Annotated in this window: 63 protein-coding genes (2 of these 63 only partly in view); 29 read left to right on the top strand and 34 right to left on the bottom strand. The window is 53.2% G+C overall.

What is annotated here, in order from left to right:
* The 10 genes from atpA to mnmG form a co-directional block, all read right to left on the bottom strand.
* Nucleotides 1-524, bottom strand: partial view of a F0F1 ATP synthase subunit alpha gene (gene atpA, locus ACH50O_RS19375; RefSeq protein ID WP_446809388.1) — the beginning only. The gene continues 1,018 nt to the left of window position 1, outside the view; 524 of the gene's 1,542 nt are visible here — the first part of the coding sequence; its start codon is at nucleotides 522-524; the stop codon falls past the left edge of the window.
* A gap of 22 nt (nucleotides 525-546) precedes the next feature.
* Nucleotides 547-1,077: a F0F1 ATP synthase subunit delta gene (locus ACH50O_RS19370; RefSeq protein ID WP_446809387.1), complete on the bottom strand. Its 531-nt coding sequence runs from the start codon at nucleotides 1,075-1,077 to the stop codon at nucleotides 547-549.
* Nucleotides 1,078-1,080: 3 nt separating this feature from the next.
* On the bottom strand, nucleotides 1,081-1,554 hold the full coding sequence (locus ACH50O_RS19365; protein WP_446809386.1) for a F0F1 ATP synthase subunit B: 474 nt from the start codon (nucleotides 1,552-1,554) through the stop codon (nucleotides 1,081-1,083).
* Between the two features lie 86 nt (nucleotides 1,555-1,640).
* A complete protein-coding gene (gene atpE, locus ACH50O_RS19360) occupies nucleotides 1,641-1,925 on the bottom strand; it encodes a F0F1 ATP synthase subunit C (RefSeq protein ID WP_020484117.1) in 285 nt (94 codons plus the stop codon).
* 42 nt (nucleotides 1,926-1,967) lie between these two features.
* Nucleotides 1,968-2,732, bottom strand: coding sequence for a F0F1 ATP synthase subunit A (atpB, locus tag ACH50O_RS19355; RefSeq protein WP_446809385.1), 765 nt, complete (start codon nucleotides 2,730-2,732; stop codon nucleotides 1,968-1,970).
* 17 nt (nucleotides 2,733-2,749) lie between these two features.
* A complete protein-coding gene (locus ACH50O_RS19350; RefSeq protein ID WP_446809384.1) occupies nucleotides 2,750-3,118 on the bottom strand; it encodes an ATP synthase subunit I in 369 nt (122 codons plus the stop codon).
* A gap of 323 nt (nucleotides 3,119-3,441) precedes the next feature.
* Complete coding sequence (locus tag ACH50O_RS19345) at nucleotides 3,442-4,290, bottom strand: ParB/RepB/Spo0J family partition protein (protein WP_446809383.1); 849 nt, start codon at nucleotides 4,288-4,290, stop codon at nucleotides 3,442-3,444.
* Nucleotides 4,287-5,063, bottom strand: a complete 777-nt coding sequence (locus ACH50O_RS19340) for a ParA family protein (RefSeq protein ID WP_446809382.1) — start codon at nucleotides 5,061-5,063, stop codon at nucleotides 4,287-4,289. The genes ACH50O_RS19345 and ACH50O_RS19340 overlap by 4 nt, the downstream gene beginning before the upstream one ends.
* On the bottom strand, nucleotides 5,056-5,682 hold the full coding sequence (gene rsmG, locus ACH50O_RS19335; protein ID WP_446809381.1) for a 16S rRNA (guanine(527)-N(7))-methyltransferase RsmG: 627 nt from the start codon (nucleotides 5,680-5,682) through the stop codon (nucleotides 5,056-5,058). Before rsmG ends, ACH50O_RS19340 begins: the two co-directional genes overlap by 8 nt.
* Nucleotides 5,682-7,550: a tRNA uridine-5-carboxymethylaminomethyl(34) synthesis enzyme MnmG gene (gene mnmG / locus ACH50O_RS19330; protein ID WP_446809380.1), complete on the bottom strand. Its 1,869-nt coding sequence runs from the start codon at nucleotides 7,548-7,550 to the stop codon at nucleotides 5,682-5,684. The genes rsmG and mnmG overlap by 1 nt, the downstream gene beginning before the upstream one ends.
* 54 nt (nucleotides 7,551-7,604) lie before the next feature.
* On the opposite strand from mnmG, the gene ACH50O_RS19325 reads away from it, so the two are divergent.
* The 3 genes from ACH50O_RS19325 to ACH50O_RS19315 are packed head-to-tail and all read left to right on the top strand — an operon-like array spanning nucleotide 7,605 to nucleotide 10,883.
* Nucleotides 7,605-7,856, top strand: a complete 252-nt coding sequence (locus tag ACH50O_RS19325) for a DUF7230 family protein (protein ID WP_446809379.1) — start codon at nucleotides 7,605-7,607, stop codon at nucleotides 7,854-7,856.
* A 26-nt stretch (nucleotides 7,857-7,882) separates the two neighbouring features.
* Nucleotides 7,883-8,491, top strand: a complete 609-nt coding sequence (gene ribA, locus ACH50O_RS19320; protein ID WP_446809378.1) for a GTP cyclohydrolase II — start codon at nucleotides 7,883-7,885, stop codon at nucleotides 8,489-8,491.
* A gap of 7 nt (nucleotides 8,492-8,498) precedes the next feature.
* Complete coding sequence (locus ACH50O_RS19315; RefSeq protein WP_446809377.1) at nucleotides 8,499-10,883, top strand: Lon protease family protein; 2,385 nt, start codon at nucleotides 8,499-8,501, stop codon at nucleotides 10,881-10,883.
* Between the two features lie 38 nt (nucleotides 10,884-10,921).
* On the opposite strand, the gene ACH50O_RS19310 is transcribed toward ACH50O_RS19315, so the two are convergent.
* Together ACH50O_RS19310 and ACH50O_RS19305 are read right to left on the bottom strand one after the other, a co-directional pair.
* Nucleotides 10,922-11,764, bottom strand: a complete 843-nt coding sequence (locus tag ACH50O_RS19310) for a matrixin family metalloprotease (protein WP_446809376.1) — start codon at nucleotides 11,762-11,764, stop codon at nucleotides 10,922-10,924.
* 323 nt (nucleotides 11,765-12,087) lie between these two features.
* Nucleotides 12,088-12,609: a GNAT family N-acetyltransferase gene (locus tag ACH50O_RS19305; RefSeq protein WP_446809375.1), complete on the bottom strand. Its 522-nt coding sequence runs from the start codon at nucleotides 12,607-12,609 to the stop codon at nucleotides 12,088-12,090.
* Nucleotides 12,610-12,753: 144 nt separating this feature from the next.
* Here ACH50O_RS19305 and ACH50O_RS19300 point away from each other — a divergent pair, with 144 nt between their 5' ends.
* Nucleotides 12,754-13,503: a zinc ribbon domain-containing protein gene (locus ACH50O_RS19300; protein ID WP_446809374.1), complete on the top strand. Its 750-nt coding sequence runs from the start codon at nucleotides 12,754-12,756 to the stop codon at nucleotides 13,501-13,503.
* Between the two features lie 23 nt (nucleotides 13,504-13,526).
* Here ACH50O_RS19300 and ACH50O_RS19295 read toward each other — a convergent pair whose 3' ends face one another.
* The 6 genes from ACH50O_RS19295 to ACH50O_RS19270 all read right to left on the bottom strand — a co-directional run bounded on the left by ACH50O_RS19295 (nucleotide 13,527) and on the right by ACH50O_RS19270 (nucleotide 19,736).
* Entirely contained in the window at nucleotides 13,527-13,997 is a 471-nt protein-coding gene (locus ACH50O_RS19295; protein ID WP_446809373.1) for a hypothetical protein, read from the bottom strand.
* A 93-nt stretch (nucleotides 13,998-14,090) separates the two neighbouring features.
* Complete coding sequence (locus ACH50O_RS19290) at nucleotides 14,091-14,495, bottom strand: hypothetical protein (RefSeq protein ID WP_446809372.1); 405 nt, start codon at nucleotides 14,493-14,495, stop codon at nucleotides 14,091-14,093.
* A complete protein-coding gene (locus ACH50O_RS19285) occupies nucleotides 14,495-16,234 on the bottom strand; it encodes an Hsp70 family protein (RefSeq protein ID WP_446809371.1) in 1,740 nt (579 codons plus the stop codon). Before ACH50O_RS19285 ends, ACH50O_RS19290 begins: the two co-directional genes overlap by 1 nt.
* Nucleotides 16,235-16,251: 17 nt before the next feature.
* On the bottom strand, nucleotides 16,252-16,902 hold the full coding sequence (locus tag ACH50O_RS19280) for a nucleotide exchange factor GrpE (RefSeq protein WP_446809370.1): 651 nt from the start codon (nucleotides 16,900-16,902) through the stop codon (nucleotides 16,252-16,254).
* On the bottom strand, nucleotides 16,899-17,234 hold the full coding sequence (locus tag ACH50O_RS19275) for a J domain-containing protein (RefSeq protein ID WP_446809369.1): 336 nt from the start codon (nucleotides 17,232-17,234) through the stop codon (nucleotides 16,899-16,901). The genes ACH50O_RS19280 and ACH50O_RS19275 overlap by 4 nt, the downstream gene beginning before the upstream one ends.
* Nucleotides 17,235-17,240: 6 nt before the next feature.
* On the bottom strand, nucleotides 17,241-19,736 hold the full coding sequence (locus ACH50O_RS19270; protein WP_446809368.1) for a hypothetical protein: 2,496 nt from the start codon (nucleotides 19,734-19,736) through the stop codon (nucleotides 17,241-17,243).
* Nucleotides 19,737-20,141: 405 nt separating this feature from the next.
* On the opposite strand from ACH50O_RS19270, the gene ACH50O_RS19265 reads away from it, so the two are divergent.
* The 5 genes from ACH50O_RS19265 to ACH50O_RS19245 all read left to right on the top strand — a co-directional run bounded on the left by ACH50O_RS19265 (nucleotide 20,142) and on the right by ACH50O_RS19245 (nucleotide 26,682).
* Nucleotides 20,142-20,894: a hypothetical protein gene (locus tag ACH50O_RS19265; RefSeq protein ID WP_446809367.1), complete on the top strand. Its 753-nt coding sequence runs from the start codon at nucleotides 20,142-20,144 to the stop codon at nucleotides 20,892-20,894.
* A gap of 269 nt (nucleotides 20,895-21,163) precedes the next feature.
* The gene (locus tag ACH50O_RS19260) at nucleotides 21,164-22,012 is read left to right on the top strand and encodes an aldo/keto reductase family protein (RefSeq protein ID WP_446809366.1); all 849 of its coding nucleotides are present in this window, start codon (nucleotides 21,164-21,166) and stop codon (nucleotides 22,010-22,012) included.
* A gap of 181 nt (nucleotides 22,013-22,193) precedes the next feature.
* Nucleotides 22,194-24,221, top strand: coding sequence for a TonB-dependent receptor plug domain-containing protein (locus tag ACH50O_RS19255; protein ID WP_446809365.1), 2,028 nt, complete (start codon nucleotides 22,194-22,196; stop codon nucleotides 24,219-24,221).
* Between the two features lie 11 nt (nucleotides 24,222-24,232).
* Entirely contained in the window at nucleotides 24,233-24,751 is a 519-nt protein-coding gene (locus ACH50O_RS19250; RefSeq protein WP_446809364.1) for a YfiR family protein, read from the top strand.
* Complete coding sequence (locus ACH50O_RS19245; RefSeq protein WP_446809363.1) at nucleotides 24,748-26,682, top strand: ATP-binding protein; 1,935 nt, start codon at nucleotides 24,748-24,750, stop codon at nucleotides 26,680-26,682. The genes ACH50O_RS19250 and ACH50O_RS19245 overlap by 4 nt, the downstream gene beginning before the upstream one ends.
* A 29-nt stretch (nucleotides 26,683-26,711) precedes the next feature.
* Here the strand turns inward: ACH50O_RS19245 and ACH50O_RS19240 are convergent, their stop codons facing one another.
* The 5 genes from ACH50O_RS19240 to ACH50O_RS19220 form a co-directional block, all read right to left on the bottom strand.
* A complete protein-coding gene (locus tag ACH50O_RS19240) occupies nucleotides 26,712-27,188 on the bottom strand; it encodes a CreA family protein (protein WP_446809362.1) in 477 nt (158 codons plus the stop codon).
* A gap of 40 nt (nucleotides 27,189-27,228) precedes the next feature.
* The gene (locus tag ACH50O_RS19235; RefSeq protein ID WP_446809361.1) at nucleotides 27,229-27,705 is read right to left on the bottom strand and encodes an MEKHLA domain-containing protein; all 477 of its coding nucleotides are present in this window, start codon (nucleotides 27,703-27,705) and stop codon (nucleotides 27,229-27,231) included.
* 9 nt (nucleotides 27,706-27,714) lie between these two features.
* Nucleotides 27,715-28,413 carry an RES family NAD+ phosphorylase gene (locus ACH50O_RS19230; RefSeq protein WP_446809360.1) on the bottom strand — a complete coding sequence of 233 codons (699 nt, stop codon included), beginning with the start codon at nucleotides 28,411-28,413 and terminating at the stop codon, nucleotides 27,715-27,717.
* Entirely contained in the window at nucleotides 28,413-28,817 is a 405-nt protein-coding gene (locus tag ACH50O_RS19225) for an MbcA/ParS/Xre antitoxin family protein (RefSeq protein WP_446809359.1), read from the bottom strand. Before ACH50O_RS19225 ends, ACH50O_RS19230 begins: the two co-directional genes overlap by 1 nt.
* Before the next feature lie 105 nt (nucleotides 28,818-28,922).
* The gene (locus tag ACH50O_RS19220) at nucleotides 28,923-29,393 is read right to left on the bottom strand and encodes a hypothetical protein (protein WP_446809358.1); all 471 of its coding nucleotides are present in this window, start codon (nucleotides 29,391-29,393) and stop codon (nucleotides 28,923-28,925) included.
* Between the two features lie 153 nt (nucleotides 29,394-29,546).
* On the opposite strand from ACH50O_RS19220, the gene ACH50O_RS19215 reads away from it, so the two are divergent.
* Nucleotides 29,547-30,347: a helix-turn-helix domain-containing protein gene (locus ACH50O_RS19215; protein ID WP_446809357.1), complete on the top strand. Its 801-nt coding sequence runs from the start codon at nucleotides 29,547-29,549 to the stop codon at nucleotides 30,345-30,347.
* Between the two features lies 1 nt (nucleotide 30,348).
* On the opposite strand, the gene ACH50O_RS19210 is transcribed toward ACH50O_RS19215, so the two are convergent.
* Complete coding sequence (locus ACH50O_RS19210; RefSeq protein WP_446809356.1) at nucleotides 30,349-31,509, bottom strand: aminotransferase-like domain-containing protein; 1,161 nt, start codon at nucleotides 31,507-31,509, stop codon at nucleotides 30,349-30,351.
* 71 nt (nucleotides 31,510-31,580) lie between these two features.
* Here ACH50O_RS19210 and ACH50O_RS19205 point away from each other — a divergent pair, with 71 nt between their 5' ends.
* The 3 genes from ACH50O_RS19205 (at nucleotide 31,581) to ACH50O_RS19195 (ending at nucleotide 35,289) form a co-directional block, all read left to right on the top strand.
* A complete protein-coding gene (locus ACH50O_RS19205; RefSeq protein ID WP_446809355.1) occupies nucleotides 31,581-32,078 on the top strand; it encodes a MarR family winged helix-turn-helix transcriptional regulator in 498 nt (165 codons plus the stop codon).
* A gap of 6 nt (nucleotides 32,079-32,084) precedes the next feature.
* A complete protein-coding gene (locus tag ACH50O_RS19200; RefSeq protein WP_446809354.1) occupies nucleotides 32,085-33,326 on the top strand; it encodes an RNA polymerase sigma factor in 1,242 nt (413 codons plus the stop codon).
* Nucleotides 33,327-33,522: 196 nt separating this feature from the next.
* Nucleotides 33,523-35,289 carry a L,D-transpeptidase family protein gene (locus ACH50O_RS19195; protein WP_446809353.1) on the top strand — a complete coding sequence of 589 codons (1,767 nt, stop codon included), beginning with the start codon at nucleotides 33,523-33,525 and terminating at the stop codon, nucleotides 35,287-35,289.
* Nucleotides 35,290-35,355: 66 nt separating this feature from the next.
* On the opposite strand, the gene ACH50O_RS19190 is transcribed toward ACH50O_RS19195, so the two are convergent.
* Entirely contained in the window at nucleotides 35,356-36,327 is a 972-nt protein-coding gene (locus ACH50O_RS19190; protein ID WP_446809352.1) for a YcbK family protein, read from the bottom strand.
* 450 nt (nucleotides 36,328-36,777) lie between these two features.
* Here ACH50O_RS19190 and ACH50O_RS19185 point away from each other — a divergent pair, with 450 nt between their 5' ends.
* From ACH50O_RS19185 to ACH50O_RS19155, 7 genes are all read left to right on the top strand, one after another.
* Nucleotides 36,778-37,152 (top strand): YciI family protein, encoded by a 375-nt coding sequence (locus ACH50O_RS19185; protein ID WP_446809351.1) that lies wholly within the window; start codon nucleotides 36,778-36,780, stop codon nucleotides 37,150-37,152.
* A 122-nt stretch (nucleotides 37,153-37,274) separates the two neighbouring features.
* On the top strand, nucleotides 37,275-37,763 hold the full coding sequence (locus ACH50O_RS19180) for a VOC family protein (protein ID WP_446809350.1): 489 nt from the start codon (nucleotides 37,275-37,277) through the stop codon (nucleotides 37,761-37,763).
* A gap of 46 nt (nucleotides 37,764-37,809) precedes the next feature.
* Nucleotides 37,810-38,163, top strand: coding sequence for a YciI family protein (locus ACH50O_RS19175; RefSeq protein WP_446809349.1), 354 nt, complete (start codon nucleotides 37,810-37,812; stop codon nucleotides 38,161-38,163).
* Nucleotides 38,164-38,190: 27 nt separating this feature from the next.
* Nucleotides 38,191-38,673, top strand: coding sequence for a DUF1579 domain-containing protein (locus tag ACH50O_RS19170; protein ID WP_446809348.1), 483 nt, complete (start codon nucleotides 38,191-38,193; stop codon nucleotides 38,671-38,673).
* Nucleotides 38,674-38,708: 35 nt separating this feature from the next.
* Entirely contained in the window at nucleotides 38,709-39,236 is a 528-nt protein-coding gene (locus ACH50O_RS19165) for an SRPBCC family protein (protein WP_446809347.1), read from the top strand.
* A gap of 29 nt (nucleotides 39,237-39,265) precedes the next feature.
* Complete coding sequence (locus ACH50O_RS19160) at nucleotides 39,266-39,742, top strand: SRPBCC family protein (RefSeq protein WP_446809346.1); 477 nt, start codon at nucleotides 39,266-39,268, stop codon at nucleotides 39,740-39,742.
* A gap of 38 nt (nucleotides 39,743-39,780) precedes the next feature.
* On the top strand, nucleotides 39,781-40,254 hold the full coding sequence (locus ACH50O_RS19155) for a VOC family protein (protein ID WP_446809345.1): 474 nt from the start codon (nucleotides 39,781-39,783) through the stop codon (nucleotides 40,252-40,254).
* Between the two features lie 13 nt (nucleotides 40,255-40,267).
* Here the strand turns inward: ACH50O_RS19155 and wrbA are convergent, their stop codons facing one another.
* A complete protein-coding gene (gene wrbA / locus ACH50O_RS19150) occupies nucleotides 40,268-40,861 on the bottom strand; it encodes an NAD(P)H:quinone oxidoreductase (RefSeq protein ID WP_446809344.1) in 594 nt (197 codons plus the stop codon).
* Nucleotides 40,861-41,208 carry an arsenate reductase (glutaredoxin) gene (gene arsC, locus ACH50O_RS19145; RefSeq protein WP_064037348.1) on the bottom strand — a complete coding sequence of 116 codons (348 nt, stop codon included), beginning with the start codon at nucleotides 41,206-41,208 and terminating at the stop codon, nucleotides 40,861-40,863. The genes wrbA and arsC overlap by 1 nt, the downstream gene beginning before the upstream one ends.
* Before the next feature lie 72 nt (nucleotides 41,209-41,280).
* On the opposite strand from arsC, the gene hldE reads away from it, so the two are divergent.
* From hldE to ACH50O_RS19125, 4 genes are all read left to right on the top strand, one after another.
* Entirely contained in the window at nucleotides 41,281-42,711 is a 1,431-nt protein-coding gene (hldE, locus tag ACH50O_RS19140) for a bifunctional D-glycero-beta-D-manno-heptose-7-phosphate kinase/D-glycero-beta-D-manno-heptose 1-phosphate adenylyltransferase HldE (RefSeq protein WP_446809343.1), read from the top strand.
* 187 nt (nucleotides 42,712-42,898) lie between these two features.
* Nucleotides 42,899-43,573, top strand: coding sequence for an Abi-alpha family protein (locus tag ACH50O_RS19135; RefSeq protein ID WP_446809342.1), 675 nt, complete (start codon nucleotides 42,899-42,901; stop codon nucleotides 43,571-43,573).
* A 72-nt stretch (nucleotides 43,574-43,645) separates the two neighbouring features.
* Nucleotides 43,646-44,506, top strand: a complete 861-nt coding sequence (gene ubiA / locus ACH50O_RS19130) for a 4-hydroxybenzoate octaprenyltransferase (RefSeq protein ID WP_446809341.1) — start codon at nucleotides 43,646-43,648, stop codon at nucleotides 44,504-44,506.
* Nucleotides 44,507-44,673: 167 nt separating this feature from the next.
* Complete coding sequence (locus ACH50O_RS19125; protein ID WP_446809340.1) at nucleotides 44,674-45,123, top strand: nucleoside deaminase; 450 nt, start codon at nucleotides 44,674-44,676, stop codon at nucleotides 45,121-45,123.
* 57 nt (nucleotides 45,124-45,180) lie between these two features.
* Here ACH50O_RS19125 and ACH50O_RS19120 read toward each other — a convergent pair whose 3' ends face one another.
* The gene (locus ACH50O_RS19120; RefSeq protein ID WP_446809339.1) at nucleotides 45,181-46,452 is read right to left on the bottom strand and encodes a pectin acetylesterase-family hydrolase; all 1,272 of its coding nucleotides are present in this window, start codon (nucleotides 46,450-46,452) and stop codon (nucleotides 45,181-45,183) included.
* A 324-nt stretch (nucleotides 46,453-46,776) separates the two neighbouring features.
* Between ACH50O_RS19120 and ACH50O_RS19115 the strand changes: the two genes are divergently transcribed.
* Together ACH50O_RS19115 and ACH50O_RS19110 are read left to right on the top strand one after the other, a co-directional pair.
* On the top strand, nucleotides 46,777-47,424 hold the full coding sequence (locus ACH50O_RS19115; protein ID WP_446809338.1) for a glutathione S-transferase family protein: 648 nt from the start codon (nucleotides 46,777-46,779) through the stop codon (nucleotides 47,422-47,424).
* A 168-nt stretch (nucleotides 47,425-47,592) separates the two neighbouring features.
* Nucleotides 47,593-47,982, top strand: coding sequence for a lipocalin family protein (locus tag ACH50O_RS19110; protein ID WP_446809337.1), 390 nt, complete (start codon nucleotides 47,593-47,595; stop codon nucleotides 47,980-47,982).
* Between the two features lie 183 nt (nucleotides 47,983-48,165).
* Here ACH50O_RS19110 and ACH50O_RS19105 read toward each other — a convergent pair whose 3' ends face one another.
* The 3 genes from ACH50O_RS19105 to ACH50O_RS19095 form a co-directional block, all read right to left on the bottom strand.
* Nucleotides 48,166-48,447 carry an antibiotic biosynthesis monooxygenase gene (locus ACH50O_RS19105; protein WP_446809336.1) on the bottom strand — a complete coding sequence of 94 codons (282 nt, stop codon included), beginning with the start codon at nucleotides 48,445-48,447 and terminating at the stop codon, nucleotides 48,166-48,168.
* 63 nt (nucleotides 48,448-48,510) lie between these two features.
* Entirely contained in the window at nucleotides 48,511-49,434 is a 924-nt protein-coding gene (locus ACH50O_RS19100; protein WP_446809335.1) for a sugar kinase, read from the bottom strand.
* A complete protein-coding gene (locus ACH50O_RS19095; RefSeq protein WP_446809334.1) occupies nucleotides 49,431-50,453 on the bottom strand; it encodes an SPFH domain-containing protein in 1,023 nt (340 codons plus the stop codon). Before ACH50O_RS19095 ends, ACH50O_RS19100 begins: the two co-directional genes overlap by 4 nt.
* A gap of 77 nt (nucleotides 50,454-50,530) precedes the next feature.
* Between ACH50O_RS19095 and ACH50O_RS19090 the strand changes: the two genes are divergently transcribed.
* Both ACH50O_RS19090 and ACH50O_RS19085 read left to right on the top strand, forming a co-directional pair.
* A complete protein-coding gene (locus tag ACH50O_RS19090; RefSeq protein WP_446809333.1) occupies nucleotides 50,531-51,304 on the top strand; it encodes an NUDIX hydrolase in 774 nt (257 codons plus the stop codon).
* Nucleotides 51,305-51,652 (top strand): hypothetical protein, encoded by a 348-nt coding sequence (locus tag ACH50O_RS19085; RefSeq protein ID WP_446809332.1) that lies wholly within the window; start codon nucleotides 51,305-51,307, stop codon nucleotides 51,650-51,652.
* Nucleotides 51,653-51,733: 81 nt separating this feature from the next.
* On the opposite strand, the gene ACH50O_RS19080 is transcribed toward ACH50O_RS19085, so the two are convergent.
* From ACH50O_RS19080 to ACH50O_RS19070, 3 genes are all read right to left on the bottom strand, one after another.
* The gene (locus ACH50O_RS19080; RefSeq protein ID WP_446809331.1) at nucleotides 51,734-52,636 is read right to left on the bottom strand and encodes a 3'(2'),5'-bisphosphate nucleotidase CysQ family protein; all 903 of its coding nucleotides are present in this window, start codon (nucleotides 52,634-52,636) and stop codon (nucleotides 51,734-51,736) included.
* 10 nt (nucleotides 52,637-52,646) lie between these two features.
* A complete protein-coding gene (locus ACH50O_RS19075) occupies nucleotides 52,647-53,624 on the bottom strand; it encodes a phosphotransferase (protein ID WP_446809330.1) in 978 nt (325 codons plus the stop codon).
* Between the two features lie 86 nt (nucleotides 53,625-53,710).
* Entirely contained in the window at nucleotides 53,711-54,145 is a 435-nt protein-coding gene (locus ACH50O_RS19070; protein WP_446809329.1) for an SRPBCC family protein, read from the bottom strand.
* Nucleotides 54,146-54,373: 228 nt separating this feature from the next.
* Between ACH50O_RS19070 and ACH50O_RS19065 the strand changes: the two genes are divergently transcribed.
* Nucleotides 54,374-54,381, top strand: the start of a protein-coding gene (locus ACH50O_RS19065) for an NADPH-dependent FMN reductase (protein WP_446809328.1). The gene runs 559 nt beyond the window's last position; only the first 8 of its 567 coding nucleotides appear in the window; its start codon is at nucleotides 54,374-54,376; its stop codon lies beyond the right edge, outside the window.

Genomic DNA, 54,381 nt, shown 5'->3' with positions numbered 1-54,381 from the left:
TTACCGGTCTGTCTATCGCCGATGATCAACTCACGTTGACCGCGGCCGACGGGAATCATCGAGTCGATCGCTTTCAAACCGATTTGCACCGGTTGATCGACAGATTGTCTGGCGATAACGCCAGGAGCAATTTTTTCGATCGGCGATTTTAAGTTGGTTTCGATTGCGCCTTTACCGTCGATTGGATTACCCAATGCGTCGACCACACGGCCCAACAACGCTTCGCCTACCGGCACTTCCAAAATTCTGCCGGTGCATTTGACAGTGTCGCCTTCGGTAATATGTTGGTAAGCACCCAACATCACCACACCGACAGAGTCTCTCTCCAGGTTCAACGCCATACCGAAAGAGCCGCCTGGGAACTCCAGCATTTCGCCTTGCATTGCTTCCGACAGACCATGAACCCGAACGATACCGTCGGTAACACTGACTACGGTGCCTTCGGTATGTGCCTCAACCTGGGCGTCGAAGTTCTCGATCTTCTTTTTGATCAGATCACTTATTTCTGATGGATTTAATTGCATTTTATTTTTCCCGCTCTAACTCTTAAAGTCTTTTAGCTAATTGATGAAGCTGGCCTTTGATAGAACCGTCGATGACTTTGTCGCCCGCTTTGGCGAGAATGCCCCCAATTAACGATTTATCGACAGAAACGGATGCATTGACCTTTTTATGCAAAAGCTTTTCCAGCATGGCGACATATTTGCCTTGCTCGGCTTTTGTTAGCGAGTACGCACTGTATAAATCAACATTGACGTAACCTTCATCATCCGCCTTGTACTGCTCGAACATCACCGAAATTTGCGGCAGTAACGGCAGTTTGTCATTTTCTATCAACACTTTGAGAAGGTTCTTGGCTTCTTCGTGAATCTGATCCTGGCAAATATCCAGAATCAACTGTGCTGTATGCTGCTTGCCAACTCTGGGATTTTTGACAATGGTAGCCAATGCCTCATCCTGTATGACCAAAGACAAAAACGTCAACGAATCGGACCACTGCTTAGACGCCGCAGTCTCCTTGGCGCGCTTGAAAGCCGCTTCCGCGTAAGGTCTTGCTAATGTCGATAATTCAGCCATTGCTTAACCCAATTGATCCGCTGCTTTGCTGAGAATGTCTTGATGCTTGGCTTTGTCGATTTCTTCTTTCAAAATCTGTTCAGCTGCACGCAACGCCAGTGAAGACACTTCTTTGCGCAAACTTTCTCTTGCCTGCAACATTTCCTGCTCTATCTGGGCTTTTGCTGCTTCAAGCAAACGCTCGCCTTCTTTCTTGGCTTGATCTTTCGACTCTTCAACCAGTTGATTGGCGCGTTTTTGCGCAGCACTGACGATTTCCGCCGATTGTTCTTTTGCTTCCTTCAGCAGGCTCTTGGCTTTTTTCTCGGCCAATTTAATTTCTTCCTGGCCTTTCTCGGCCGCGGCCAAACCTTCGGAAATTTTGGTTTTGCGCTCTTCCAGAGCGGCAATGATCGGTGGCCAGACATACTTCATGGTAAACCAAACCAGAAGTGTGAAAGTTATCATCTGCCCGATCAGAGTAGCATTGATGCTCATTGATGCTTTCCTCGTAATGCCGTTGTCATTCTATCGGTACGCGAACAGGGCTCAGCCTATTCATCTCGACCCGATAATTGCTAAATTTAACCTGCGACAGATTGAACGGCTGAAAGGAATGGGTTTGCGAAGGTCAACATCAGAGCCAGACCAACACCGATCATGGTTACCGCGTCAAGCAAACCGGCGATGATGAACATTTTGACCTGCAACATTGGAACCAACTCAGGTTGACGGGCAGCGCCTTCCAGGAATTTACCGCCCAGCAGACCGAAGCCGATAGCAGTACCGATTGCGCCCAAGCCCAAAATGATGCCAACTGCGATAACGGTGAAGCCTTGTACGTTGGCAATTAATGATGCGAGTTCCATAGTGTCTCCTAAATATTGATATGAAAGTTGAAAATAAAACTATTAATGATCTTCGTGTGCCAAGCTCAAATACACGATGGTTAACACCATGAATATGAAAGCCTGCAGCGTAATAACCAGAATATGAAATACAGCCCAAGGGAAGCCAAGCAAAGGCTGAACGATAGGCGGCAACAAGGCGATCAGGATAAACACCAACTCACCGGCATATAGGTTACCGAATAACCGCAGGCCCAGCGAGATGGGTTTAGCCAATTCTTCAACTGTTTTCAGCAGCAGATTGAACGGCATCATCTTCGGACCGAAAGGCGTACAAGTCATTTCCTTGGCAAATCCCCACAATCCCTTAACCTTGATGCTGTAAAAGAAGATCAGGAAAAATACGCTAATGGACAAGGCGAAGGTACCGTTCAAATCGGTACTCGGCACAACTCGCATGTACTCCATGCCCATCAAACTACCGATCATCGGCAACAAATCCACCGGCAGCATGTCCATTGCATTCCACATAAACACCCAGCAGAAAATCGTCAACGACAGCGGCGCTATCAAAGGACTACGGCCGTGGAAGCTATCCTTAACCTGCGTATCGACAAACTCTACCAAGGTTTCCGCAATATTTTGCGCCAGACCCGGAACACCGGATGTCGCTCTTTCCGCCACTGTTTTGAAGAATAGAATGAACAATCCGCCCAAGAATGCGGAGAAAAACAAGGTATCCAGATGCAATGTCCAAAATCCCTCACCCACCGATAACGGTGTCAAGTGATGGACTATATAACCTGTTGCGCCACCTTCAGTACTCATTTGTCCTCGCAATAAAATTAATCACGCCACAAAAACAGCGCAAACCAAAAAACCGACAACACTGCAGCATAACCCATCAGCAGCGTTAAGAAATCAACAGAGGGAATCTGTAAAACGATAGAAAACAGGGCTACCGTCAAAATTAACTTAACCGTTTCGCCTGCATAAAATGCATTGACGACACCCTGCGCGCCCAAATCCTTGGCAAGATAGATTTTGTAGGCAAAATACAGATTGGGCAGTAAAGCCACGAATCCTCCAAGCAACGGAGACACTGCACTTTTCCAACCGCCTATCAATAAAAATCCCGACGCCACCAATGCAGCCATCAGGACTTGTCCAAAAACTACTTTTCTGACAGTAGAAAATTGATTTCTAGCTGCCATTTACTTCCCCTTTCGTCTTGAGCTGGGCGATTATATCCAGCCAGCCCGTCTAAAGCAAGGTAAGCGCATCCGGCAACGGCCTTCCAGCTTCTCCACCTCTTTGATTTGCCAAGGCTATCTAAACACACCCTGGAATCACGGTTGAGAAACAGCGTTTTACGCCAAGCTTTCGATCCCAACGCCTAAAGCAATCCGCATGCCATCCGTAACATACTGATTCATGGAAACATCGCCCGCACTTCTATGTAACAAACCCGACAATGTACATGACAGTGACCGAAATACGACATTTATTGCGCATTCTGAAGCAGGTGACCCAACGCTCAATTGATTTTTTTAATAATGCCTTCCAACTCTTCCAAGTTGGTGTAACTGAAAATCAACTTCCCTTTACCGTTACTTTGGTGATTTATTTCCACTTTTGCTCCGGTTCTTTCGCTTAAGTCTTGTTGCAAGCGCAAGGTGTCCGGGTCGATTTTTTTCACAACCGCCGGCTTTTCCTCATGCTGTTCGCGCACCAACTTTTCCACCGCCCTGACGGTCAAGCCTTGTTTCACCGCTTTATTGGCAATTTCGACTTGCTTGGCTTCGTCCAGTCCCAGCAATGCACGGGCGTGCCCCATTTCCAACAAACCCTTGCCCAACATGCCTTTCACTTCGCCCGCTAGCTCCAGCAGGCGTAATAAATTCGTGACCGTCGTACGCGACTTGCCTACCGCAGTGGCTATTTGTTGATGGGTGAGTTCGAATTCGTCCTGCAAACGATGCAAGGCCTCGGCTTCTTCCAACGCATTCAAATCTTCGCGCTGAATGTTTTCGATCAGAGCTATCGCCATCACCGAACGATCGTCGAGATCCTTGATCAGCACCGGCACATCTTGCAACTCGGCTAATTGCGCCGCTCGCCAACGGCGTTCTCCGGCTATGATTTCGTACTTTTCGCTGTTGATTTTACGGACGATAATCGGCTGAATAATGCCTTGCGCGGCAATCGAATCGGACAACTCCTTCAGCTTCTCGGGATCCATGTCTTTGCGCGGCTGATATTTCCCCCGCTGTAAAAACTCAATGGGCAAGCTCTGCGAGTCTTGTGGTTTTTCCTGTACCGGCTGACTTACATCGCCGAGCAACTCGCTTAACCCCCGCCCTAAACCGCGTTTTTTCTGCATCATTTTTTCGCCGCTTTCTCTTTTCTGATCATTTCGCCGGCTAGCGCAATATAGGCCATCGCGCCTCGCGAGGCCTTATCGTAAGCCAATACTGGCACACCATGACTGGGCGCCTCGGCCAGACGGATGTTTCTGGGAATAGTGGTTCTAAAGACTTTGTCGCCGAAATATTCGATCAGTTGATCCGAAACATCCTTGCCCAAACGGCTGCGGCTATCGACCATGGTCCGCAATATGCCTTCCAGATACAAACCAGGATTGACGCTATCGCGAATGCTGCGCAAGGTAGACATCAGCGACGACAGGCCTTCCAGCGAATAATATTCGCATTGCATTGGGATCAATACACTGTTGGCAGCCACCATCGCATTTAAGGTCAACATATTTAAAGATGGCGGACAGTCGATCAAAATGTAATCGTACTGATCTTTTATCGTAATCAAGGCATCGGCCAAACGCCTTTCCCGATGCTGCGCGCTCATCAATTGCACTTCGGCGGCGGTTAAATCGGCGTTACCGGGAATCAAATCAAATCCCAGCTGCTTATTCTTTACGACGATTTCGGAAACCGGCACTTCTTCAAGTAACAATTCGCAGCTGGAATACTGAATCTCGTCCTTGTTCACCCCGCATCCCATCGCCGCGTTACCTTGCGGGTCCAGATCGATCAACAACACCTTACGTTTGGTAGCCGCCAGAGCCGCCGCCAGATTGACGCTGGTAGTGGTCTTGCCGACGCCACCTTTCTGGTTGGTAATCGCGATAATCTTAGCCATGCTTGGGTTTCTCCAGTCGAATCAGGCAGCGTTCGGCCGCTATGCCGGGCACCGTCAGCGGAATCACGCTGTATGTTTCGGCCAAGTCTATCAGCTCTTGCTCGGGCTGCTGGCCTTTCATCGCCAATAAGACCCCATCCTCGGCCAGCAAATGGCCGGTCAATTGCATAATATCGGGCATGCTGGCGAAGGCCCGGCAGATTACCGTGGAAAACAAGATTTCCGGTTGCAGCAGTTCGATGCGACTATGCACCACGTCGACATTTTTTAGTTTTAATTCCAGCACGGCCTGCTGTACGAAGCGGGTTTTCTTAGAGTTGGAATCCACCAGAGTGAATTGACAATCCGGCCGGCAAATCGCCAACGGAATACCCGGCAATCCGGCGCCGGTGCCAATGTCGGCGACACGCGAGCCATTGAGAAAGGGCAGAATCGCCAAGCTATCCAGGATGTGCAGACTCACCATTTCCAGGGGATCGCGCACCGCAGTTAGGTTATAGGCCTTGTTCCATTTTGCTATCAGTTTGATAAAACGCAATAAAGCATCGTTACCATGCTCACCGACATCCAGCCCGAGTGCTTTTAGGCCGAGCTCAAGCTTATCGCGACAGGCATCCATCAAGCGCTTTTCTTTTTCAGATGCACCAACAACAAGGAAATCGCCGCCGGCGTAATCCCCGGAATCCGCGAGGCCTGTCCCAAGGTTTCCGGCCGCTGTTTTTTCAGTTTCTCGCTGACTTCGTTGGACAGACCCGACACTAGGCTGTAATCCACATTGTCCGGCAATTTCAAGTGCTCGTAGCGTAGCGTGCGGTTGATTTCGGTTTGTTGGCGATCGATATAACCGGCGTATTTGGCCTGAATCGCCACCTGTTCGGCAACTTGTTCGTCTACTTCGGTTTCGTCGCTGAACCGCAGCAGATTCTCGACATCCACTTCCGGTCGGCGCAGCATTTCCATCAAGCTGGCTTCTTTCAGCAGCTTTTTGCCCCACAATTCTTCGGCCAGTGCCGCTTCGTCGGATTCGGTGCGTATCCATTTCTTGGCCAGTTTGCCTTGCAGATTGGCAATGGCTTCACGCTTTTCTTCAAAACGTTGCCAGCGAGCGTCATCAACCAGTCCCAATTCGCGGCCTTGTTCGGTCAAACGCAAATCGGCATTGTCTTCGCGCAGTTGTAAGCGGTATTCGGCGCGACTGGTGAACATTCGGTAAGGCTCGGCGGTGCCGCGGGTAATCAGATCGTCGATCATCACCCCTATGTAAGCTTCATCCCGGCCAGGACACCAGCTTTCCAAACCTTTGGCCAGACGCGCGGCGTTCAAGCCGGCGATCAAACCTTGTGCGGCGGCTTCTTCGTAGCCGGTCGTGCCGTTGATCTGACCGGCGAAGAACAGCGCGTTCATATGCTTGGTTTCCAACGATGTTTTTAAATCGCGCGGATCGAAGAAATCGTATTCGATGGCATATCCGGGACGGACGATTTCCGCATTTTCAAAACCCAGCATGGTACGGATGAAGCGGTACTGAATATCGAATGGCAGACTGGTGGAGATACCGTTTGGGTAGACTTCGTTGGTAGTCAAGCCTTCCGGCTCGACGAAAATCTGGTGCGAATCGCGGTCGGCGAAGCGCACCACCTTGTCTTCGATAGACGGGCAATAACGCGGACCCACGCCTTCGATAATCCCGGAGTACATCGGTGATCTATCCAGACCGGAACGGATGATGTCGTGGGTTTCCTGATTGGTGCGGGTGATGTGACAGCAGATTTGTCGCGGATGCTGCTCGCAGTTGCCCATGAACGAGAACACCGGTAGCGGCGTGTCGCCATGCTGTTCCTGCAATTTGCTGTAATCGATGGTACGGCCGTCGATGCGTGCGGGTGTTCCGGTTTTCAAACGACCGATGCGGAAGGGCAATTCACGCAAACGCTCCGCCAAGGCAATCGATGCCGCATCGCCAGCCCGGCCGCCGCTATAATTTTCCAAACCAATATGGATACGGCCAGCCAGGAAGGTACCGGCAGTCAACACCACGGCCCGAGCATTAAACTCCAAGCCCATCTGGGTTTTTACACCCACCACCCGGTCGCCCTCAACCAACAAATCAGAAACGGTTTGCTGGAATAAGGCCAGATTGGCTTGGTTTTCCAGTGCGGTGCGTACCGCCTGCTTGTACAACATTCGGTCGGCTTGCGCACGCGTCGCCCTTACCGCCGGGCCTTTGCTGGCATTCAGGATGCGAAACTGTATGCCGCCTTTATCGATAGCCTGCGCCATAATACCGCCCAGCGCATCCACTTCCTTGACCAGATGGCCTTTGCCGATTCCGCCTATCGCCGGGTTGCAACTCATCTGCCCCAGCGTTTCGATGTTTTGCGACAATAACAGGGTTTGCGCACCGGAACGCGCGGCCGCCAGCGCCGCCTCGGTACCGGCATGGCCGCCGCCCACTACGATCACATCAAAGTCTTTCTGGAATTTCACAGGCAATCTATGGTCAAATAAAACGTTATTTTAATAGCTTACGGAGAAAAAAGCATGAGAAAACAAAACCCCAGCAAGGGTTTGCACGACAAACCCATTAAAAATCCGGTGGCGAAATTCGCCCATCAATTCAACAAAACACAAACCTACGCCGACAAAACCCAATATCGCCGTAAAGCCAAACATCAAGGCCTGGAGCCTTTCTCAATCGTTGCAGAATCAGCGATTCAGAAAGGCTCTCGGCAACCGCTCCCGGCGTTGCCCTACCTCCTGCATCCATGCAGTCGTCGGCTTTTACCCATATAAGCTGCGCATTAAGGATTTCAATATCAGTGAAAGCAAGCATAGAAGATAAAGTTCAAACCCGGATTCCCACCAAGCACGGCGAATTCATTCTGCACTACTACAGCAACAGCCTCGATAAAAAAGAACACGTCGCCTTCGTCAAGGGCGACGTGGCCGGCAAGGAAGACGTACCGGTACGCATCCATTCCGAATGTTTTACCGGCGATGTGCTGGGCTCCCGGCGTTGCGATTGCGGCGAACAGCTGGATATGGCGCTGGATTTGATCAATACTGCCGGTTGCGGCGTACTGATTTATCTGCGCCAGGAAGGCCGCGGCATCGGCTTGCTGAAAAAACTGCAGGCTTATAATCTGCAAGACCAAGGCCTGGATACCGTAGATGCCAACATCAAGCTCGGCCATCTGGCCGACGAACGCCAATACGACATAGCCGCGCTGATTTTAAACAGCTTGCAAGTGCGCTCCATCGAACTGATCACCAATAACCCTTTGAAAATCGACGAACTGACCAAGCTGGGGATTAAGGTGAACAACCGCATCGCCATCGAAACCCGCATTCATCAAGACAATCTTGAATATCTGAAAACCAAGGCCGAACGCATGCGCCACATGCTGTCGATGCCGGACAGCAAATAACCGCGCCATGCTTGAACAATTGAAACTGCCGGTCTCGGCCTTGAAGCTGGCAATCGATCTGCCCGGCACCGCGCCAACTGCGCAGCAAAGTATCATCCTCGGCCAGCACCGCGCCCAGTCGGCACTAGCCTTCGGGGTAGCAATGAAAGCGCCAGGTTACAACATCTTCGTGATGGGCGATCCCGGCACCGGGCGCCTGTCCATGGTCAGTCATTATTTGAACACCTATGCCGAACAGCAGGAAGCGCCGCTGTCTTATGCCTATGTGGACAATTTCGAAAATCAGCGCGAGCCGGTGGCCATCGAATTGCCATCAGGAGAAGGACACAGTTTTGCCAAAGATATCGAAAAGCTGATCGACGATGTGTTGGCCACCTTTCCGGCCGCATTTGAAAGCCCCAGTTATCAGCAAAAGAAAACCACGATAGAGCGGCGTTTTAACCAACGTTACAACAGTGCGATCGACCTGGTCGATGTAAAAGCCCGCGAGATGAGCGTGGCCTTATACCGCGACAGCGACACCATCACTTTTTTGCCGATTCGCAACGACAAAGCCCTGGACGAAGATCAATTCACCTTGCTGCCGCAAGCGGAGCGCGATGCTTTTCATCAACACACCGAGGAACTGGAAGAATATCTCGGCGACGTGTTACTGGAATTGCCGCAATGGCGGCGCACGCTGGTCGAAGAAACCCGTCAGCTCGACAACGACACCATCAAGCAGGCGTTGGAGCCTCTGCTAGCCGAGCTGAACACCAAATACCAAAACGTCGATGACGTCATTACTTATCTGGCGGAAATCGAGAAAAGCCTGAGCAATACCATCGGCGAGTTACTGATGCCCAGCCGCAGTCAGGATAGCAGGGAGATCATTGCCAAGCGCCTGGCGCTGATCGAGCAATATCTGCCCAACATCCTGGTCGACTGCAAACACGACGGCAACGGCGCGCCGGTGATCTACGAACCGCATCCGATTTATCAAAACCTGTTCGGCCGCATCGAATATGTCAGCGACCAAGGCACGCTGGTCACCAGTTACCGGCGCATCTGTCCCGGCTCGCTGCACCGCGCCAACGGCGGTTATCTGATCCTGGACGCAGAAAAAGTGCTGACTTACCCCTTTGTCTGGGAAGGCCTGAAACGGGCGCTGCAAGCCGGCCGCATCGAAATCGAGTCGCCATATTCCGAGCTGGGCATCAACACCATCACCCTGAAGCCCGGCGTGATCCCGCTCAACGTCAAGGTAATCCTGGTCGGTTCTCGCGATATTTACTATTTGTTGGAAGAGCTGGATAGCGAATTCAACGAGATGTTCCGGGTGCTTGCAGACTTTGATGATCACATCAAACGCAGTCCGGACAATGTCGGCCAATTCGTGCAATTGTTGAAACGGCATGCCGCCGACTCCGGCGCCAAAGCCTTGACCGACGCAGCCTTGCTGCGCTTGATCGAATACAGTTGCCGGCTGGCGGAAAATCAGCAGCGCCTATCCGCGCACGTGAACAGCTGTCTGGAAATCATCGCCGAAGCCAATCTACTGGCCGGACAAACCCAGGCCAGCCAAATCGATAAAACCGAAATCGAACTGGCGCTGGCGGCCCGGGAACAACGCAACGGCCGTATTGCGGAAGCCATCCTGGAAGAAATGCTGGAAGGCACCATCCTGATCGACACCGACGGCGAAGCCATCGGCAAGGTCAACGGCCTGACGGTGATGGACATCGGCGGCAGCAGCTTCGGCGCGCCGGCGCGGATCACCGCCACCGTGCATCCCGGCTCCAGAGGCATTGTCGATATCGAGCGGGAAGTGGAATTGGGGCAACCCATTCATTCCAAGGGCGTGATGATTTTGAGCGGCTATCTCGGCCACTGTTACGCCCAGCAATTTCCGCTGGCCATCTCCGCCAGCATCGCGATGGAACAATCCTACGGCCACATTGATGGCGACAGCGCCTCACTGGCCGAGCTGTGCTGCCTGATCTCGGCCTTGACCCGCACCCCGATACAACAGGGCTTTGCGATGACCGGCTCGATCAATCAATACGGCGAAGTACAAGCCATCGGCGGCGTTAACGAGAAAATAGAAGGCTTTTTCGAACTCTGCGCTGCGCGCGGTTTGACGGGCAAGCAGGCTGTGATCATTCCGGCATCGAACAAACGTAACCTGATGTTGAAACAGCAAGTGGTGGATGCCGTCGAGCAAGGGCAGTTTGCGATTTATACGGTGTCGAACGTCGACGAAGCGTTAAGCCTGCTAACCGGACAAGAAGCCGGCACCATCAATGCGGAAGGTCAGTATCCGGAAGGCAGCGTCAACTTCAAGGCCGTGGCGCGTTTGAAGGAGATATCCGATATGTCGGCCGACGAGGACAAGGAAACCGAGACCGGTTAAAAGCAGCCATGGAGGGAAACCGCCATGGCTGACTAGCGTCAAGCGAGGTTGCGTCTGCGGTTCATCCACAGAAAACCGAACAGAGCGGTGCCGAAAGACCAGACAGCTGCCGGCAGAGGTACCGGTGCCGACGCACCGTAGAGATATTGGATACCGGCGATATCGTCGGCATCCAGCGTACGGTTTATCTTGCCGAAACACGAACCGCCAACTTCCATCACCGGACAGCTACTGTCAAAGGTAGTTGGATGCGCCAGACCCAAGGCATGACCGAGTTCGTGCAGCAGCAAGCTTTCGAAATCGTTCGGCGCGGTGGACGGGCCGCCGGGATAAAAGGTATCGCCGTCATTGCCCGGCTGGAAGCCGTAGAAAGAGTTGGCGTCGAAAATAATATCGCCGCTACCGGTACCGCCATTCGGCGGCGGCGCATAGCCGACGGCACCGCCGCCGGAAGCGAAGGCAAACACGCCGATGCGAATATCCGGCGTGCCGGCTGCTGGATTATTGATGGACTGACCCGAATCGGGGAGCGGCCCGACAAAACTGATGTTGGCAACGCTGGCCCATTTGTCGAAAGCGGCCTCGATTACGCTCTGCAAACTGGTCAAAGCCGTCAGGGTATAGCCGGTACCCGGCGAATTTTCTATCCAGAGCGAGCTCTGAGCAGTTCCGGGACAGGCATCGCCACAATAAGCCGATCCTGAGGTACCGGTCGGGATAAAGCCCCAGGTGACAGATCCGCCAGCACTACCGGGCGTATTGTTGCCACCCCACTTTTCGACGCCGCCGTTACCATCCGAAAATGTCGCGTAAGCAAAAGCCGTATCGGCTGCCAGCAGAAAACATAGTCCGGCAAGACACGTATAAAATTTATTCACCATATTCACCTCCGATCGCAAAAAGAGCCGAGCCTGCGTGAAATGACTCACGCCGGGCATAAACCAAACATGAACATTCAGGTTTGGGAAAGAGGCAATCCGGCTATCTGCAGAACAGACCCAAGGATTTTCCGTGTCCGTTTGAAACGGTTTGGCTTTTTCTCTTGTTGACGCGCCGTATTTAGTAGCATATTTTTCAAACGCGTACAAAGAAATTTATATCAAGATCAAGCAATTAAACCGGCGATTTCGGTAGGCGCGCCACGTAACGTTATGCGGCGTAGATAACCTTCCCGATCTTTTATAAGCCTCCAAGCAAGGACAAATTAAACTTGCTTCTCCAATAATTCCAAGGACAACCCGGTCACCTTGGGCACCCACAATACCGGATTCAGCGGAAACGCTTTAACAATCCCCGTGCGCCGGTAGCCGCGCCGCTCGTAAAAGGCGATCAGCTCCGTCCTGCATGGAATTACCGCCATCAGCAAACGCTTTGCCCGCCACGCTTGACAGGCTTCGACTTCCGCCGCCTGCAATAACCGCTTGCCAACTCCTAAATTTTGGCTCGAAGGCTTTACCGCCAACATACCGATGTGCACTTGCCGATCCTGATACTGCAAATGCACCGAACCCAGCAGTTCGCCGCCGCGCCTGCACAACAAGAGCTTCGAATCGGCCGCGGCAATTAGATTCAGAATATCCTCGACATCGGTTCTGCGGCCTTCCAGCAAATCCGCTTCTGTGGTCCAGCCCTGCCGGCTGGATTCGCCGCGATACGCCGAATTTATCAGCTCCGCCAGTTGCGCCGCATCGGACGGCTCGGCCCTGGCAAATGTCAGTTCCAACATGATTAACCTCAAAATCTCGTTCGCTCGGCAAACCGCCGAACCTGCAAATAAAAACTTGCCGGAGACGAAAAATCCCGGCCTTGCTGCTAAGGTTTATTGGCAAAACCTATACAAATCCTCACCCATCTAGCCTGGAGCTACAGAATGAAGCCATGCCCAAAGTGTAATCGGGACGTGCCGCCCGCCGAGGAAACCTGCCCGCATTGCGGTATCGTTTTTGCCAAATATTACAAATACCATGGCAGCTCAAGCTCGCCGACTGCGGAACGGCTCCAAGTCATCATTCACATCGAACCGCCGGCGGACACCATATTCGGCAACGACATTTATGCAGACAATCAAGCCATCTTTGTTGGCCGTTGCGTATTATTACCAGGATTTTTACTCTGGAGCTGGTTACTGATTACACCGGGCCTGGCAAGCAATGCGGCCGGCGAATCGTTTCTGCACTTGGTCAATCTGCCGTTTCATGAAGCCGGCCATCTGATTTTTCGGCCGTTCGGACAATTTATCACCTCGCTGGGCGGCACATTGGGCCAATTACTGATGCCGACGATTTGCATGCTGACCTTATTGCTAAAAACCCGCGACCCGTTCGGCGCCGGCTTGTGTTTATGGTGGGTGGGCGAGAACTTCCTGGATATTGCCCCGTATATCAACGATGCCCGCGCCGGACAATTGCCCTTGCTGGGCGGCAATTTCGGCCATTCCGCACCTTACGGTTTTCACGATTGGGAATATTTACTAACCGAATCCGGCTTGTTGGCGCAGGATCATACGTTGGCAAAATTAGCGCAGCTACTCGGTACGATGTTGATGATAGCCTCGCTGATAGTCTGCGGCTACGTATTGTTAAAACAGCGGCAAGCACTGACTGACGCCAAACCGGAGTAGGGGCGATTTAAATCTCCCCAGAATTAACCCAACCACGCTTTCACTTTCGCCTTCACCTGCGCTTTAACCTGCCGCGACCAACGGTAAATCTCGGTATCGACTATCTTCGCGTGCGCCCATTGCAGCCAGCCCATCACAGTGTGATAGACAAAAGCGATCACGGCAAACGTCAACAATTGCGGCTTAGTCAATTTGAACACCCGCGCCACCAGCAAAGTGCCGAGCAACTTGGCGAACACTTCCAGCAAGATACCCTGCAACAGCATGCCGTGTAGCAGCAAAGCCAAAGCCGCCAGATTGATCGGCGTCACAATCAGCACCGGAATCGTGAATGCCAGCAAAGCCATGGCCGGCGAAGTTTGCGCCAACCAGCGTTCGATACCTTCCAGCCTGAGTAGCAAAGCCAGATAATGAGCGCAGGCCGATAGAAAATCCCACAACCATTCTTCGATGATCAGCAAGATGGCCAACAGGGTAAGCAGCAGTTTTTTCATCGCGATATACCGAAAGTTAAACGCAAGACACGCTAGCGGAGCAGGACCCGTCAGCTAGATTTAAACGGTTTGGCCCGGCCGCATCGCGCGCCGCTAATCACAACTGGAGTTTACGTCGGATTTCACCGACAGATGATCTATCATGTCATAAAACCGGTGCAAGGTTTCATTCCGACCTTCCAACATTCGCAAATGGCCCAGAACATCGCGCGCTTCCGGCCAGCGCCGCTCTGCCACGTCTTGATAAAGCGTCCGATACAGGCGCTGAACCAAAAACCCTTTAACCAGCTTGGCGGCCGGGGTTTGCCTGAAACTCAAGGAGCGCAATACCGCCGGCACCGCTACATCCATTAGTCCGTACCCCGTGCTTTGTAAGGATACACTCAGCCATTGTTCGGCCAGACGTTGGCTGCGGATGATTTGCTTCAGCTCGGCGCCGCAGCGCGGGCAGAGCGTGAGCGCGCCGAGCCGGGCGTTGCAGGCCGGGCAGCGCTGCATCACGATTCCAGGTAGTAAATGATGTCGCTCAAGCGTTCCACCGGCTCGCGCAGCCCGGCCTCGTCGCCGTTTTCCAGAAAAGTCGAGATGGTTTCGATCAAATCGACCATGTCTTCCTTGTCTTCGGCGGAGACGGTTTCGAATAAGGATTCGGCCTTCTTGATCGCGTTACGCGCAGCGGCGAGAGCCGGGCTTTCCGGTACCGAACCGGCCTCGCCGCCGGCCGTATCGCCGAACAAGCCGTCGATACGCTGTTTGGCGCTGCTGAGCTCGCCGCTATCGAAGCGGGAAATGGCATTGTTGATGGTGATAGCTTTTTCCTTGCCGGAGGCTTTCTCCCGTGCCGAAACGTGCAAGATGCCGTTCAAATCCAGATCCAACGTCAAGGTGATGACATTGCCGGCCGGCACATCCAACAAACCCTCGACCAAAAATTCGCCGATTTCGACGTTGTTCAGCGCATCCGGGTCCTCGCCTTGAAAAATGCGCACGTTCACCTCGCGTTGATTGTCGTGAAAGGTCTCAAAGGCCTCCGCTTTGCGCACCGGCAATACGCTGTTTTTATGAATGATGGGCACGTATTGGTACGGATACGACATGCCGTCCAAATAACCTACCGCGCTGGTGCCGAAGGTATAGGGCGTCACGTCGACCAACACCGTGCCGATGTCCTCGCCGTTGATCATCGCCGCCTGCATGGCCGCGCCCATCGCCACGCACAGATCAGGATCGACTTCGCCGTGCGGTTCGAAACCGAATTCCTCGAACAAGCGCTCGCGGATGCACGGCGTGCGCGTCGAGCCGCCGACCAGAATGATTTCGTCGATGTCGGAAGCCGTCAATTTGGCGCCCTTCAGCGCGATATGCGTCGCGTCCAGCGTGGCGTTGATGTGGTCGGCGATCAGGTCTTCGTAGTCCGAACGCGCCAACTCCATCGTCAAATGCAGCGGCGTGCCCTGATGCTCCAGCAAATATTCTTCCTCAATCGTCGCGTAGGGCTCGTCGGACAATACCAATTTCGCCTGTTCCGCCGCCCGGCTGATACGCGCCATCGCCTTGCCGCGCGGTTCGACCTCGATGCCGAATTGCTCGCGGATATGCGCCAGGATGCGATCGACGATCAACTGATCGAAATCGTCGCCGCCCAGATGATTATCGCCGTGACTGGCCAGCACTTCGACGACGCCGCTCTGCACGTTCACCACCGACACGTCGAAGGTGCCGCCGCCCAAGTCGTAAACCAGCATGCGCTTGGCGTCAAGTCGGCCAGCACCGTAAACCAGCGCGGCGGCGGTCGGCTCGTTGATCATCCGCACCACCTGCAGCCCGGCAATTTCCCCCGCTTCGCGGGTGGCTTGGCGCTGGGCGTCGGAAAAATAGGCCGGCACGGTAATCACCGCTTTGAGGATAGGCCGGCCGACATACTGTTCGGCAATCGCCTTCAAACGTTTCAGAATAATCGCGGACACCTCCTGCGGCGTATAAGCCTGGCCGGCCATAGTGACCCGCGCGTCCTGCCCCATCAGGCGTTTGATCGACTTGACCGTACGCTCCGGATATATCAGGTATTGATTACGTGCGCTGGCGCCGACCAGGATTTCGCCGTTATCGTCCAGTCCGACGAAAGACGGCAAAATCTTGTTGCCGGCGTCGGCGATCACGGTAACTTTGCCGTTTTCGACAATCGCCACTTCCGAATTGGTAGTCCCCAGATCGATGCCGATGATGATGTCGTTCATATGTGTTCCCTGAATGCCTAAAGTTTATTGACCTTGACTTCCGCCAAGCGCAGCACTTGATCGTCGATTAAAAAGCCCTTGCGCAGCTCTTCCAGCACGACCACGTTTTCCAGCGCCGGCTCGTTGCCGATCGCGACTGTCGTCATCGTCCGCGCATCGAAAGGCTGGCCAACACAATCGATGGCAAACACCCGGCGGCGTTGCAGCATCTGTTCCAGGCGCTTCAAGGTAATTTCCTGGCCTTCGCCAATGCTGGCAATGAAACCCAGGTCCTGTTTTTTGGAATGACTGAACAAGCCATCGACCGGCCGATAATTTTGTAAGGCCCGATGGCCGGCATCGAGGCGGTCGTAAATATCCAGCCATTCCAGCAGTAGCGTCCGTTCGACCTCCCGGCGTTGCTGTTGCAGCCGTTCGCCGGCTTTCGCCAGTTCGTCCGCCATGGCTCGATTGTCGGCTTTCAGCGTGGCGACCGCATCGCTCAAACTATCCAGCGCGGCTTTGAATTGCCGCGCCTCGGCCTTGACTTCGGTTTTCAAGCCGGCCAGATCGGTGAACAGCGCGGTCAAATCCGGTTGCTCGAGCGAGGTGAGATGGGCGAAGTCGGTTTCCTGTAAATAGTGCTGCAAGGCCGCCAGCAATTCGTCTTGCGGAGTTTCTGTGCTCATGTGGGCGTATTAGTCAATTTGGCGAGCGATTGTTCGATGGACAGCGTGCTCAACAGGTTTAAAAAATCGTCCGCGGCCATCGGCCCGCCCGCTCCCGGTTGGCCGAAGGCTTGCGCCAGCAACGCGTCGAATTCGACACGCGGCACATGAAACAATGCGTGGCGCAAGCGGCAGTCTTCGTCCTTAATCGCTTCGAAGGCCTCCTGGATTTCGCGAAAGCGCGCGGGATCGCGGTCGGGCGGACAGTCCTTGACCCGCTGCAGATAGGCTTGTTTGATGGCGGCGTCGGTAGCCTGTTCGGACACGCCGAGAATGTTATACGGTGAAATCATCGGTACTCAATTGAAAGGCAGCGAATATTGCGGGGAATCCTGGTCGAAGCGATTCACGATGTCGTCGAAACTGACGCCGATTTCGATCTTCAGTTCCTCGGCACCGGCGAATATCGCCACAGACCACAGGAAGTCCTGGTTCATAAACAAGATCGTCAGGCGTTGCTGTCCAAGCCGATTGCCATGTTGACGGATGAATTGGGCCATTAAACTGTCGGGATCGCGCTTACGCATGATCTCCTCGATTTTCTTAGTAATACGCTTGAACACGGCATCCGGAACGTGGCCGAACAAGTCTTCAATCGGATCGTCGCCGATGGGCGACAGGGCTAAGTCCTCGGTTTCATCCTCCACCGGCAAATGCTCGGACGCGCCGCTGGCCCGCTCAAGTAGACGCGCGATAGCCGCCGCGGTCTTATGGTCGTTTCCCACCCGCACCTCTTCCAGCGCGCTTTTCAAGCGGTATAAGCTCATGAAGTCCAAGTGGCTGGTATCGCCTTGGCATTCGGCCAGTGTCCGATAATACAGCCAGGCTGGCGTGTGCCGGCGGGCCTGAGCCGCTTTGGCGCAGTGCTTCAATAACTCGTAATGCCCGATGGCTTCCAAAATTTGGCACCAAGCCAGCAACAGTGTGTCGTGGTCCAGCAGCCATTCCACCGACTTTTTCAGCGGCGCGTTGAGCTTATCCAAGGCTTTGAACAACAAGCTACTATCGTCCAATTGCTCGTCGTAATAGCCTAGCAACCCGATCAGGCGTTGCAGTTGCGAGGCGGACAACAAATAGTCCTTAAACGCCGGCAGCGCGCGACTAAGCCCCTGAGTCGGCAGCTCCAGCAGACCGGCTTCGATCTGCGCCTGAAAATGCATGTTGATTGGATCGTCGTGCAGCTTGGCCAGAGTATCGACGATGCGTTGCAAGCCCTGGGACTTATCTTCGGCCTGCCATAGATAAAAACCGCGCAACAGATCGGCCTGGTGGCGCAGATGTTTGTCGATGGTCAATTGTTCGGCCGCTTGAATTTCCTTTTCCACCAAATGAAATTTTCCGGTTTTCACCAAGCGGCGGGCATGGGCCATGTGATTGGCGAACAGCAAGTGTTTGGCCAGGGTATTGACGGGATCGATCTGCAACAAGGCTTTGGCATAGGCCGCGGCCTTTTTAAAGGCTTTTCTGGCGGCGGCCGATTTGGCCGCCCGCACCAATAAGTCGGTATCGGCGGGAAAACGTTGCAGGCCGCATTCCAGCCAGTGTGCGTACTGAACGGAGTCCGACCGCTGTTCCTGATAAATCGTCAGAAGGTTCAGATAGCTTTGCCGGTCGCCCGGATCGTATTCCAGGCTGTCGGCCAGCAACACCGCTGCGTCATCAGGATGAGCCTTGTCGGCCATGTGCCTGAGGATCAAGGCGATTTTGCGGTCGTTGGCCGGCCGGTCTTTTTTCAGAATGTCGATGCAACGATCCCAGAAAAAACCGGCGTCGTAGTCGTTTTCGGCTTGCTCGTGCAACAAGGCCTGCACGCGGTTTGCTTCGAACGGGTCCTGGCCGGCGAAGTGTTTGAAGTAATCTTTCTCGCCGCCCGGATACTCAGCCAGCGCCCCCAGGCAATAGGATTGCGCTGCATCGTTTCCGAATACGTCACGATATTGCAAAACCAGATTGAAGCGAGTCTTGGCGTCCGGCTCGCCGCCGTGTTTGATCAGCGCTTCCAGCAACTGAGTTTGGCGAGCGGTGAGACCTTTGGCTTGAGCAACGACGCGGCGTTGATTATGCTCCAGACCGGACAAGCTGGCGATGAAGTCCGCGCCTGTTTGCCGATAAGCCAAACAGGCCTTAGACAGCGGTTGATACGGCGATTCGTCGGGGATTTTGGCTAGCATAGCCGGCGCTTGCTCGCTGTCCGCGCCATCCGGCAATTGCGCTTTCAGCAAGGTGCGCAAATCGCGAAACGCCGAACGGTAGGGCAATGGTTTCAGCGCCTGCTCGCAGCTTTCCCGCTCGCCGTTGCGATACACCGCGAACGCCGTGCCTATCCATTCCCAATGCTTCAGCAGCGCGGAATCCTGGGGTAAATGCGCCAACAGATCGGCCGCTCCGGAAACCAGTAGCGCGCCCAGATAGACCGACAATCCTGGAAATTCTTCGTCCAGCTGCCGCGCGTTAAAAGCATCCAACCTAGCATAGGCTTTGCGTTCACTGTTGCCGGCCAACAACCACAGCACGTAAACGTCTTGGGCTTGCAGCGGCGCGTCAGCATGAGCTGCGTAATTTTCCCAAAGTACGCAGGCTTCCTTGAACATGCCTTTGCCAGCCATCGCCCAGGCTCTTTGCAGATAGCAATCGGCCAAGCAACGTTTGGTTTCGGCGTCGCCCGATTGTTTCAACATTTCCTTGAACAAATCGCTCGCTTCCTTATAGCGCCCGGCGGCATAGTGCGCCCTGGCTTTTTCCGGGAGCGCCGATTCGGAGATCGCGGCGGAAATTTTCTGAATGATTTTTTTCATGGCTGTATAGGGATAGCCGGTGCTTCAAAAGAGCATTATAAAACAGTACCGGCATATGCCACCTGTTATGCTTTCTTACTCAGAATTCCATTCGATCCGAGTTCTCTTGATTGGCTACTCATGAACCATAGATGTTCACGGGTTATTGGATCTTAAGGGGAAGACCTTGTGAATCCGCTATGGGCCGGACTGACTTCTTTCGGAACCGAACCAACAAAATCGACCCTTTGCGGCCTGTCGACCGAAGTGATTCAATGGCGGCAGATTGTTTGTTACCAGTCGTAGCCACCTGTCACCGATGATATCCAGAATAATAAATTCTTGTGCAATCAAAAGGTTAGTATGTCAAAGATTATTTTCAGGTTGATCTATGATTAACAGTTTATTAACTTGCTGGGCTTTACGATGAAACGCCAAAATTGTAAGCTCATTTTCATGGCTCTATTGATTCATCTGTTAGTTGCTTGCTCAGACCCTCCACCAATTACTCCCCCAATTGAACTTCTGGCTCATAAAGCTAGTTTTTCTATTTCAGGTCGAGTTTTTCAATTGCCATTAATAGCGGTTTCAAGTGGATTTATAACTAACGTGCATATGCCATGCAAAGAAGGCAAACAGTGGAAATGTGGGATGCCACTTGAGTCTATTGCTAATACTCATGAGCCAATTACTCTTGATAGTTTAGAAATCGAGCTTGAGAACTATAGTTCTTTTTATGACACCCGAATCGACGGTACGATACCAATGCCTGAACTTTGCAAACTGTTATCGCAACAATGGGCTCAAAAAATTTGCCAAAAGGGTCGGATAATTGACTATACGTTATATCTACGGAGATTCACATTGGTTAAAGCAGACAATCTCGGCACTATATCCTATATTGATGGCGCTATCGAATCTACAGGGCAAATGGTAAAGAGAATGTCTCTTGATGAGACTCCTTCACTTTTCTGTGACGTTGACAAACAAGGAAAACCACTAAGCCTTTGTCCCGTGGCGATGAAGGTTAGCGATAATCTTTTAGCCGTCTGGATTGTGAGTGCTAGGGAGTCGGGAAACGCTACAATAGATAAACAAGCTCAAGTTATAAGAGCGCTATTACAATTTGCATTTGGAGAATCTGAGGATACTCAAGCTTTATATACGGCCTTGCAGTGACGCTAGCCCAGCAAGCCGGTCACAGAGACTCGCTGACCTTTAGCAGTTTTGGAGTGCTGATTTTAATCAAGGTAAGATGGTTTCGCTAAAGGTCACTTGAACGGCGTCCCCCCATCGTAACGTTAACCGAGCAATTACTGACATAAACCAACCATTCAGAAATCAACACCAAAGGTCGGCAATTGGCCGAACTCAGCCGAATATCAAGCACCCAACAATTGACGCCCGGGCCGCTATCGCCGAAGATCAAGGCTTTTTCGGGAGCCGTGATGAGCGCCAACGACGTTATTCTCTCCGCAACCGGCGTACGCATGCCGGGCATAATTTACGGTACGGCCTGGAAGCAGGAATGTACCGCTGCGTTGGTGGAACAGGCGATAAACCTGGGGTTTCGCGGTATCGACACGGCTTGCCAGCCAAAACATTATCACGAGGCCGGAGTCGGCGAAGGTATATTGGCGGCTTGCCGCGCATTGGGTTTGCAGCGCACCGATCTTTATTTGCAAACCAAATTCACGCCTTTAAACGGTCACGATCCGCTGCGTATCCCTTACGATCCAAAAGCCAGCCTACCCGAACAAGTCGCGCAATCCTTCCAGGTTTCGTTAAAAAATCTGCAAACCGATTATCTGGATGGCTTGGTGCTGCATTCGCCGCTGGCCGATCGCGGGCAGTTGCTGGAAGTTTGGCAAGCGCTGGAATCTATTCAGCAAAGCGGCGGCACCAAGCAGCTGGGTATCAGCAATTGTTACGATCCGGCTTTATTCGAGTTTTTATACGACAACGCCACGGTTAAACCCGCCGTATTGCAAAACCGGTTTTATGCCGATACCGACTACGATAAGAAACTGCGAGCGTTTTGCCGACAGCAGAAAATTGTCTATGAAAGCTTCTGGACCCTAACCGCCAACCCCAAAATCTTGGCTGACGCGGCTGTGAAAACGCTGGCGGAAAAATACCGACGCAATCCCGCGCAGATATTCTTCCGTTATTTGACTCAGATCGGCATCGTGCCCTTAACCGGTACCACGTCCGCCGAACATATCCGCGAGGATTTGGCTATTTTCCAGTTTGAATTAAACGACCGGGAATGCGAAATACTGGCGGCCTTGCTTTAGCCGGCAACGCATTTAACAGCCGCCTTCTTAAGCAAAAAACGTCTCGCCTCGACACATTAGACAAGGTGAGGGCATTTGTAAGGCTCTCCATGCGTCGGCAGCGCCATCAACTGATTTGCCTGGTTAAGCGTTTACGCTTTTATAATACCGTCAACCTTGCTTATCCAAGCCCCTAAGTATCATGTTAATTCACCGTTATCTGCGTAATTTTGCCTACTTATGCAGCCCGTTTTGCCTGACGCAAATGAACGTGGCGGCTCAAGAAAACCCGACCGATATTGAAGCGACCAACGAACTTTTACCCTTGAGCTGGGAAGAACTGACCGAATTGGAAGTGTCCAGTCTGGCGCGGCAGGCACAAACGGTCAAGGACAGCCCGGCAGCGGCGTTCGTGATCACCTCCGAAGACATCCGCCGCTCCGGCGCCACCAGCTTGCCGGAAGTCTTGCGGATGGTGCCGGGCATGAATGTCGCCAAAATCAATGCCTGGAATTGGGCGGTAAGCGCACGCGGTTTTAACGATTTATACGCCAACAAGCTGCAAGTGATGATAGACGGCCGCAGCATCTACGATCCATTGATCAGCGGAGTCTACTGGGGCCAGCAAAATCCGTCGCTGCCGGATATAGAACGCATCGAAGTGTTGCGCGGCCCCAGCGGCAGTTTGTGGGGCGCCAATGCCGTCAACGGCACCATCAACATCATTACCCGTTCAGCCCGCGATACTCAGGGCGGCTTGATCAATGCCGGCGGAGGCACAGAGGAACGCGGTTTCGGCGGGATTCGTTACGGTCAAAAATTGTCGGAATCCACCTTTCTGCGCGGCACTATCAGTACGATGGTGCGCGACGCCAGCATCGATCTGGCCGGCAAGCAAGACACCCACGACACCGGCGATACCGAGACCGCCAATTTCCGCCTGGACAGCCAGCTTAGTTCTCAGGACAAATTGATGGTGGAAGCCAACGTTTCCCGCTACCGGCTGGGCGGCTACTATATCGGCAAAACCTCGACGACGGCGCCCTTGTGGCAAAACGACGATTTCGGCAGGGACGGCGTAACCGGCAGTTTGCAGGGCAACTGGTCGCATCGCACCGACAGCGGCCACGATTGGCGGCTGAATATGGCGTTTACCCAAACCGAATGGCAATTGGCTGTGAATCGGATGAGCCGCTCGCATTACGATCTGGATTTTCAACACACCCTGCCGGCAATCGACAACCATAAGCTGATGTGGGGTTTGAATTACCAAAATATCGATGACAATTTCGACAACTCGTTGACCCTGGGTTTCGAACCGAATCAATTCACTCAGCATAATGTAGGCGTGTTTCTGCAGGATCAAATCGATTTGTCCAACGATCTGACCCTGACGCTGGGCAACCGGGTCGAACATTTCACTTTCACCGGATGGGAGACCGAACCCAACGCCCGGCTGCTGTGGACGCCCAACAAGCAGCACAGCCTGTGGGCGGCAGTATCTCGCGCCGTGGTGTTGCCGAATCGGGCACAACACAGCATTCGCCTGTTCAAACCGATTCCCGGCACCAGCACTTTTTTCGAAGCCAAAGCCAATCCGGACATGCTCACCGAAAATCTGCTGGCCTACGAATTGGGTTGGCGCTGGCAAATATCCAATAATCTGGATATCGATAGCGCCTTGTTTTACAACATTTACGACCGGATGCAGGGCACCAAATTTACCGGCGTTACTTATAACGACCCGATATACGGCACCATCAAGCAGGCCACCGTGGCCAATTATCGGCAAGTGGACAGTTACGGCCTGGAACTGGCGGTGAATTACCGGGTAAACCACGATTGGCGGCTGCAAGCGTCTTACAGCGCCAACCACTTTTCCGTCAATTACGATAAAAACCAGCCCTGGTTCCGCGATCCGCTCACCGAAGAACATTTCAATCCGCAGCACAATGTGTCCCTGCGCTCCTTGTTCAATTTGACCAGCGAAATCGAACTGGATGCCTGGGCGCGCTATGTCGACGAACTGTATATCGATAGGCGCAGCATTCCGGCCTATATTTCGTTGGACTTACGGCTGGGCTGGCATCCGCACAAAAACCTGGAGTTATCGATAAGCGGGCAAAATCTGCTGGATAACCAACATCCGGAATTCAGCGACGTTCTGTATATCCCGGTCGCCAGCCAGATTCAACGCGGCTACCTGGCGCAAATTTCCTGGCATTTTTAACGCTGTTTAAAGTGCCGATACGTCTGCTCACACCTTTGCTACTCAGCATCTGCGTTTGGTTCGCCGGATTAACGCGCGCCGAGGACGGCAATGGCGTAAATCGCGAGTTTCAATTAAAGACTGCGTATCTGTTTCACTTCGCCGAGCTGGCGCAATGGCCCAATGCCGCCCCGGTCACTATTTGCTTGCAAGGCCGTAGCGTATTGCGCGCCTATTTGCCGGTTTTGGAAGGGCAAAAAATCAACGGCAATGCGGTTCACGTCAATCTGTCGGACTCGCCCGACGTAGCCCAATGCAGTATTTTATTTCTAAGCGACCTGGTCTCGCTCACCCCGGCAATAACAGAACAAGCCAGACAGCATCACGTGTTATTAGTCGGCGATGTGGAGAATTTCGCCAACCACGGCGGTATGGTGCAATTTACGCTACGCGACAACAGACTGAAACTGGTGGTAAATTTAGCGGCGGTGAAATCAGCCGATCTGAAGCTGAGTTCGAAATTACTGCGGATGGCTGAAATAATAGAATGATAGCGTCAACAGATCCACGCGTTTCCATCAGCCGCAAGCTGGGCAAAATCCTGCGGCTGATGGTGATGTTGAGCCTGATGGTGGCGACGGTATCCTTGTCGATTCGCGAATATTCGGCATTGCAGCGGGCCATAGGCCAAAAGCTGACTTTGACCGCCAATATGATCGGCCAGAACAGCAGTTTTGCCCTTTTGTTCGACGATAACCAGACCGCCCAGGAAGTGTTGGATGCGCTGGCCCACGACCCGGACATCATCGCCGGCCAAATCCTTACTCCCAGCGGAGTCACGCTGGTGCGCTACGAAAAACCCACGACCAACTGGCATACTTGGTGGCCCGACTGGCTATCGAAAACCCGGCAGATCACGCAGCCGATATTGCACAAAAACCAACAAATCGTCGGCCACATTACCTTGGTTGCCGATCTGAAACGTTCTTATCATTCGCTGCTGTTCAATACACTGATTAACACCGGTATCATCCTAATAGCACTGAGCGTAGTGGCGTTGTATGTGCAGCGTTTGCAGCGATCGTTTTTAGGCCCTTTGCTGAAATTGGCCAATACCGCGCGGCAAATCGAAAAAGACCACGACTACAGCCGGCGCTCGGATTATGCCGGCAACGATGAAATCGGCGATTTGGCGGAAGCCTTTAACAATATGTTGGCGCAAATCCAGGCGCACGAGACGGAGCTGGAAAGCCAGGTGCTCAGCCGCACCCAGGAGCTTGAATTGGCCAAACAAGACGCGGAATCGGCCAATCAGGCCAAGAGCCAGTTCCTGGCCAATATGAGCCACGAAATCCGCACCCCGATGAATGCGATAGTCGGCTTGGTGGAGTTATGCCTGAACAGCGAACTGAGCTTTAAACAGCGCGAATATCTGAAACGGGTGGAATCGTCCGCGCATTCGCTGATGACGCTGATCGGCGACATTCTGGATTTCTCCAAAATGGAAGCCGGCAAAATGCAGATGGAGACCATTCCTTTTCTGCTGGAAGAAATGCTGGAACATGTGTTTTCGACCATGTTGCAACTCAGCGCGAATAAGGGCATTCAACTGATCAGGCCGCAGGCGGGGCCGGAGTATCACGCGGTGATCGGCGACCCGCAACGGCTGCGGCAGATTTTGATCAATCTGATCGGCAACGCGATCAAGTTTACCGAACACGGCGAGATAAAAGTCAGCCTCTGCGAGCTTGGCCGCGACGAACATTCCGTGCGTCTGCAATTCGCGATCGGCGATACCGGTATCGGCATCACCGCCGAGCAGCAAACCAAGTTGTTCCAGGCTTTCAGTCAGGGCGACAGCAGTGTGACCCGCAACTACGGCGGCACCGGCCTGGGTTTGATCATTTCCAAACAGTTGATTGAGCAGATGGGCGGCAGCATAGAAGTCAGCAGCCGGCCGAATATCGGATCAACCTTTACCTTCGACGTCCTGCTGGGCATCACCGATCTGAACACTATCCGCAACTTTCAAATTCGCCGTCACCGCACCAGCATAGATATGACTAAACTGGTGCGGCTGTATGGGCGGCGGGTGTTACTGGTGGAGGACAACGAAATCAATCGTATCGTCGCTATCGAGTTACTGGAACAGGCGCAAGTAGAAGTCGATATTGCCGAAAACGGCGAACAGGCCTTGGACAAGCTGCGCTGCCACGAATACGACTGCGTACTGATGGATGTGCAAATGCCGGTGATGGACGGCTATCAAGCCACCCGATTGTTAAGAGAGATTCCTTCCTGCCGGGACATACCGGTCATTGCGATGACCGCCAACGTGATGAACAGCGATTATCAACACTGCCTGGCGGCCGGCATGAACGACTTCATCGGTAAACCGATTTTACCGGCCACGCTTTACGAGGCCTTGTTGAAATGGAGCGAACCCCGCGTGGGGCAATCGCTAAATATCGGTTCCGACTAAAGCGCAAGCAGCCGCCCTCTCGGTTTCCACTATCTGCCCCAAGGCATCACCGGCACAGTGGATATGCTATTCGCGGGCGCGCCTTCGATCACTTTGCGGCTGATCGCCAAGTAAACCAGGGTGTTGTGCTTGGCATCCCACAATCGGGTGATGTTGGTGGACTTGAACAGCAGCGAGGTGCTTTCGGAAAACACGGTTTCTTCCTCGGCCAGTTTAGCCGGCAGATTGATAGGGCCGATTTGCCGACAGGCTAGCGAAAACTGCGACGGATCTTCCGCCAAGCCCAAACCACCGGAAATACCGCCGGTTCTGGCCTGACTGATATGACAAATCACATTGGGGATTTTCGGGTCTTCAAACGCATCGACGCAAACCTTGTGATTGGCGCCGATCAGTTTCCAGGCCGTGGTCACACAGCCCACTTCATCGGCCTGCGCCGCGCCGGCCAACGTTAGCAATAACCCGCAGCATAAGCGGCCGCCAAATTTCAATGAGGTTTTCAGCATAAATTTCTCGCAGACAGTGAGTTGATCGGAACGGATAGAGTCAGGGTAACAAGCGCCAGTCGCTAAAACAAGCCGCCTGACCGTAATAGCGTTGCGAGCTATCGTAAACATTCCACACCACCGCGCGCTCGATCAAAAAGCGCTTGCCGGATTTGGCGATACGCACCCCGGCGTAATTATCAATATAGCCTTGGCTGGCGACTTGATTCAACAAACGTTCGCGTTCCTCGCGATTGACCGGTTCCGCCGAAAAGCGCGACGGCATACCGATGAATTCCGGCCAAGGTAGCTCGAATAATTTTTGCGCGGTTTGGTTGGCGTAATTGAATAAGGGATCGGCAGCGGTGTTATGCGACAGCAAGGCGAAATCGGCCTGATAAACTTGCTGACCCAATGACAAGCTCGCGTAGCTTTCCAGCAAAGGCTTGCCCAGTAACTGCCGATAGCTGTGCAACAGCAATTGGATATGGGTTTCGTAAAAATCGTTTTCCGGGCTGGGAACTGGCAAATCGAGCATGGCTATCCATTAAATACCGGGATGGTAAAGTTCTTTTTTATAAACCGCGCTGATTTGCCGGCCGTCCCACACATAACAGTAATGCGCGCCTTGCTTGACCGGCGCCAGCAAGCGCGGTTTGAATACCGCCACGCATTCGCCACCCTCCGCCCGCACACTGGAGTAGACGATACCGTCCGCACCGTCGGCACGCAACTGCCGGGCCAAAGTCTGGGCCGCAGCGTAATTGCCGGTGTCGGCGTCGTAAATATCGGGGATTTCGGCTTGCTGGCCGCGAATGTCGTACAGATCGGCACCCAAATCGGAAGCATAACTACGCATGTCGATTTCAATCGGCGCCTGTTGAGTGGCGGCCAGAAACCGGCTGCGATGAAAGCGGGTTTCGGCAATCGCCGTATCGATGTCCTTAGCCGCGTAATAGACGCCGTAACTGCCGTCGCAAAATCGGCTACCGTCTGGATTCAAGTGAGTGAACGCGGCCATGATCGGCGTAGTTCCCGGTCCGGCAATGCGGTCCGCCGCGGCGACCAAGCTAATTTCGCCGGCTTCGTCGCGTAAACGATCGTTAGTCAGCGCCTCAATGGCGAACACCACGTCCAGGTCAGCCGGGGCTGCAACTCTATCAAACAAGCCGGTCGGCGGAAACCGGCTGGGAATCAGTCGCCAGCAAGGTCGCCACTCTATCCGGCTGATCTTGGGCACCGTCATTAGGCCCAACCGCACTGCGCATCCAGATACTGGCGCACCACATACAAATCCGCCACTCGGCCCGACAGCATGCGTTGCAACGCGGTTTGCCCGGAAAACAACACGGCTTGATTAGGTTGATGCACCCAGCCGTCCGCCGCTTCCGGCTTGGGCAATAAAATCTGCAAGGCTTTATAAATACCGAAGATATACGACAGCCTTTCCAATTTATCCGCGTTCAGGCTGGCCGTTTCCGGGCTTTTCTTCCATTTAAAATAGGTGCTGCGCGATTCCAATCCCAACAGCACCATGGCCTGTTCGACATTTAAGCGCCAAGCATCGGCGATATTGAAAAACGTCCGTAACGCGGCGCCAGCCACCGTCGCACTATCGGCCGGTAATTGTGTCTGAGCGATTGACAACATAAGCCCTCCACAGAACTTTTTAAACTTTAATTTAAAATAAGTCTATTTATGGACTTTGTCAAATTCGTGTTAGCGCTTCCCTCACTGCCTAGGGACGGGTTTGTGTTAAGGATAATCCGCTCTCGAACGCCACGCGGCCCTGGCCACCAAAATCGTCGCCGTCAAAAAACCGACCGTCGTCAATGTAAAACTGATACCCGCTTGAATCGGGAAATGCGGCTCGACCGGCAAAGCCGTGGCATTCGGCTTCGCCGCCAAACCCCGCAATAAAAATGACAATGGGTTGAAAAACGCCCCAAAGCAACAAGCAGCCACCACCCAGACCGGCGGGACTATCGCGTACTGCCGGAATAATAAAAAGAAAATGAACAGAAACTGTGCCATCATCAAATAGTCGATGTGAGCCCGAATAATATCGGCCCGCTCCACCAGATAGCCGGCCAATATACCGTCCGGAAAAAACAGCGTAATGCCCAGTACCCAAGCGATACTCAACGCTATCGCCAGACAGAATATTGCAAACGCCAGCAGAAACACGTTTGCCATCGGTTCGCCTGAAAGTTTTTGCTTGCTCATATGGTTCCTCATCTTAATGGGCACTTTGGCCCCGGTTATCGAATGCCGCTAACGGCCGAACATCCGCGCCACCGGTCGTTGCCAAGCGTTAACGCTTTGGCTAGACTGCCCGACAATATGCCGGTTGGCCGGACGCAACAGGGAGCATAAACAATGACCGATACACCTCGCTTGTATGAACGTGCTGCCGCCAACCCGTTTGATGCACTGTGGGACATCAGCGACGGTCGCACGTTTTTTTGCGGCCCGCTGTACTACAACGCCAACCATCAACACGGTGCCCCGGTGTTCCTGGCCGGACTGTACGGGAAGTTTCGTTTAAAAGTGGCAGGTAGCGATTGGTTGTCCTGCCGCACGGCAGTGATTCCGGCCGGTGTGTGGCACGAACTGGATGTGGGCGGCGATCCGCTGGCGGTGTTTTACATCGAACCGACCATTGCCGGCGTCGAGGCACTGCTACCTTTAACCCGCAATACCCGCTCGGTCAACGGCGCCTTGGTGGGCAACGGCGGCGAAATCGCCTTTATGCGCGACCTGTACGAGACCCGTTACGACCCGCATTGGACCGCGCAACCCCTAACCGATCTACTCAGTTTTTCGAAACGAAAGTCTCAAACCGAAACGATAGATCCACGCATCAGCGAAGTCGTTGAATTTTTATTCGAACACGGTGACGACCTGACCTCGGTCATCACGCTGGCCGCCAATGTGGGACTGTCGCCATCCCGGTTTCAGCATCTGTTTACCCAGCAGATCGGTGTGCCGTTTCGCCGGTATCGCAGTTGGAACCGGATGCGGCAGGCGATCAGCGAAGTCATTAAGGGCCACAACTTCACCGTGGCCGCGCACGCCACCGGTTTTTCCGATTCCGCCCATTTCAGCCACGAATTTCGCAAAACCTTCGGTGCAGCGCCGACGGTAGGCTTGCATAATTTGGCGCGGCTACAACACTAGATCAAACAAACTCTCTAACCAAGCCCGCCAATATCCGCAATCCACGCTCGGCCTGCTCTTCATCCGCGTGACTGAAATTCAGACGCAGTTGGCCACAGGCCTGCACATCCATCGGCAGAAAAGGTTCGCCTGGCATAAATGCCACACCCGCTTCGATAGCCTTGGGTAACAACTGGCGGGTATCGATTTGACGGTTCAGCGTCAGCCAGAAAAACAAGCCGCCGAGCGGAGTTTGCCAGCTGGCCAGATCTGAAAAATGCAGGCGCAGCGCGGATTCGAAGGCATCGCGACGCTGACGATAGTGCTCTGCCAATTCCGCCAAATGCTGGGTTCGGGCCGGATCGTTCAGGTGTTGCAACACCAGCCACTGGCTGACGCGGTTGCTATGTAAATCCGCCGCCTGCTTCAAGTGGGTCAAAAACGGCAGCAGTTCGGGCGCCGCCGCCAGATAGCCCAAACGTAAGCCCGGCGCCAGACTTTTCGAAAACGAGCCTTGATAAATCCACGGCGCGTGTTGCAAACGGGCGCAAACCGGCGTACGTTCGCAAGCGTCGTAAACCAAATCGCGGTAAGGGTCATCTTCGAATAAAGGTATATCGGCGGCATCGCAGGCTGCGGCCAAGGCGGCGCGTTCCGATGCATCCAGGCAGCGCCCGCTGGGATTCTGAAACGTGGGTATCGCATAGGCAAACGCCGGCTTTTCTCGCCGCAGATGGTCCAAATCAGGTGCCCCGACATCGTAAGCGACGAAGCGCGCGCCGAAAAACCGAAACACCTGCAACGCCGCCAGATAAGTCGGCGCTTCCACAGCCACCGGCGTACCGGGATCGATGAACAATTTGGCGACCAAATCGATGCCTTGCTGCGATCCTGACAGGATCAACACTTGTTCAGCTGAACATTGAACGCCCAGGCTTTGCATGTCTTCGGCTATCCGCTCGCGCAATTCCGCTTCGCCTTCGCTGGCACCGTATTGCAGCATATGCCGCGGCATGTCCTGCAGGTTGAATTGCGGAAAGCTATCCAGCGACGGCAAGCCGCCGGCAAAGGAAATCATGCCGGGACGGTCGACAACAGCCAGGATTTCGCGGATCGGCGACGGTTGCAGGTCTTGGGTACGACTGGAAAAGCGGATAGGGTGTTGCAGTAAAAATGAGCTCATGGCGGGTGCTGATAAATGTCAATAAAGTTGACCTATAGCCATGCTAATAGCTATCTGCCTATAATGTCAACATGGTTGACCAAATAACATCTAGCGAACCCCCGCTCAACGGAAATCCAACACCGGCCGATCTGCCAGCGTCGAAGCAGCGCGAAGCGGCGTTGCGCCAGGCTATCGAGCAGTTTTACTTCGGCTATCGCGCCTTTACCGTACAGCCCGACCGAATCCTGGCCGAGCGCGGATTGGGGAGAGTGCATCACCGAATCTTGTATTTCGTCGGCCGTAATCCGCGGATTTCGGTCAACGCGCTGCTTGGCATGCTCAGCGTCAGCAAACAGGCCCTGAACGCGCCGTTGCGGCAGTTAGTGGAAATGCAGCTGGTCATGATAGATACAGCCATACACGATAAACGGGTGCGCGAACTTAGCTTAACGCCGGACGGAACGGCACTGGAAGCACAACTCACTGGTACGCAAATGCAACAACTGCAAGCAGTATTCGAGCAAGTCGGGACCAGCGCCGAAGCCGGCTGGCATCAAGTCATGCACTGCTTAAACGAACAAGGCTGACGGCCGATGGACGAAACCGCCGTACGCGAGACCATCGACGCCATCTATCAAACCGAATCCCGCCACGTGCTGGCAACCTTGATTCGGTTGCTCGGCGACTTCGATCTCGCCGAGGAAGCGCTGCACGATGCCTTTCGAGCCGCGCTGGAACAATGGCCGCGCGGCGGCATACCCGCCAATTCTCGTGCCTGGCTAGTATCGGCCGGCCGCTTCAAGGCCATAGACGCAATGCGCCGGCAAGCCCGTTTGGAGCATCTGGAGGATGCCGAGGCTTTGGCCGATCCGGCCAGCGAAACCGATGAGGGTTGGGACAACGAAAGCCTGGAGGACGACCGTTTACGCTTGATCTTCACGTGCTGCCATCCCGCATTGGCCCCGGATGTGCAAGTGGCACTCACACTCCGCGAGGTATGCGGACTGGCTACCGAAGAAATTGCTCGCGCCTTTCTGACGCCGACGCCGACCTTGGCCCAGCGCATCGTGCGCGCCAAAGCTAAAATCCGCAATGCCCGCATTCCTTACCAGGTTCCCGACACCAACGAATTGCCGGATCGCTTGGAGTCGGTGCTGCGGGTGATTTATCTGGTGTATAACGAAGGCTATTCCGCCTCATCCGGCGACACCCTGACTAGGCGCGACCTGTCGGAAGAAGCGATACGTTTGGGCCGTTTATTGGTGGAACTGTTGCCGGAGCCTGAAGCGCAGGGCTTGCTGGCGCTGATGCTGCTGCACGAATCGCGCCGTGCCGCGCGCAGTTCAGCCGATGGCGAACTGATTCTTCTAAACGATCAGGATCGCTCTTTATGGCACCGGGAGCACATTGCCGAAGGGTCGGCCTTAGTCGAAAAGGCCTTGGCGTCGCGCCGCTTCGGCCCGTACGCACTGCAGGCAGCCATCGCGGCGGTGCACGCTAACGCCGGCAATGCCGCCGCCACGGACTGGCCGCAAATCGTTGCCCTATATGACGTGTTGCTGCGCATCGAGGCATCGCCGGTGATCGAATTAAATCGGGCAGTGGCGGTGGCAATGCGGGACGGGCCGGCGGCAGGATTGGCGTTAATTGAAGGAATACTGCGGCAAGGCGATCTCGCCGATTACCATTTGGCCTACGCGGCGAAAGCCGACTTGTATCGGCGTTTGGGTAGAACCGATGACGCTATCGCGGCATACGAACAAGCCCTGGATTTAACGCGTCAGGAACCGGAGCGGCGTTTTCTGGCAAGCAGATTGCAAGAAATGCGCGGATAATCGGCAAATCGCGCCTATACTTTCACCCATTGAAAGAAGCGCTAACACCCCAAATTCGTCGCCCACAGTGCTCGCTCGAAGACTCAATTGTTGCCGGAACAAGATCGAATTGGCGCATTAAGCTATCGATTAGCTTGGCGGGCGGCAACTGTTAGCATAAGATAACCTTAATTTAGGAATTCCCATTCGCGACATAATGATTACGAAACTGCACGCTCAAAAAGATTCGCGTCACAAGTTTGCTTGGTTTGCATTGCTAGCCTGTGTTTCTTATTCCGGAACAGAGCCCGCCTTAAGCGCCGAAATCCCTGCTGCCGCGCCCGAAGCCAGCGCGCCGCCCATTAACGGCACCCCTGAAATAGTCAATGTTATTCCGGCCGACAATCCGATTGGCGCCATCTTACTCGGCAAACATCACCCCTTACTATTGCGGGCGGATTTTAGCCGAGTCAGCGAATTTGTCAGCCAAATTTATCAAAGCACCCAATTTCAACCGCTCTGGTTTACGGCCAATCGCTCCGAAAAAAATTTGAACGACTTGTTGAGCGTTTTAAACAATGCGCCGAACGATGCCTTAAAGCCCGCCAATTACGATGTCGAACGACTCAAGCAATTCATCGCCACACCAACGTTGGACAGCAATACCACCGCCAGTTACGACGTGGCATTGACAGTATCCTTAGTGCGTTATCTGCATGATTTGCGGCAAGGTCAAGTCGATCCGCGCGACGTGCAATATCCGGTGCATATTGCCCCGAAACCGCCGATAGACTTGGCCGGCTTGCTGAAACAACATTTATCGTCCCAAACATTAAGCGAATTGGTTGGCCAGTTTGAACCCAAAGCCAAGCAATATCAGCAATTGAAACAAATTCTGAATCGCTTGCAGCAATTAGGCAATCAGAGCGGAACGGCCGAATTCAAACCCGGCAAAGTATTGCACCCCGGCGATAAGCATCCGCAAATCGCGTATTTACGCCAGCGCCTGCGCGCCATGGGCATGATAGAAGGCGACAACGACAGTAAAACCTACGATAACGATCTGGTGGCCGCTGTGAAAAAAGTTCAGCAACAGCAAGGTTTGAAAGCAGATGGTGTGATTGGTTCGACCACAGCAGCATTATTCAACCAGTCTTCTCGCGAGAAAGTCGCGCAGATCGAATTGGCCATGGAGCGGGCACGCTGGATCCCCGATCCTACCGAAGGCCCGATGATTGTGGTCAACATCCCGGCGTTTGAATTATGGGCGTTCAATTCGGTTGACGACCCCAAGCCGTTGAATATGAAAGTCATCGTCGGCAAGGCGCCGGATAAACAAACGCCGGTACTCTGGGAGGAAATGAAGTATCTGGAGTTCATGCCGTATTGGAATATTCCGAGCACAATCTTTAAGAAAGAAATCTTGCCGAAAGCCGCCAACAACCAAGGTTACTTGGCCAGCCAGGACATCGAACTGGTTAAGCACCAAAACAGCGAGGAACAAGGCGGCGGCAGTTATTTGCGCGCTCGGCAACGTCCCGGTAAGAAAAACCCGTTGGGCCGGGTCAAGTTCGTATTTCCGAATACTGCGGACGTGTATTTGCACGACACCCCGGGCCACGCGGCATTTAATCGCCCGCGCCGGGATTTAAGCCACGGTTGCGTGCGCGTCTCGGAACCGGAACAACTTGCCCAATTTGTGCTGGGCGACCAGCAAGGCTGGGACAAGGAAACGATCAAACAAGCCATGTCCGCGCCTAAAACCCGCCATGTGTCGCTAAAACGCGCGGTACCCGTATTGTTTTACTACGCCACCACGTTTGTCGATCACGAAAACCAGTTACGCTTTTATCCCGACGTGTACGGCCAGGATGAGCAATTGAAAAAAGCGTTGGATAAAATTCAAGCACCTAATATGGTGAATGCCAGTCAGAATAATCAGTTAGCCGCCACTAAAATCACGGCCATGCTGGCTAATCCGTAGCTTCCCAGGATAGGCCAAGCATAAAAAAAGCGCCTGTTAGGCGCTTTTTTTTGTGGCTGGTAATTTCTACAAACTCCAGGTTCTAAAAGTACCGGTATCCAAATGGATAAAGTTGGAACTTGGATAATAACCCACCCCGCCGCGGTGCATGGCCAGCGCCGCATTGTGAATCCGCCGCAGATCGAAACGCTCGATACGAATATCCACGGCTCGCCCGTGCATGTGAAAGCTGTTATTGGCCACACCGGTATGTTCGGCATGCAGCTTGGCATTGGTTAAAGGTGAACGATAACCGCAGATCACGTCAAACGGCTGATGTAAGCCCAGCATCTGCTTCAAATCGTGTAATTGATCCAAAAGTTCCGGATCAATCGGATGTACGTCGTCAGTACGGTGGTCGCGCAGCAAAAAACTAATCTCATCCAACGCATCGCTTAAATAACGTCCTCTTTCAAAATACGTAAGATTCAGCTTATCCCCGGTATGCGGATTTTGAAATGCCAACGCGCGATGAGTGGCGAAACGGCCGCGATCGGCCAGAAACAACGGTTCTTGCAAGGTATCGAAAATCGGTTCTCTGGGAGCCGGCTGCATAATCGACTGCACTCTACCGCCATGGTGATGCTGTCCGACATGATGGGACGCGGTATGGATAGACTGCTTTTTACCCGTATACACATCCCGCACCCGAGAGTGTTGCGTATGATAATCCGCATGAGCCGCCTGCAAGCGCCCATGCTCCGCAGTAGCGACTTTGTAGTTGTTGCCGCCAGCGGTTTTACCGACTTTGGCGATTTGACGAACTGCTTTGGTTTTCTGATCGGCACCATGCTTGGGTAAGCGCACCGCGCTTCTGGTCGACTGTGCCAATCGATGGTTTTTATCCGCTTTTACGGCGGTACTTTTTGCTGCGTGGGCTATGCCTGGCATCGCTATCGATAAAACAGCTCCTACCGCCAGACGACCGAAAAAGCTGCGTCGAGACAGCTCCACCTGATCGTGCTCATTGCCCTGATTTTCTTCATTATGTCTCTGCATCCATAATCTCCCAATTCAACATCCTGCGGATAGTTATTGATTCCGAAGGATAAATCCCAAAAGGACGTTAACCCATTATAGCACTCCATCGCAACTAAACTTTGCCTTTGCAGATGACTCGCCTTGCAATCAAACAATCTCCGACTGTCTACAATCATTCAAGATACAGCTCTCTTTAGCGAATTTTGCCCATAAAACCGCATCTTGCCGAATCATACCACAGCCTGCAAACGGTGCGTTTTATGCAGGAATTTTTCCGCAACTCCTTGGGGGGTACCATCCCCACAAAACCGACCTGGATTTTCGAATTCTCTGTCGTTAGCGCGTCTCGCTCGGTCGTTTCGTCCGGCACGGAACATAATTTTTTTCCGCTTCGTTGATGTCCCTGTCGAAATCGCTTGCTCCTAAACGACTAAGCGGTAAAAACATCACTTTACCCTGGAGTTCACCATGAAATACCTATGCCTGATTTGCGCCGAAACTGTGATGGAAGGGATGTCGAATGACGCGGCAGCCAAACATTTTGACGAATACACCGAATTTACCGAAGCGATTCGCGAAAGCGGCCATTACCTGAGCTGCAATCGGCTGCTGCCGGCCAATGCCGCCATCACGCTGCGGGTGCGCGGCGGTAAAGTGAGCATCACTGACGGCCCGTTCGCGGAAACCAAGGAACAACTCGGCGGCTATTACCTAATCGAAGCCAACGATCTGAACGAAGCCATCCAGGTGGCCGCGCGGATACCCGGAGCGAAGTTGGGTTGCGTGGAAATCCGGCCGGTAGCGGAAGATCCAAAAACCCTGGAAGCGCTGGGTCTGGGTTAATCTCAACCCAGCCTAACTTGCACGGCAAAAAATTTTGATGCGTTGTCGATTTAAGCAATCGCCGTTCGACTAAGGATGCAAGCCATAGTTATCAGTACTCAACCCCAAACGAGGAAAACCCCATGACCACCATTAAACCCATACCCGACGGCTACCACACGCTTACCCCTTATCTAGTGGTGCAAGGCGCGGCTCAGGCGCTGGAGTTTTATAAACAAGCCTTCGCGGCCAGCGAACTGTCCCGCTTGAATACGCCGGACGGCAACATCGCCCACGCCGAATTCAAGATCGGCGATTCAATATTTATGCTCGCCGACGAAAACCCGCACTGTACCGATCATTCGCCGAAAACTCTGGGCGGCACACCGGTCAAGCTGTTCTTGTACGTCGCGGATGTTGATACGGTGTTTGCCGCCGCGATAAAGGTCGGTGCCACCCAAACCATGCCACCCACCAATCAGTTCTGGGGCGACCGCATGGGCGCGGTGAGCGATCCGTTCGGTCATCAATGGTTGATAGCCACGCATGTCGAAGATGTCGATCCTAGTGAAATGCCCAGCCGTATGGCTGCATTCTTCGCGGAGCAAGCGGCGACCGGTACATCGGAATAACATCGGCTACTGGGCTTTCTATCAATATTTTAAAAAGACAAACTGAATGAAATATATGTTACTGATTTATCTTGAAGAGCACAGCCTGGACGAAACGGAGCGGCAAGCCTGTTATATCGAGTCCACCCAACTCGCACACAAACTCAAAGCCGACGGCCAATACCTGGCCGCCAGTCCGTTGCAGCCTACAACCATGGCTACCAGCGTGCGGGTGCGCGACGGCAAACGCTTCGTCACCGACGGCCCGTTCGCGGAAACCCGCGAACAGCTGGGTGGCTACTATCTGGTCGAGGCCCAGGATCTGGATGCCGCCATCGCTATCGCCGAACAGATTCCGATGGTGCGCAAGGGCACCGTCGAAGTGCGGCCGCTGATCGAGATTCCGGGCCTGCCCTCCTAAAAAACGCAACCGAGACAGGAGCAAGCAATGAAAATTGAACTGCAGAAAGAACACGAATGGCTACAACAACTGATTGGCGAATGGACTTATGTGTCCGAATGCGTAACGGAGCCAGGCCAGCCGCCCGAGAAATTCGAAGGTTCCGAGAGTGTGCGCAGCTTGGGTGGATTGTGGCTATTGTGCGAGGGTAGCGGCGAAATGCCGGGCGGCGGCACCGCGAATATGTTGCTGACATTGGGTTACGACGCGCGGCAGCATCGCTTTGTAGGCACTTGGGTAGGCTCGATGATGACCCATCTCTGGATTTACGACGGCGCGCTGGACGCTAACGGCACGGTGCTAACGCTAAATACCGAAGGTCCGTGTTGCGTTAGTGAAGGCAAGTTGGTCAAGCAGCGCGACGTAATCACCCTACAGAGTCCGCAGCAACGCCTACTGACTTCGTATTTGCTCGACGATGATGGCCAATGGCAGCTATTCATGACGGCGCAGTATCGGCGCAAAACATAATCTCTTGGGGCTATTGCACTATCGAGGAAAATACGATGATCAAAACCATACTAATTATTTTGGCCGTAGTCATCGCCTGCATACTTATTTATGCGGCGACTAAACCCGACACGTTCTGCGTACAACGCTCAATCACAATTAAAGCCACCCCGGAAACGATTTTTCCGTTGATCAACGATTTGCACAGCATGCAGATCTGGTCGGCCTGGGAAAAAGTGGACCCCGGCATGCAGCGGACATACAGCGGCGTTGCCAGCGGGCCGGGCGCAATTTATGAATGGGAAGGCAACCAGGAAATAGGCCAGGGGCGCATGGAAATTCTTGAGGCGACGCCGCCCGCGAAAATAACCATCCGCATGGATTTCATCAAACCGTTTCCGGCGCAAAACACCTTGGAATTTGTTCTGCAAGCCGAGGGTAACTCGACCCACGTCACGCAGGCGATCTTCGGCCCCAGTCCGTACATTTCCAAAGTAATGAGCCTAGTGTTCAGCATGGACAAGATGATAGGCGGGAAATTCGAGGAAAGTTTGGCCGAGCTAAAAGCGATTGCCGAAAAGTAATCATCTATTTCAATGACAGAGGAAAAGCCATGAATCCAAAGGAACAAACAGCTGAATCGCGGGAACTGGTGCTGACGCGTTTGATCGATGCGCCACCCGAAAAACTCTTTAGGGCCTGGACCGAACCGGCACTGCTCAAGCAATGGTTTTGTCCGAAGCCCTGGAGCGTAGCTTCCGCCGAACTCGATGTCAGAGCCGGCGGCACCAGCATCATCGTGATGCGCAGCCCGGAAGGCCAGGAGTTTCCCAACCAAGGTATCTATCTTGAAGTTGTGCCAAACGAGCGTTTGGTGTTCACCGACGCCTACACCAGCACATGGGAACCCTCCGCCAAACCCTTCATGACCGGCATCATCACGTTTGCGCCTGAAGACGGCAAGACTCGTTACACCGCTCGCGTGTTGCATTGGAGCGCGGCAGATCGGCAAACCCACGAAGAAATGGGCTTTCACGAAGGCTGGGGCAAGGCCACGGATCAACTGGTCGAGCTGGTAGCCAGCCTGTAAACCGGTCAGTACTTTTTATAACTTACCGAGTAAACACCATGCCCAAAATCACCCCATTTTTATGGTTCGACGACCAAGCCGAAGAGGCGATGAATTTTTACCTGTCTATCTTTAAAGACTCCAAAGTCTTGAGTGTCAACCGCTACGGCGACGCCGGACCGGGGCCGAAGGGCAGCGTGATGACGGCCAGTTTCGAGCTGAACGGACAAGTTTTCACCGCGCTCAACGGCGGACCGGTCTACCAATTCTCGCCGGCGATTTCGTTTGTCGTGCATTGCGAAACTCAGGCGGAAGTGGACCACTATTGGCAGAAACTTTCAGAAGGCGGGAAAGAACATCAATGTGCCTGGCTGGACGATAAATTCGGCGTGACCTGGCAAATCGTGCCGAATGCGCTGATCGAATTACTGAGCGATCCCGATCCGGCAAAAGCAGGGCGGGTGATGCAGGCCATGCTGCAAATGACCAAAATCGACATCGCCACACTGCAACGGGCCTACGATCAAACCTAAAGCAAAATCCGTCCTACATTGACGCTCGCAAAGCCAGCGCCGCCTTAGCCAAACGCTCGCCTAACACCCAACATAAACGTTTTTCATGCTCGGTGAGTTCGGCATCGGTATCGGCGACATGGCTAGGCCCATACGGCGTGCCGCCGCTGACTGTTTCGCGCAGCGCGATTTCGTTGCACGGCAGACTCATCAACATCATACCGTGATGCATCAAAGGCAGCATCATCGATAACAGCGTGGTTTCCTGACCGCCGTGCATGCTGCCGGTGGAAGTAAATACGCCGGCGGGCTTGCCGGACAAAGCGCCGGAGAACCACAACGCGGTCGTGCCATCCAGAAAGTGTTTTAACGACGCCGCCATATTGCCGAAATGCGTGGGGCTACCCAGCGCCAAGCCATCGCAGGTTTCAAGGTCTTGCAAGCTTGCATAAGGCGCGCCGGCATCCGGAATGCTGTCGGCGATTTTCTCGCACACCGCAGACACTTCCGGCACCGTACGCAACACCGCTTCCGCACCGGCCACCGATTCCACGCCCCGGCCGATCTGCTGCGCCATCCGCATCGTGCTGCCATCGCGGCTGTAATACAGGATCAGGATTTTCGCCATCAAAGTATCGCCAACACGTTTTCCGGCGGCCGGCCGATGGCAGCTTTGCCGTCCTTCAATACGATGGGCCGTTCGATCAATTTGGGGATTCTGATCATCGCTTCGATCAAATCTGCGTCGCTCAGGGATTTATCGTCCAGTCCATTTTCCTTGTATTCCGGCTCCTTGGTGCGCATCAATTCGCGCGGCTTGATGTTGAGTTTGGTCAGAATGTCCTGCAATTCAGCGGCGGTGGGCGGGGATTTAAGGTATTCGACTACTTCCGGCGTAACGCCTTGCGCTTCCAGTAGTTTCAAGGTGTCGCGGGATTTGCCGCAACGCGGGTTATGGTAGATTTTTACGCTCATGGTTTGCACCTTAATCATGACGGGTTGCGGCTATAATAGCACCCTTCGAATCACGGATAAGCCCCCAAAGCCATGCAATTACCCAACTATTCAACCGCCCGCGTGCTGGTGGTCGGCGACCTGATGCTGGACCGCTACTGGCACGGCGCCACCTCGCGAATTTCGCCGGAAGCACCGGTACCGGTGGTACACGTCAAACAAGACGAACAACGCGCCGGCGGTGCGGGCAACGTGGCTTTAAACATCGCCGCGCTGGGGGCAAAAGTATCCTTGCTGGGTTTTACCGGCGAGGACGAAGCCGCGACGGCTTTGAAACAATTACTGCAACAGGCCAAGGTTTTGTGCCTGTTTCAGGCGGTGCCGGGTTATCCGACCATTACCAAATTGCGGGTGATGAGCCGCCATCAGCAACTGATCCGGCTGGATTTTGAAGATGGCTTCCAGCAAGTCGATAGCGATGCGCTACTACACCTGTATCACGCCGAGATGATGCAATCGCAAGTCATCGTCCTGTCCGATTACGGCAAAGGCACCTTAAGCCAGGTACAGCAATTCATCCGCTTGGCCAAACAACTGAACAAGCCGGTCTTGGTCGACCCGAAAGGCAGCGATTTTTCGATTTATCGGCAAGCCACTCTGATTACCCCCAACCTCAGCGAGTTTGAAGCGGTGGTTGGCCGTTGCGCCGAGCAACAGCAAATTGTCGAGCGCGGCGTGAATTTGCTAAACGAACTGGACTTGCAAGCCTTGCTGGTTACGCGGGGTGAAAATGGCATGACCTTGCTAAGCAAAGACGCCGAACCTTTACACCTGCCGACTCACGCCCGTGAAGTATTCGATGTCACCGGCGCAGGCGACACGGTAATCTCCGTGCTGGCCGCCAGCCTAGCCGCAAAAAAATCGCTGGCCGAAGCCACGCAACTTGCCAACATCGGCGCCGGCATCGTGGTCGGCAAAATGGGCACCGCCACCGTCAATACCGACGAACTGGCCACCGCACTGCAAGGCCCCCGCGCCCATCGAAAAGGTGTATGCACCTTGCCGGAATTGCTGGCCGAGCGCGCCGCTGCCAAGCAAAACGGCGAAAAAATCGTCGCCACCAACGGCTGTTTCGACATCCTGCATCCCGGCCACGTCCGCTATCTACAACAAGCGAAAACCCTGGGCGACCGCCTAGTGGTGTTGGTCAACAGCGACGCCTCGGTGCAACGCTTGAAAGGCCCCGAACGCCCTGTCAACAAACTGGATCACCGGATGGAAATGCTGGCGGCGCTGGAATGCGTGGATTGGGTGGTGGAATTCGAACAAGACACCCCTAAGGAAGTCATCGACCAATTATTACCCGACATCCTGGTCAAAGGCGGCGACTACAAAGACATTACCAGCATAGCCGGTCATGAAAGCGTGCTGGCCAACGGCGGCGAGGTGAAAATTTTGTCGTTTATCGAGGGGCATTCTACGACGGCGATTATTCAGACGATTAAGGATAAAACTGGCAGCTAGGTACAAAATCAGGTCGGGAGTGCAATGTTCGATAACGAGGAAATGCTGATATGGGCTGCATCGAAATTAACTATCTAATTCAAAGCATTAACACTATTGAAAAAATTACGCCCTGAAAACACTTTAGATAACTCATGCTTTTCAAGTAGTTCAATCAAGCATATTAATTAATCACACCCAAATCGCAATGAACGAAGAAGAAGCCAAAGCTATACAAGAAATTGCAAAAACTACCCATCAAGGAATTAACGCACTTGAAAAAGCGGGCGGTTATTTATCGATGCTTATTGGAGGCTCATTAGAACAGGCAATAGGAATCTTTGAAGACAAACTTAAATATTCAAGATGGGAAAGAAAAATTAGGCTCTTAGATAGAGCGAATGAATTTTTGAAAAATCGCAGCATAAATTGTCCCACGATACCGGTGCCCTTAAAGTTGGTGATTCCTATACTTGAAGCAGGAAGCATCGAAGATGATGATGAGATCCAAGATATATATGCTCAAATATTAGCGAATTCTGCAGATAAAAGTTTCAAGTTAACCATAAAAAGAACGTATATCGACGTTCTACAAAATCTAAGCGGCCTTGAAATAGATATATTAAGAAAATTATATTCATTTAATTTTGAAGATATTTGGAACATTGGTGTATGGACAACAAATTTTCCGTCTTTGGAATTAACTCAACCATCTCAGTGTGAAAACTTAAGACCTCCGAAGGATATAGAAATTGCACTAGCTAATATGTTTAGACTTGGCCTAATTAATCGGGAAAGCACTTATAACGGTTGTGAAATTTACTCCCTAGTTAAACCGACTTTATTCGGCAAAGAATTTGTTCAAATATGTGGAATAGCTTAATTTTTATCATCACTTTAATGAATATTAAATTCTCAAAACTCGACTAATCCCAAAATAAAACATTCCTCCGCTATGCAATACCTCACCGACCGCCTCCACCAATACTGGCTCCTGGCCCGTTTCGATAAACCCATCGGCATTTTCATTTTGCTATGGCCGACGCTTTGGGCCTTGTGGATCGCCGGTAACGGCAAGCCGGATTTGTTGGTGTTGATCGTGTTTACGCTGGGCGTGGTGTTGATGCGCGCAGCCGGTTGCGTGATCAACGATTACGCTGACAAGGATTTCGATCCGTATGTCGATAGAACCAAGCTACGGCCGATTGCTGCCGGCAAGGTCACGCCAACGGAAGCGCTGATCGTGTTTGCGGCGTTATGTCTGACCGCGTTCAGTCTGGTGTTGCTGATGAATTGGTACACGATCGCTTTGTCGTTCATCGGCGCGTTTCTGGCCGCCAGTTATCCGTTCATGAAACGTTTTACCCATCTGCCGCAGGCTTATCTGGGCGCGGCGTTTGGTTTTGCGGTGCCGATGGCGTTTGCGGCACAAACCAACGAAATTCCAACGGTGGGTTGGATTTTGTATTTGGCGGTACTTCTGTGGGCGCTGGTGTACGACACCATGTACGCGATGGTCGATATCGACGATGACTTGAAGATCGGCGTGAAATCCACTGCGATTCTATTCGGCAAGCGAGTGCGAGAAATTACGGCAGGTCTGCAAGTCGTCATTATGGGCTTGCTGATTACGGTCGGCGTAATGCAACAACTGAGTTGGCCGTATTATGCCGGTTTGGCGATTGCCGCCGGTCTGGCGGTTTACCAGCAGAAACTGATTTTTCATTTCGACAAACCCAGCTGTTTCAAGGCCTTTTTGAACAATAACTGGTTTGGTTTGGCGGTGTTTGTTGGTATTGTGCTGGCTTATTTATAAGATGGACCGTTCCTTCTTTCTCAGAGAGAAGGCGAATGAGGGGGAATCAAAAAGGCTTTTCCTTATCGTATTCTCCTCACCCCAGCCCTTTCCAGCTGGCGAGGGTGCTAAATTTAAAACCCTAATAAGGGATTTTCGACCATGCCCAATCGAATTTAGGATATGCGATGAACTATCACGAGATGCTGGCCGTGGCGTTGGCCGAAGCGCAAACCGGCTTTGATGAAGGCGGCGTGCCGGTCGGCGCGGCCTTGTTTGATGCTGACGGCAAGTTATTAAGTCGTGGCCGCAACCGCCGCGTGCAAGACAACGATCCATCGGTACACGGCGAAACCGACGCTTTCCGCAAAGCCGGCCGGCAAATCAGTTATCGCGACAAAATCCTGGTAACCACCCTGGCACCCTGCTGGTATTGCTCGGGATTGATTCGGCAATTCAATATCGGTACGGTGGTGATTGGCGAGTCGGTCAATTTTACCGGCCATTTGGATTGGCTAAGAGAAGCCGGCGTGAAGATCGTGGAATTGAACGACGCAGAATGTATCGCGCTGATGGGCCGCTTCATTGAGCAGTCGCCGAAAATTTGGTTTGAGGATATCGGCGAGCAATGCTGTTAAAAAGCGTTCCCGAACATGTTGCTCGGGAACGCGTCAATCATCCGGCAAAAGCCGGAACTATGGGCCGAAGCTGCGGCCCAGACAAGTTTGGATGCCGGTAGAAGTCAATTGCGCTTCGCCGCAATTTACCCCTGGAGTACAGCTCAGATTTTTCCAACCGTCCGTGTTGTCGCTGGTCATGCCTTTTAACCAATCGATAAAGCTGATGTTTACCCCTGCGGCAGTATTCAAATTCGAAGTATAAAACTCGTCATAACGAAACACCGTATGATTGCAGCCCGGATCGACGTAACGCCGGTAATTCCGGGGGAATGCCTGTTTCAAACCGCCGGTGATGCGCCACATCCTGTCGCTCCAGGCCGGTATGTCGGAAAAATCGTAGAGCGCTTGTGGCGGTCTGCTGCCGTCGCTAACTTCCATGATATTCAAAAACAGGGTTTGCACTGCGTCATAAGCATTGGTGTATTGACCAAACTTCTCGCTCTCGTAGCGAGTCGCCAAAGTACCGATTACCTTGGGTAAGAAGTGCGCGGCATCCACCGGCGCCAAATGGCTAAATACCGGATGCAGGTTTTGAGCGATGTTCCAACTGGAATTGGCCCCAAACAAAGCCGTGTTGACAAAGCCATCGGTGATCACACCAACCCCGCCGTCGCTGACCAAGGATACCTTGGCTTCCTTACCCAGTTCTTTCTTGATCCAGGGATAATTCAATACCGCGCCGTAGGAACCGGCGCTGGATCCAGCCACCAAGATTTTGGCCGGCTGATAGTCGCCATTGTTCCAACCGAACAAATTTCGGCGCTGTTGTTTCAAATACTTCAATACGTAGGCAAAATTGTCGAAGCCTCGATGCTGAATCGGCAACTGCGCATTTAGATCCGCCGGATTTTGATAAACCGCCTGCTTGGAGCCGGTAAACACGTCGCCGGTACAATAAGGCAGGAACACCGCTGTCCAGTTTTTGTAGGGATTGTCCGGATCATCCATGTTCAAAATGCCCTGCATCTCATTGGGATTGTTGGCGACATCGGTCGTGGGCACGTATACCGGCGTCTGATTAGGCTGAATTGCGCAAGTGCCATAGTCCCAACAGGCACCGCCGCCATTGAAGTACATCACAACCCTATCGATCTTACCCGGCTTGATATAAAACGAATACGGCTGTCCGAACGCGCAACTTGGCGCAATTACCTTTTGTTGGTCGCCCAATTTAACTGTGTATTGACCGGGCTCGACATTGATTTTTTGCCAAACGTCTTGCGCTAGCGGCGAGGTACTCATAAGTAGCGACGCGGCGAAAGCGCCTCCCACAAATATCGAATTCATAATCTCTCCTATGTTTTTCAAAGCGGCTTGAATGATGGGCTGCACATCTTGCTTAGGAAACTGAGAATCTGCGCATCCCGTCCGGATCGACGATCATAACTGTCCCCAGAAAACTACCGAAACGCGCCTTCGACGCATTCGGTATCTCTGAACCTACCAGTCAAAGATAGACTAAATTTCTCCGTGCTCGCTGCCGAGCCCGATAATATGCATTTTTTAACTAGGGCTTGAAGCCGGCGACGCTATACGGCTATAGTCAGCGGCTAAATCTGACCGGCACTTTTTTCGGAATAGCACCCTAGTTGCGCATAGGAGTTTCAACTCATGAGTTTATCCTTGGTTATCGGTAATAAAAACTATTCTTCCTGGTCGTTGCGGCCTTGGTTGTTTTTGAAATTTCACGACATCGAATTCTCTGAAATTAGAATCCCGTTATATAGAGAAGATTCGAAAGACAGATTGCTGCAATATTCGCCAACCGGGAAAGTGCCGTTGTTATTGGACGGCGAACTCAAGGTTTGGGATTCGCTGGCTATTCTGGAATATTTAGCCGAGCGCTTTCCGCAAACCCAAGGTTGGCCGGACGATTTTGCGGAACGCGCCGCCGCCCGCTCGATATCGGCCGAAATGCATTCCGGCTTTACCGCGTTGCGCACTTATTGCGGCATGAATTGCAAGCGGATACCGGCGACGAAACCGCTACCGGAGGCGGTGCATCCGGATGTCGATCGTATCAGTCATATCTGGCAGCAATACCGGCAGCAAAACCGCAACAGCGGACCGTGGTTATTCGGGCGCTTTACGATAGCCGACGCGATGTTTGCACCGGTAGCCTTACGTTTCCACAGTTATCTGCTGGAAACGAATAAAGATGCCCAAGCTTACGTAGACACGGTTCTGGATTGCCCGGCGGTAAAAGCCTGGATCGAAGCCGGCAAACTGGAAAGCGAGGTAATCGCCGCGTTCGAATAACCCGTATCGGGTAACGATGTTTTAAAAATCTTAGTGGGCTCAAACCGAGCGGGGGATACTGACAGCCGTTGTTTTAAACCTTCCCGAATTACCCCAATAAATTAAAGATACTTTGCCCCTGCCTGAGCGTAGAATGACTTTCTCCTCATTTACAAACGGGAGAGGACTATGAAAAAAATAAATTTAGCCGCTGCTTTGTTGGGCCTATCGGTATTTTCCGGCCTAAGTTTTGCGGAGGTGCCGCTGCAATCCAACGAAGAAGTGCAAGGCAGTTGGAAGTTGGAATATACCAAAAAGTCCGTTAACACCGCGGAAACTATCAAGCGCGAAGACACCTGGACTTTCAAAGACGGCAAGGTCACCATCACCCACATCCCGCGTGAAGGCACGTTTTACGACCAGTCGCCGGTGGCTTATGAAATAGAAGGCGGCAAATTGAAAATAGCCATTTTGGGTAGATCGGATAAATTCGACATATTTTCGCTGCTGGAAAAAGGCGATAAATCCATGACCTTGAAAGGCAAATTCGGCGACGTTTATAAATTTAATAAAAATTAAATATCCGTTGAACGGCATTAACCTAAATCTATAACGCCACGCGTCAAAAACCGCATCCAATTAAGCAATCGATGCGCCGGCAATCGCCATTCGGTTCCCGTAACGCCTTACCCCGCAAACTGAGTAGCGGGGAACGGGAACCCAAACGGGCTAAAGTCTCACCAAAAGCCAGCTTGTTTGCAATTACAGCACGCCGCTCTCGATCTGCTGCAGATAAATAAACTCCGGCGCTTTTACTCCGGCAGTCTTCCTGATTTCCACCAATTCCGGCGACTCAAAAAATTGCCGCGCATGCGCCAGCGAGGACCATTGCGAAAAATGCACAATATTATTCGCATCGCGGTCGTGGCGCAGTAACTGGTAGCTAATCTCTCCGGCGTTTTTTCTCATCGCCGCTGCTTGATCGAATACCACCTTCCAGGCCGGATAAGATTCGACTTCATGAATTATCAGCACATACTGCATAAACGCTCCGGTTGCGGATTATCGGTAAATATTGCATCTGTTCAACGCAAATAACCAATATGGTTAAACGATCAATTGGCCTTGGGTCGCGGCCAAACCTATCGTTGCCACGGTGCCGGAATTGAACGCCAGAAAATCGGTTTCGATGCCGTCGGAGAAAATCACGCCGTTTTCCGGCATCTGCGACTCCAGGGTCAGCGGCGTTTCGGGAGTGATCGCGCCGAATACCAGGTTAACGCCGGTGGTCCGGCTCGGAAACGGTTCGCGCACGGTAAATTGTAAACGTCTTTCCTGCCAGGCAAAACCGTCTTTGAGCGGGTGAGAATCGCTGCCGGCCACGCTCATCGCTCCGGCCAGGATGGATTGAAACCAGCCGGTCGAGCCGAAGCCGGTGGAGACAATAATGCCCGACGACGATTGGATTTCCCGGCGACCGTCCCACGACAGCAGGTAACGCGCCGAAGTGTGGCTTCTCGGACCGATGAACAAATCGTTCACCGCCAGCATACGTTGACCGTCGTTGGTTTTGGCTTCGGCGAAACTGATGGTTTTACAAGCCGATTTACCGGCCACCGTGCGCGTCACCGCGGCGGATAAATCGCCAATTTCGAACGGCAGCAGTTTGCCGTCCCAGCGCCCGGGATCGGGGTTAATGGCGATCACCGGCTGCCCATCCAGATATTTCAGGGTGTTGGCTACCAGTCCGTCCTGACCGACGGTCACCACAATATCCGCCGGTGAGAACTGGTAATTGGGCAACAGGCGGCGTTCCAGCAATTGAAAGCGGCCCAAGGCTTTCAAAATCCGTTCCGCTTCTTGCAAGCGGCTTTGATACAGATCGTGTTCGTCCAGATAATCCTGGGCATCGACCTGATTGTGCTCCAGGTAAAAGCGGGCTTGCGGCCAGGTATTGAAACGTTCGATCAGCTCCTGCAGCCGGGTTTTACGCGTCACCAGAATGAACCGGTATTGCAAACTGCCGCTCATGCCTGCCCCGCCCTTTTCAGCATTTGCCCGAACAAATCAGGCGCGATGTTCAATTCACCGATTTTGCCGGCGTTTTGCGCCAAGGATTCGAAGGCCAGCGCCAGTAATTGTTGCGGGTCCATTTGCGCCAAGGCCATGGCCTTGAGGTTTTCCACCGGCAACTCCCTAAACGCCTTCATGCGTTCGCTAATCGCATAGGCTTCCGCATCGGCTTGCTGACGGCTATTCTCGCTGTGCAAAGTCACCAGCTCCTTGCGTTGGGTTTCGGCGGCGATCTCGGCTTGTAATCGCTCGCGTTCGGTTTCGACCTTGCCGCGCTGAATGCTGCGTTGGTTCAGAATCCGCGATTCCTCTATCTCCTGCTCTTTTTGCTGCACCGACAATTCGGTTTGCAGTTCGGCTTCCTTGATCGTGCGCTCCTGTTCAACCGCGGATTTACGCCGGTCGTAAATGGCGTCGTCGGCTTCTTTCAAAATCGACTCTCGCGCTTCCGCTTCCAGGGCCCGGGCGGTTTCCGGAGTCGGTTGCACGGCGCTGATCGAAACATCCAGCAAGGCTATGCCCAATGCCGCCAACGGCGAATCCGCGGTCAGTTGCTCGCGCAGTATGGCAACCAAGCTTTGCCCCAGTTTCAAGGCCTCTCGCAGACCGGTGGTTTGGACTTTATTTTGCACGATGGATTGCACGACGCGAATTACCCGATCCGACAGCTTCAACGGATCTTCCGAAACATAACTGATGCCATCGCTTTTCAGGCTGAAATTCAGCATGTCGGCCATGGTTTCCGGCGCCGCCACCCGATAGGCGATTTGGCCTTGTACGGTAACCGCCTGAAAATCGGCGGTCAGCAGCTTGAAAATAAACGGCGCTTCCTGGGCACTGACCGGCACCGCCGCGATGGAGGCGGTGGCCGCGTTGTAGAAAAAACTCAAGCCCTTGCCGGTTTTCCGCACCTTGCCGTTCACGGTTTTGATAACAAAGGTTGAAGAGTCCGCTTTGAAATATTGTATGCCTAACATGGTATTGCTCCTATTTGTGTCGTAAAGTCACTTAAGGCAAATAGTGACTTATAGACATTAATATGTCAAGCTTATAAGTGACAAAAAGACACCAATATTTGCGACAATGCCCGTTTTTAAAAATCGCCCCGGATACGATGGACGAAGACCAGTTTTTAGCCGAATACGATAAGCGCCGCTACGACAGCCCGCTGCTCAGCGTGGATGCGGTGTTGTTTACTTATCACGAAGACTGTTTGAAAGTATTGCTGGTACAGCGCTCCACCCATCCTGAGCTCGGAAAATGGGGCCTGCCGGGCGGCTTTGTCGATTTGCGGCAAGACCAAACCCTGGAAGATACGGTGCGGCGCAAACTGCAAGAGAAAACCGGCATCGAACCGCCGTATCTGGAACAACTGCAAAGCATAGGCAATGCCGAACGCGACCGGCGCGGCTGGTCGGTGACAATCGCTTACACGGCATTGATGGCCTATCGAGCCTGCGCGGCGCATGTTGCCGGCGTGGCCGATGCGCAATGGCTGGCGGTGGATGCAGTCAGCCGGATGGATTTGGCTTTCGATCACCAAATCATCATCGATTTGGCCAGGGAGCGCATGCGGCAAAAAGCGCTGTATTCGATCGTGCCGGCTTATGCGCTGCCGGAAAGCTTTACGCTGCCGGAGCTCCAGCATTTGCACGAAGTGTTGATCGGCAAAAGCTTGCAGAAAAAATCCTTTCGCCGGCGCATAGAACAAGCGGAGCTGTTGATAGACACCGGCGAAAAACGCTCGGAAGGCGGCCGGCCAGCGGCCTTGTATCGGATGAAACAAAACGCCGGCAGTTACACTTTTGTGCGAAATTTGGAAGATTAGATGCGTTTGGCAAATGTCCGAAATACGCCGGACTATCGCCATACGCCTATTCGCTTCGCGTTAGGCGAATGTTCTCTAGGCTCGATTCTGCTGGCAGCCAGCGACATCGGCATCCGCGCGATTGCTTTGAGCGACGATTCCCGCGATTTAGCCAAGACCTTGCGAGATCGCTTCCCGCAAGCCGAAGCGATAGACGATAGTATCTTCGGCCAATGGCTTAGCCAAGTCGCCGAGTTTGTCGAAGCGCCGGCTATCGGTCTGGAGTTACCGCTGGACATTGGGGCACCACTTTTCAACGAAAGGTCTGGCAAGCCTTGCGCGAACTACCGGCCATCCGCTCAAACGTAGAATTGTCCGGCTATCGCTGGGGTGTGCCGCGTAAGGCCGAATACTGCGCCGGGAGAGCCTAGCATCGCCGCCCCGCTGATATTAGGCACGCCCGCTTTGTATCAGTCTCTGGTATGCCAATATCATCCGCGCAGCCATCGCGCGGTCGGCGCAATACAACACGCCGCAATGGTTCATATAGGTGGAGCCGGCGGGATTTAATTCCAGCGGCTCGCCGTGAATATCGCTGACCACAGCGCCGACTTCCTGAAACAGGCAGCTGGTAGCCGCATAATCCCAGATGCTGCCACCTCCCAACTGTGATTTGGGAAATTTAAAATAGCAGGCCGGCGGCTTGTCCAGCACTTGACAAGCATTCATGGCCGCACCGCCTTGTAATTTTATCTCTGCGCCGGCATAACCCAAATCGGCGGCAATGCACGCCGCCTCGGCCTGCAGGGGCTGATAAAGCGGGTCTTGAGCGAAGCTTTTATCGGAGATTAAAACCAGCGTCTGCGCCGCCGACGGTGGAGCCGGACGAGCCAAGGCACGATGATTACGCCAAGCGCCTTGTCCGTTAATGGCGTGGTACAGAGTTTGGGTCAGCGAATCGTAAATCACGCCGATAAGCGGCATACCCGCTTTGGAAACCAAGGCGATCGACACCGAATAGCCGGGCACCGCTTCGATAAAGGGTAAGGTGCCGTCCAAAGGATCGACGCTCCAGAAAAAATCCTTATGCAAACGCCGGCGGTCATCCGGGCTTTCTTCCGACAACAGCGCCAAATCGAACATGCCGCAGGTCGGCTGCAAAACCTGCATAATGATCTGCTGGCTCAAATGATCCACTTCCGTCACCACCTGGGCGGCCAAACTGCCGCCGCCGTCTTTGGTGTTTACCGCAACCGACCGTTGCGAGTATTCGGCAATAAGATGCCCGGCCTGACAAGCGGCCGAGATCGCGCACTGACCGAGTAAAAATAAATCATCCGCGGATAAACGCATCGCTGTTCCTTTAATTTTTCCGTAACTGGGCCAGCACTTGTCCGGCCAGATATTCGCTGTAGCTGTAGCTGTCGCCGGGCCAATGCCCGGGACTCCAGCCTTTAAGAAAACGGTGAAAATCGGTCCAGGCGAATGGATAGAGTGCCCGCCAATCTTGCGCCACCGCATCCGCATCGACAGCTTTTTGTTTGGCGCACAAAGCTTGCCGCAATGCTTGAAAGTACAGGTCCAGCAACTCGCTCTCCCGGCGCCGGCACTCGTCTCCATCCAAACAACTGTCTATGAAATATGCCACGTCCTTGATACCGCAGCCGCCGCCGACGTACTGAAAATCCACCGCCGCAACCGCCCGGCCGTCTTGGGAAAAGCAAAAATTCGCCAGTTTGGCATCGCCGTGCACGAAGGTTTGATAAGGGCTATCGCGCAATTTTCGGTCTATCGCCGGTGCGGCACTTTTTAACGCGCTATCTTTTAATGCCAGCAATTCGTCGGGCCGGGTTTGCAAATGCCAATAGGTCCCGGTGGGCCATAAGCCTTTCGCTTGCTCGCCGATGAAGGTTGCATGAAAATTCGCCAACCAGTTCAGACAGGCGCGTATCTGCTCGGCGCCGGCCGCCGAACAACGCCTTGGAAACCCGGCGGCGTCCAGGTCTTCCAACACGATCACAACTTCGTCGCCGAAGGTATCGGCTCCCAGACAAGCCGGTACTCGACAATCGGCAGCGCAAAACCGGCTCCAATCAAGATACCAGGCGGTTTCGACCTGATAGGAACGGACTTTGCGCCGGTGCGAGACCTTATCAGCGGCATGGCGACCATGGTTCGACAATTTCACATGCTTAACCACCACGCTTAGCCTATCGCTGCCGGTCAGGCCGTAGCGGACTATGTCGCCGTAACCGCTCCATAAACCTTGAATCCGTGCCAGCGGCCGCGCAGTTTCGGCACCGGTGGCCCGCAAAATCAGATTGCGAATATTGTTTTGCATGTTAATTGAACGGTTTCCGGAATTAGATAAGCTATTCTAGTCGCTACGGCGTGCGCCTTTGCCACGCCGGCGGGCGGTAACAACGGTCACAATCTCTCGGCTTCGCGTTTTAGCACTTCGTTCATGGCGATAAAGCCTTGCTTGGTTGCGCCATCCAGCGAGGCATGAAAAAACGGTACCAGAATCCCGGAGAATATCTCGCCGTGACGAAAGACCACGCCGCCTGCCGGCAGGTCTTCGATTGCGAAATAGTGCTCGCCGTCGAACAATCCGGGCAGCAAAAGCTTACCTCGCCAACGAAGTTCGCGGTTGCGGTTTATCTTGATCAGGGTTGGCCGGAATCGCATGCCTTTGCTACCCGGCGGCTGGATGGATACATTTAGCGTCTTGCCGATTTCCAGACTACCCTCGATAGCACGAATAAACGGATTCCAACGGACGTGGGCAGGAAAATCGACCAACAACGACCAAACTTTTTCGGCGGTGGCGGCAATTTCGATCCGAGTTTCGAGTATGTGCATATTGCGATGTCCAAGGTTCCTAAAACGTAGGGCTCAAGTTTAACGGTTTACCCGTAGAATACGTCGGGCTTAGTGCCTGAAATTATAACGCCCTCGTGTACCGAATTTGACCCGCAAACCACGGACGCCAATGACTCTCGATATTTTCATCGCCGCCACCGGCACCAAAATCCAGGCCTGCTTTTCGGCCGCCGCAACTTTGCCCGGCATGCGGAATCTAGTTTATTTATGAAAAT

Source organism: Methylomonas sp. 2BW1-5-20, assembly GCF_052474515.1.
This window is presented reverse-complemented; position numbering and strand designations above follow the sequence as displayed.

What these genes read in the sequence shown, in the direction of transcription:
- ACH50O_RS19370 (WP_446809387.1), bottom strand. Translation starts at nt 1,077, where the DNA reads ATGGCTGAATTATCGACATTAGCAAGACCTTACGCGGAAGCGGCTTTC.
- ACH50O_RS19365 (WP_446809386.1), bottom strand. Translation starts at nt 1,554, where the DNA reads ATGAGCATCAATGCTACTCTGATCGGGCAGATGATAACTTTCACACTT.
- atpE (WP_020484117.1), bottom strand. Translation starts at nt 1,925, where the DNA reads ATGGAACTCGCATCATTAATTGCCAACGTACAAGGCTTCACCGTTATC.
- atpB (WP_446809385.1), bottom strand. Translation starts at nt 2,732, where the DNA reads ATGAGTACTGAAGGTGGCGCAACAGGTTATATAGTCCATCACTTGACA.
- ACH50O_RS19350 (WP_446809384.1), bottom strand. Translation starts at nt 3,118, where the DNA reads ATGGCAGCTAGAAATCAATTTTCTACTGTCAGAAAAGTAGTTTTTGGA.
- ACH50O_RS19345 (WP_446809383.1), bottom strand. Translation starts at nt 4,290, where the DNA reads ATGATGCAGAAAAAACGCGGTTTAGGGCGGGGGTTAAGCGAGTTGCTC.
- ACH50O_RS19340 (WP_446809382.1), bottom strand. Translation starts at nt 5,063, where the DNA reads ATGGCTAAGATTATCGCGATTACCAACCAGAAAGGTGGCGTCGGCAAG.
- rsmG (WP_446809381.1), bottom strand. Translation starts at nt 5,682, where the DNA reads ATGGATGCCTGTCGCGATAAGCTTGAGCTCGGCCTAAAAGCACTCGGG.
- ACH50O_RS19325 (WP_446809379.1), top strand. Translation starts at nt 7,605, where the DNA reads ATGAGAAAACAAAACCCCAGCAAGGGTTTGCACGACAAACCCATTAAA.
- ACH50O_RS19315 (WP_446809377.1), top strand. Translation starts at nt 8,499, where the DNA reads ATGCTTGAACAATTGAAACTGCCGGTCTCGGCCTTGAAGCTGGCAATC.
- ACH50O_RS19310 (WP_446809376.1), bottom strand. Translation starts at nt 11,764, where the DNA reads ATGGTGAATAAATTTTATACGTGTCTTGCCGGACTATGTTTTCTGCTG.
- ACH50O_RS19305 (WP_446809375.1), bottom strand. Translation starts at nt 12,609, where the DNA reads ATGTTGGAACTGACATTTGCCAGGGCCGAGCCGTCCGATGCGGCGCAA.
- ACH50O_RS19300 (WP_446809374.1), top strand. Translation starts at nt 12,754, where the DNA reads ATGAAGCCATGCCCAAAGTGTAATCGGGACGTGCCGCCCGCCGAGGAA.
- ACH50O_RS19295 (WP_446809373.1), bottom strand. Translation starts at nt 13,997, where the DNA reads ATGAAAAAACTGCTGCTTACCCTGTTGGCCATCTTGCTGATCATCGAA.
- ACH50O_RS19290 (WP_446809372.1), bottom strand. Translation starts at nt 14,495, where the DNA reads ATGCAGCGCTGCCCGGCCTGCAACGCCCGGCTCGGCGCGCTCACGCTC.
- ACH50O_RS19285 (WP_446809371.1), bottom strand. Translation starts at nt 16,234, where the DNA reads ATGAACGACATCATCATCGGCATCGATCTGGGGACTACCAATTCGGAA.
- ACH50O_RS19280 (WP_446809370.1), bottom strand. Translation starts at nt 16,902, where the DNA reads ATGAGCACAGAAACTCCGCAAGACGAATTGCTGGCGGCCTTGCAGCAC.
- ACH50O_RS19275 (WP_446809369.1), bottom strand. Translation starts at nt 17,234, where the DNA reads ATGATTTCACCGTATAACATTCTCGGCGTGTCCGAACAGGCTACCGAC.
- ACH50O_RS19270 (WP_446809368.1), bottom strand. Translation starts at nt 19,736, where the DNA reads ATGAAAAAAATCATTCAGAAAATTTCCGCCGCGATCTCCGAATCGGCG.
- ACH50O_RS19265 (WP_446809367.1), top strand. Translation starts at nt 20,142, where the DNA reads ATGAAACGCCAAAATTGTAAGCTCATTTTCATGGCTCTATTGATTCAT.
- ACH50O_RS19260 (WP_446809366.1), top strand. Translation starts at nt 21,164, where the DNA reads ATGAGCGCCAACGACGTTATTCTCTCCGCAACCGGCGTACGCATGCCG.
- ACH50O_RS19255 (WP_446809365.1), top strand. Translation starts at nt 22,194, where the DNA reads ATGTTAATTCACCGTTATCTGCGTAATTTTGCCTACTTATGCAGCCCG.
- ACH50O_RS19245 (WP_446809363.1), top strand. Translation starts at nt 24,748, where the DNA reads ATGATAGCGTCAACAGATCCACGCGTTTCCATCAGCCGCAAGCTGGGC.
- ACH50O_RS19240 (WP_446809362.1), bottom strand. Translation starts at nt 27,188, where the DNA reads ATGCTGAAAACCTCATTGAAATTTGGCGGCCGCTTATGCTGCGGGTTA.
- ACH50O_RS19235 (WP_446809361.1), bottom strand. Translation starts at nt 27,705, where the DNA reads ATGCTCGATTTGCCAGTTCCCAGCCCGGAAAACGATTTTTACGAAACC.
- ACH50O_RS19230 (WP_446809360.1), bottom strand. Translation starts at nt 28,413, where the DNA reads ATGACGGTGCCCAAGATCAGCCGGATAGAGTGGCGACCTTGCTGGCGA.
- ACH50O_RS19225 (WP_446809359.1), bottom strand. Translation starts at nt 28,817, where the DNA reads ATGTTGTCAATCGCTCAGACACAATTACCGGCCGATAGTGCGACGGTG.
- ACH50O_RS19220 (WP_446809358.1), bottom strand. Translation starts at nt 29,393, where the DNA reads ATGAGCAAGCAAAAACTTTCAGGCGAACCGATGGCAAACGTGTTTCTG.
- ACH50O_RS19215 (WP_446809357.1), top strand. Translation starts at nt 29,547, where the DNA reads ATGACCGATACACCTCGCTTGTATGAACGTGCTGCCGCCAACCCGTTT.
- ACH50O_RS19210 (WP_446809356.1), bottom strand. Translation starts at nt 31,509, where the DNA reads ATGAGCTCATTTTTACTGCAACACCCTATCCGCTTTTCCAGTCGTACC.
- ACH50O_RS19205 (WP_446809355.1), top strand. Translation starts at nt 31,581, where the DNA reads ATGGTTGACCAAATAACATCTAGCGAACCCCCGCTCAACGGAAATCCA.
- ACH50O_RS19200 (WP_446809354.1), top strand. Translation starts at nt 32,085, where the DNA reads ATGGACGAAACCGCCGTACGCGAGACCATCGACGCCATCTATCAAACC.
- ACH50O_RS19195 (WP_446809353.1), top strand. Translation starts at nt 33,523, where the DNA reads ATGATTACGAAACTGCACGCTCAAAAAGATTCGCGTCACAAGTTTGCT.
- ACH50O_RS19190 (WP_446809352.1), bottom strand. Translation starts at nt 36,327, where the DNA reads ATGCAGAGACATAATGAAGAAAATCAGGGCAATGAGCACGATCAGGTG.
- ACH50O_RS19185 (WP_446809351.1), top strand. Translation starts at nt 36,778, where the DNA reads ATGAAATACCTATGCCTGATTTGCGCCGAAACTGTGATGGAAGGGATG.
- ACH50O_RS19180 (WP_446809350.1), top strand. Translation starts at nt 37,275, where the DNA reads ATGACCACCATTAAACCCATACCCGACGGCTACCACACGCTTACCCCT.
- ACH50O_RS19175 (WP_446809349.1), top strand. Translation starts at nt 37,810, where the DNA reads ATGAAATATATGTTACTGATTTATCTTGAAGAGCACAGCCTGGACGAA.
- ACH50O_RS19170 (WP_446809348.1), top strand. Translation starts at nt 38,191, where the DNA reads ATGAAAATTGAACTGCAGAAAGAACACGAATGGCTACAACAACTGATT.
- ACH50O_RS19165 (WP_446809347.1), top strand. Translation starts at nt 38,709, where the DNA reads ATGATCAAAACCATACTAATTATTTTGGCCGTAGTCATCGCCTGCATA.
- ACH50O_RS19160 (WP_446809346.1), top strand. Translation starts at nt 39,266, where the DNA reads ATGAATCCAAAGGAACAAACAGCTGAATCGCGGGAACTGGTGCTGACG.
- ACH50O_RS19155 (WP_446809345.1), top strand. Translation starts at nt 39,781, where the DNA reads ATGCCCAAAATCACCCCATTTTTATGGTTCGACGACCAAGCCGAAGAG.
- wrbA (WP_446809344.1), bottom strand. Translation starts at nt 40,861, where the DNA reads ATGGCGAAAATCCTGATCCTGTATTACAGCCGCGATGGCAGCACGATG.
- arsC (WP_064037348.1), bottom strand. Translation starts at nt 41,208, where the DNA reads ATGAGCGTAAAAATCTACCATAACCCGCGTTGCGGCAAATCCCGCGAC.
- hldE (WP_446809343.1), top strand. Translation starts at nt 41,281, where the DNA reads ATGCAATTACCCAACTATTCAACCGCCCGCGTGCTGGTGGTCGGCGAC.
- ACH50O_RS19135 (WP_446809342.1), top strand. Translation starts at nt 42,899, where the DNA reads ATGAACGAAGAAGAAGCCAAAGCTATACAAGAAATTGCAAAAACTACC.
- ubiA (WP_446809341.1), top strand. Translation starts at nt 43,646, where the DNA reads ATGCAATACCTCACCGACCGCCTCCACCAATACTGGCTCCTGGCCCGT.
- ACH50O_RS19125 (WP_446809340.1), top strand. Translation starts at nt 44,674, where the DNA reads ATGAACTATCACGAGATGCTGGCCGTGGCGTTGGCCGAAGCGCAAACC.
- ACH50O_RS19120 (WP_446809339.1), bottom strand. Translation starts at nt 46,452, where the DNA reads ATGAATTCGATATTTGTGGGAGGCGCTTTCGCCGCGTCGCTACTTATG.
- ACH50O_RS19115 (WP_446809338.1), top strand. Translation starts at nt 46,777, where the DNA reads ATGAGTTTATCCTTGGTTATCGGTAATAAAAACTATTCTTCCTGGTCG.
- ACH50O_RS19110 (WP_446809337.1), top strand. Translation starts at nt 47,593, where the DNA reads ATGAAAAAAATAAATTTAGCCGCTGCTTTGTTGGGCCTATCGGTATTT.
- ACH50O_RS19105 (WP_446809336.1), bottom strand. Translation starts at nt 48,447, where the DNA reads ATGCAGTATGTGCTGATAATTCATGAAGTCGAATCTTATCCGGCCTGG.
- ACH50O_RS19100 (WP_446809335.1), bottom strand. Translation starts at nt 49,434, where the DNA reads ATGAGCGGCAGTTTGCAATACCGGTTCATTCTGGTGACGCGTAAAACC.
- ACH50O_RS19095 (WP_446809334.1), bottom strand. Translation starts at nt 50,453, where the DNA reads ATGTTAGGCATACAATATTTCAAAGCGGACTCTTCAACCTTTGTTATC.
- ACH50O_RS19085 (WP_446809332.1), top strand. Translation starts at nt 51,305, where the DNA reads ATGCGTTTGGCAAATGTCCGAAATACGCCGGACTATCGCCATACGCCT.
- ACH50O_RS19080 (WP_446809331.1), bottom strand. Translation starts at nt 52,636, where the DNA reads ATGCGTTTATCCGCGGATGATTTATTTTTACTCGGTCAGTGCGCGATC.
- ACH50O_RS19075 (WP_446809330.1), bottom strand. Translation starts at nt 53,624, where the DNA reads ATGCAAAACAATATTCGCAATCTGATTTTGCGGGCCACCGGTGCCGAA.
- ACH50O_RS19070 (WP_446809329.1), bottom strand. Translation starts at nt 54,145, where the DNA reads ATGCACATACTCGAAACTCGGATCGAAATTGCCGCCACCGCCGAAAAA.